The 43,277-nt window shown below is 68.7% G+C and carries 34 protein-coding genes (1 of these 34 only partly in view); 15 read left to right on the top strand and 19 right to left on the bottom strand.

Annotated features, from left to right (window positions below):
- Positions 1–145: 145 nt before the first annotated feature.
- A complete protein-coding gene (locus ACFVH2_RS02735) occupies positions 146–1,609 on the bottom strand; it encodes a catalase (protein WP_378421296.1) in 1,464 nt (487 codons plus the stop codon).
- Between the two features lie 420 nt (positions 1,610–2,029).
- Between ACFVH2_RS02735 and ACFVH2_RS02730 the strand changes: the two genes are divergently transcribed.
- From ACFVH2_RS02730 to ACFVH2_RS02720, 3 genes are all read left to right on the top strand, one after another.
- Entirely contained in the window at positions 2,030–2,434 is a 405-nt protein-coding gene (locus ACFVH2_RS02730; protein WP_378421294.1) for a hypothetical protein, read from the top strand.
- 74 nt (positions 2,435–2,508) lie between these two features.
- Positions 2,509–3,420 carry a hypothetical protein gene (locus ACFVH2_RS02725; protein ID WP_378421292.1) on the top strand — a complete coding sequence of 304 codons (912 nt, stop codon included), beginning with the start codon at positions 2,509–2,511 and terminating at the stop codon, positions 3,418–3,420.
- 30 nt (positions 3,421–3,450) lie between these two features.
- Positions 3,451–3,828: a DUF309 domain-containing protein gene (locus tag ACFVH2_RS02720; protein ID WP_378421290.1), complete on the top strand. Its 378-nt coding sequence runs from the start codon at positions 3,451–3,453 to the stop codon at positions 3,826–3,828.
- An 83-nt stretch (positions 3,829–3,911) separates the two neighbouring features.
- On the opposite strand, the gene ACFVH2_RS02715 is transcribed toward ACFVH2_RS02720, so the two are convergent.
- Complete coding sequence (locus tag ACFVH2_RS02715) at positions 3,912–4,949, bottom strand: aspartate-semialdehyde dehydrogenase (RefSeq protein WP_378421288.1); 1,038 nt, start codon at positions 4,947–4,949, stop codon at positions 3,912–3,914.
- Positions 4,950–4,951: 2 nt separating this feature from the next.
- Complete coding sequence (locus ACFVH2_RS02710) at positions 4,952–6,220, bottom strand: aspartate kinase (protein ID WP_378421287.1); 1,269 nt, start codon at positions 6,218–6,220, stop codon at positions 4,952–4,954.
- Positions 6,221–6,406: 186 nt separating this feature from the next.
- Between ACFVH2_RS02710 and ACFVH2_RS02705 the strand changes: the two genes are divergently transcribed.
- Positions 6,407–7,600, top strand: a complete 1,194-nt coding sequence (locus ACFVH2_RS02705; protein ID WP_378421412.1) for a low temperature requirement protein A — start codon at positions 6,407–6,409, stop codon at positions 7,598–7,600.
- Between the two features lie 31 nt (positions 7,601–7,631).
- Complete coding sequence (locus ACFVH2_RS02700) at positions 7,632–9,161, top strand: bifunctional 3'-5' exonuclease/DNA polymerase (RefSeq protein ID WP_378421286.1); 1,530 nt, start codon at positions 7,632–7,634, stop codon at positions 9,159–9,161.
- Here the strand turns inward: ACFVH2_RS02700 and ACFVH2_RS02695 are convergent.
- The 6 genes from ACFVH2_RS02695 to ACFVH2_RS02670 form a co-directional block, all read right to left on the bottom strand.
- Entirely contained in the window at positions 9,140–10,129 is a 990-nt protein-coding gene (locus ACFVH2_RS02695; RefSeq protein ID WP_378421284.1) for a helix-turn-helix domain-containing protein, read from the bottom strand. The genes ACFVH2_RS02700 and ACFVH2_RS02695 overlap by 22 nt on opposite strands.
- A gap of 86 nt (positions 10,130–10,215) precedes the next feature.
- Positions 10,216–10,884, bottom strand: a complete 669-nt coding sequence (locus tag ACFVH2_RS02690) for a protein kinase family protein (RefSeq protein ID WP_378421282.1) — start codon at positions 10,882–10,884, stop codon at positions 10,216–10,218.
- Positions 10,885–11,134: 250 nt separating this feature from the next.
- Positions 11,135–11,794: a GAP family protein gene (locus ACFVH2_RS02685; protein ID WP_378421280.1), complete on the bottom strand. Its 660-nt coding sequence runs from the start codon at positions 11,792–11,794 to the stop codon at positions 11,135–11,137.
- A gap of 141 nt (positions 11,795–11,935) precedes the next feature.
- Positions 11,936–13,273: a DUF1254 domain-containing protein gene (locus tag ACFVH2_RS02680; RefSeq protein WP_378421279.1), complete on the bottom strand. Its 1,338-nt coding sequence runs from the start codon at positions 13,271–13,273 to the stop codon at positions 11,936–11,938.
- Between the two features lie 142 nt (positions 13,274–13,415).
- Positions 13,416–15,062 (bottom strand): SulP family inorganic anion transporter, encoded by a 1,647-nt coding sequence (locus ACFVH2_RS02675; protein ID WP_378421277.1) that lies wholly within the window; start codon positions 15,060–15,062, stop codon positions 13,416–13,418.
- A gap of 40 nt (positions 15,063–15,102) precedes the next feature.
- A complete protein-coding gene (locus ACFVH2_RS02670; protein WP_378421276.1) occupies positions 15,103–16,806 on the bottom strand; it encodes a SulP family inorganic anion transporter in 1,704 nt (567 codons plus the stop codon).
- A gap of 143 nt (positions 16,807–16,949) precedes the next feature.
- Here ACFVH2_RS02670 and ACFVH2_RS02665 point away from each other — a divergent pair, with 143 nt between their 5' ends.
- The gene (locus tag ACFVH2_RS02665) at positions 16,950–19,295 is read left to right on the top strand and encodes an arylsulfatase (protein WP_378421274.1); all 2,346 of its coding nucleotides are present in this window, start codon (positions 16,950–16,952) and stop codon (positions 19,293–19,295) included.
- 84 nt (positions 19,296–19,379) lie between these two features.
- On the opposite strand, the gene ACFVH2_RS02660 is transcribed toward ACFVH2_RS02665, so the two are convergent.
- The 3 genes from ACFVH2_RS02660 to ACFVH2_RS02650 form a co-directional block, all read right to left on the bottom strand.
- Positions 19,380–19,799 carry a GtrA family protein gene (locus ACFVH2_RS02660; RefSeq protein WP_378421409.1) on the bottom strand — a complete coding sequence of 140 codons (420 nt, stop codon included), beginning with the start codon at positions 19,797–19,799 and terminating at the stop codon, positions 19,380–19,382.
- 275 nt (positions 19,800–20,074) lie between these two features.
- Positions 20,075–20,692: an FMN reductase gene (locus tag ACFVH2_RS02655; protein ID WP_378421272.1), complete on the bottom strand. Its 618-nt coding sequence runs from the start codon at positions 20,690–20,692 to the stop codon at positions 20,075–20,077.
- A complete protein-coding gene (locus ACFVH2_RS02650; RefSeq protein WP_378421270.1) occupies positions 20,689–21,780 on the bottom strand; it encodes an LLM class flavin-dependent oxidoreductase in 1,092 nt (363 codons plus the stop codon). Before ACFVH2_RS02650 ends, ACFVH2_RS02655 begins: the two co-directional genes overlap by 4 nt.
- Positions 21,781–22,051: 271 nt before the next feature.
- On the opposite strand from ACFVH2_RS02650, the gene ACFVH2_RS02645 reads away from it, so the two are divergent.
- Both ACFVH2_RS02645 and ACFVH2_RS02640 read left to right on the top strand, forming a co-directional pair.
- Positions 22,052–24,679 carry a LuxR C-terminal-related transcriptional regulator gene (locus tag ACFVH2_RS02645; protein ID WP_378421268.1) on the top strand — a complete coding sequence of 876 codons (2,628 nt, stop codon included), beginning with the start codon at positions 22,052–22,054 and terminating at the stop codon, positions 24,677–24,679.
- 118 nt (positions 24,680–24,797) lie between these two features.
- Entirely contained in the window at positions 24,798–25,022 is a 225-nt protein-coding gene (locus tag ACFVH2_RS02640; RefSeq protein ID WP_378421266.1) for a hypothetical protein, read from the top strand.
- A 321-nt stretch (positions 25,023–25,343) separates the two neighbouring features.
- On the opposite strand, the gene ACFVH2_RS02635 is transcribed toward ACFVH2_RS02640, so the two are convergent.
- Together ACFVH2_RS02635 and ACFVH2_RS02630 are read right to left on the bottom strand one after the other, a co-directional pair.
- Positions 25,344–26,039 carry a pentapeptide repeat-containing protein gene (locus ACFVH2_RS02635; protein WP_378421264.1) on the bottom strand — a complete coding sequence of 232 codons (696 nt, stop codon included), beginning with the start codon at positions 26,037–26,039 and terminating at the stop codon, positions 25,344–25,346.
- 202 nt (positions 26,040–26,241) lie between these two features.
- A complete protein-coding gene (locus ACFVH2_RS02630) occupies positions 26,242–27,930 on the bottom strand; it encodes a SulP family inorganic anion transporter (protein ID WP_378421262.1) in 1,689 nt (562 codons plus the stop codon).
- A gap of 217 nt (positions 27,931–28,147) precedes the next feature.
- Between ACFVH2_RS02630 and leuA the strand changes: the two genes are divergently transcribed.
- Complete coding sequence (gene leuA, locus ACFVH2_RS02625; protein WP_378421260.1) at positions 28,148–29,956, top strand: 2-isopropylmalate synthase; 1,809 nt, start codon at positions 28,148–28,150, stop codon at positions 29,954–29,956.
- A 124-nt stretch (positions 29,957–30,080) separates the two neighbouring features.
- On the top strand, positions 30,081–32,207 hold the full coding sequence (locus tag ACFVH2_RS02620; protein WP_378421258.1) for an FAD-dependent oxidoreductase: 2,127 nt from the start codon (positions 30,081–30,083) through the stop codon (positions 32,205–32,207).
- A gap of 56 nt (positions 32,208–32,263) precedes the next feature.
- Here the strand turns inward: ACFVH2_RS02620 and ACFVH2_RS02615 are convergent, their stop codons facing one another.
- Both ACFVH2_RS02615 and ACFVH2_RS02610 read right to left on the bottom strand, forming a co-directional pair.
- On the bottom strand, positions 32,264–33,022 hold the full coding sequence (locus tag ACFVH2_RS02615) for an SDR family NAD(P)-dependent oxidoreductase (RefSeq protein WP_378421255.1): 759 nt from the start codon (positions 33,020–33,022) through the stop codon (positions 32,264–32,266).
- A gap of 134 nt (positions 33,023–33,156) precedes the next feature.
- Entirely contained in the window at positions 33,157–34,116 is a 960-nt protein-coding gene (locus ACFVH2_RS02610; RefSeq protein ID WP_378475686.1) for a tellurite resistance/C4-dicarboxylate transporter family protein, read from the bottom strand.
- 129 nt (positions 34,117–34,245) lie between these two features.
- Between ACFVH2_RS02610 and ACFVH2_RS02605 the strand changes: the two genes are divergently transcribed.
- From ACFVH2_RS02605 to narI, 4 genes are read left to right on the top strand one after another with little or no spacing between them, the layout of a single operon-like run.
- On the top strand, positions 34,246–37,947 hold the full coding sequence (locus ACFVH2_RS02605) for a nitrate reductase subunit alpha (protein WP_378421251.1): 3,702 nt from the start codon (positions 34,246–34,248) through the stop codon (positions 37,945–37,947).
- Complete coding sequence (gene narH, locus ACFVH2_RS02600) at positions 37,947–39,614, top strand: nitrate reductase subunit beta (RefSeq protein ID WP_378421249.1); 1,668 nt, start codon at positions 37,947–37,949, stop codon at positions 39,612–39,614. Before ACFVH2_RS02605 ends, narH begins: the two co-directional genes overlap by 1 nt.
- Complete coding sequence (gene narJ, locus ACFVH2_RS02595; protein ID WP_378421247.1) at positions 39,611–40,252, top strand: nitrate reductase molybdenum cofactor assembly chaperone; 642 nt, start codon at positions 39,611–39,613, stop codon at positions 40,250–40,252. The genes narH and narJ overlap by 4 nt, the downstream gene beginning before the upstream one ends.
- On the top strand, positions 40,249–40,983 hold the full coding sequence (gene narI, locus ACFVH2_RS02590) for a respiratory nitrate reductase subunit gamma (RefSeq protein WP_378421245.1): 735 nt from the start codon (positions 40,249–40,251) through the stop codon (positions 40,981–40,983). The genes narJ and narI overlap by 4 nt, the downstream gene beginning before the upstream one ends.
- Before the next feature lie 10 nt (positions 40,984–40,993).
- Here narI and ACFVH2_RS02585 read toward each other — a convergent pair whose 3' ends face one another.
- Positions 40,994–41,350: an SHOCT domain-containing protein gene (locus tag ACFVH2_RS02585; protein ID WP_378421243.1), complete on the bottom strand. Its 357-nt coding sequence runs from the start codon at positions 41,348–41,350 to the stop codon at positions 40,994–40,996.
- Positions 41,351–41,377: 27 nt separating this feature from the next.
- A complete protein-coding gene (locus ACFVH2_RS02580; protein ID WP_378421241.1) occupies positions 41,378–41,803 on the bottom strand; it encodes a DUF6325 family protein in 426 nt (141 codons plus the stop codon).
- 150 nt (positions 41,804–41,953) lie between these two features.
- Between ACFVH2_RS02580 and ACFVH2_RS02575 the strand changes: the two genes are divergently transcribed.
- A complete protein-coding gene (locus ACFVH2_RS02575) occupies positions 41,954–42,328 on the top strand; it encodes an SHOCT domain-containing protein (RefSeq protein WP_378421239.1) in 375 nt (124 codons plus the stop codon).
- A 93-nt stretch (positions 42,329–42,421) separates the two neighbouring features.
- On the opposite strand, the gene ACFVH2_RS02570 is transcribed toward ACFVH2_RS02575, so the two are convergent.
- A protein-coding gene (locus ACFVH2_RS02570) for a LysR family transcriptional regulator (RefSeq protein WP_378421237.1) crosses the window boundary here: on the bottom strand, positions 42,422–43,277 show its 3' portion. Its footprint extends 44 nt past the window's final position; 856 of the gene's 900 nt are visible here — the last part of the coding sequence; its start codon lies off the right edge, out of view; the stop codon is at positions 42,422–42,424.

Here is a 43,277-nt window from a genome sequence, read left to right as displayed (position 1 = left end):
GGGCGTCCCCCGGCCGCCGGGCCAGGGGGTAAAAACGGGCCGACAGCCTGGTCCCCTGTTGCTCCACTCAGTTCAACAGAACATAAAAACGCCGGGGGGGTCGCCCACGCATCACGCGGGCGACCCCCCCCCCTTCGCTGCTACCTCAGGCGTCGAGCGCGGCGAGGGCCTTCGCCACGCCCTCCCCGTATGCCGGGTCGCACTTGGTGCAGTTCTCGATGTGCCGCTTGACGATCTGCTCGTCGACGCCGTGGATGTTGCGGGCGGTGTTCTCGAACAGCGCCTGCTTCTGGTCGGCGCTCATATTGTTGAACAGCACCCGCGGCTGCGAGTAGTAGTCGTCGTCGTCCGCGCGGTAGTCGAAGTGGTCGGCGACCGCGCCGACGGCCTGCGCCGGCTCGCGGTACTGCGGCTGCTCCTGCCACTTGCCGTAGGAGTTCGGCTCGTAGTGCAGCGAGCTGCCGTTGTTGCCGTCCACCCGCATAGCACCGTCGCGGTGGAAGTTGCTCACCGGACACTTCGGCGAGTTCACCGGGATCTGGAAGTTGTTGACGCCCAGACGGTATCGCTGGGCGTCACCGTAGGAGAACAACCGACCCTGCAGCATCCGGTCCGGCGAGAAGCTGATGCCGGGCACCACGTGCGCGGGGTTGAACGCGGCCTGCTCGACGTCGGCGAAGTAGTTGTCGGGGTTTCGGTTGAGCTCCCACTCGCCGACCTCGATCAGCGGGTAGTCGCCCTTCGGCCACACCTTGGTCAGGTCGAACGGGTGGTACGGGACCTTCGCGGCGTCGGCCTCGGGCATGATCTGCACACACAGCTTCCACTTCGGGAAGTCGCCCCGCTCGATCGCGTCGTACAGGTCGCGCTGGTGGCTCTCGCGATCGTTGCCGACGAGCTCGGCGGCCTCGGCGTCGGTCAGGTTCTCGATGCCCTGCTGGACGCGGTGGTGGAACTTGACCCAGAACCGCTCGCCCGCGGCATTGATGAAACTGAAGGTGTGCGAACCGAATCCGTGCATGTGTCGGTACGAGGCCGGGATGCCGCGGTCGCTCATCACGATCGTCACCTGGTGCAGCGCCTCCGGCAGCGACGACCAGAAGTCCCAGTTGTTGTTGGCGCTGCGCATGTTGGTGCGCGGGTCGCGCTTCACCGCGTGGTTGAGGTCCGGGAACTTGAGCGGATCCCGGAAGAAGAAGACCGGGGTGTTGTTGCCGACGAGGTCCCAGTTGCCCTCCTCGGTGTAGAACTTGACCGCGAATCCACGGATGTCACGCTCGGCGTCGGCGGCGCCGCGCTCACCCGCGACGGTCGAGAACCGGGCGAACAGTTCGGTCTTCTTGCCGACCTCGGAGAAGATCTTCGCGGTGGTGTACTCGGTGATGTCGTTCGTGACGGTGAAGGTGCCGAACGCGCCGGATCCCTTGGCGTGCATGCGCCTTTCGGGGATCACCTCGCGGTCGAAGTGCGCGAGCTTCTCGAGGAACCACACGTCCTGCAGCAGCTGCGGCCCGCGCGGGCCCGCAGTGGCGACGTTCTGGTTGTCGGGCACCGGCGCTCCGACCGCGGTGGTCAGCTTGGCATCGGTGTTCTTCGGATCAGAGCTCATGCGTGTGGATCCCTTCCCTACTCGCCGCGCCGGCAGGCGTCGGCACTCGTTTGGCGTTGGACCTCGGTCGGACCTGCGTCCGACAGCGGCGTGACCCGTCGGGCGTCGCGGCGCCCGACGTGGGGCTGGAACTCGGTCACGGCTACCACTGCAACACCTTTTCTGGAATTAGTCAAGAAAAGACGGGGGTCCTCCCGAACAGCTTCCACCCTCGCCGCATCGCGTGCCCGGCGAACACCCCATATTTCACCCGGTCAGGGTGACGCGGGACGCGATTGCCGTTCCTACCGTGAGGTTCATGTCCACAGACACCACGAAGGCGGTCGCCACCGTTGCCCTGATCGCGGTCGTCCTCACCGCCGCCCCGATCATCCTCGCGCTCATCTTCTGATGAGCGACCCGACTCGATCGAAGGAACCCATGGACGACAACACTCCCGGGGGCTGGGGCGTTTTCGCCGGCCTCGTACTCATCATGATCGGCACCTTCAACGCCATCGAGGGCATCGTCGCGCTCGCCGCACCCTCCAGGCTCTTCGTCGGCGAGGAGAAACTGGTCATCCTCGACTACGACCGCTGGGGCTGGGTGCTCATCGTCTGGGCCGTCCTGCTGATCGTGGGCGGAGGCGCCCTGCTGGCCGGAGCGACGTGGGCCCGGGTGTTCGCCGTGACCCTCGCGCTGTTGAACGCGATCGGTCAGCTCACCTGGATCGGCACCCAGCCGTGGTTGTCGGTCCTGCTGATCGCCCTCAACGTCGGCGTCATCTGGGGCCTCACCGCGGGCTGGCCCGCGAACCGCACGAGCCCGCAGCAGACCCCGGCCTGACATCGGCGGGCGATGACAGGTCACCTGGGCCGGATGGTGATTCGGGACGCGAAGTCGAGTTGACTGTCCCTGTGATGAAGCAGTCGAAGCTCTCGGTGGCCTTGGCCAAGGAGGCTCTCGAGGTCCAGAAGCAGACCGCCCGGGGCTGGCTGAAGCGGACGGCCCCGGGACGAACGGTGGCTCGGGTGATCAAGTCGATCATCGACATCGAGCTGGCCGACCGGTCGATGACCCTCGCGGCACAGGAGTTCACCTCCGTGCTGCCGGTGATCATCGCGGTGGGCACCATCGGGAACGTTCGACCGGCCACCGACACCCTCATCGACCAGTTCGGCATCGATCCGGCGTCCTTCGACCTCACCTCGACCCTCGGGTCCGTCCAGGCCGACCGGCCGACCTTCGCCACGTTCGGGATCATCGGCCTGCTCATGATCATCCTGAGCGGCACGTCCTTCGCCCGCGCGCTGGGCCGCGTCTACGGCAAGGTGTGGAACATTCCCACCCTGTCCATCCGCGGCGGCTGGCGCTGGATCGCCGTCCTGGTCGCGGTCGCGAGTTCGTTCCGGCTGATCGAACAGGCACACAAACTGACCCAGATGGACTGGCTGGGCCGGCCGCTGGCGTTCGGCACCGAGACCGCCATCTGGTTCGGACTGTGGGCTCTGGTGCCCTACCTGCTCACCGAGGGACGCCTTCGCGGCCGCGTCCTGTGGGCCACGGCCGGGCTCACCGCGATCGGCTTGGCCCTGCTTCGCATCGCCGGCCAGATCTACCTGCCCCTCGCGACCGCGTCGGCCCAGCAGAAATTCGGCGCCCTCGGTCTCGTGTTCACCACGATCACCTGGATGTTCTTCATGTCCGGCGTGGTCGTCGGATCGGCGGCGATCGTCAAGGCGCTCGCGTTGGACGAGGGGGTGCTCGGGCGACTGCTGCGCGGTCCGGTGGCCGAGCCCGAACCGGAATCGGTGCGCGAGAGCGCGACGTGAGGAGTTGCCGCGATCCGTAAGATTCGAGTCATGGCCGACGCATCCGGAGGGCCGCAGCTCGATCTCGGCGCCACCGTCACCGAATCGCAGCGCCTGCTCGATCGGGGCGCGACGGAGGAAGCGGGCGTCCTGCTCGCAGGCACGGCCCGCGACGCGCCCGACGGGGAAATCGAACTGTGGCAGGGGCTGGCGCTGCTGATCGAGGGTCTCGCCCTGGTGAACCGCGGCGAGTCGGAGGCCGCCGGGTTCGCCCTGCGGCGCGGACGCGACCTCGTCGGTCCGTATCAGGCGGCGCCGCCGCACGCGCTCGACGTCGACGGGCTGGTCGGCTGGGCCACCCATCTGATCGACGATCTCGCCGTCGAGAAGGCCCCGCGCCCACCGGTCCCCCGGCTCCGCCTGCCCTGACCCCCAGGACACGAAATCCCGAATGGCCCATTCGTTCAGTTGAACTGAACGAATGGGCCATTCGGGAAAGGGCGGGTGGCGGGTCAGCCGACGAGCAGCTCCGCGATCTGAATGGTGTTGAGCGCGGCACCCTTACGCAGGTTGTCGCCGCAGACGAACAGCGCCAGGCCGCGACCGCCGGGCACGCCGGGATCCTGCCGGATCCGACCGACCAGCGACGGGTCCGAACCGGCCGCGGCGAGCGGGGTCGGCACGTCCACCAGCTCGACGCCCGGGGCGTCGGCGAGCAGTTCCTTCGCCCGCTCGACGGACAGCGGGTTGCCGAACTCGGCGTTGATCGACAGCGAGTGCCCGGTGAACACCGGCACGCGCACGCAGGTCCCGCTGACGAGCAGGTCCGGGATCCCGAGGATCTTGCGGGACTCGTTGCGCAGCTTCTGGTCCTCGTCGGTCTCGCCGCTGCCGTCCTCGACCAGCGCACCGGCCAGCGGGATGACGTCGAACGCGATCGGCGCGACGTACTTGTTCGGCGCGGGGAACGACACGGCGCTGCCGTCGTGCACGAGCTTCTCGGCATCGTCGACGACCGCGCGCACCTGCGTCGCGAGCTCCTCGACGCCGGCCAGCCCGCTGCCGGACACGGCCTGGTAGCTGCTCACGATCAGCCGCTGCAGGCCGGCCTCGTCGTGCAGCACCTTGAGCACCGGCATCGCTGCCATCGTGGTGCAGTTCGGGTTGGCGATGATGCCCTTCGGCGGGTTCTTCGCCTCCTCCGGGTTGACCTCGCTGACCACGAGCGGGACCTCGGGGTCCTTGCGCCACGCGGAGGAGTTGTCGATCACGGTGGCGCCTGCGGCGGCGAACCGCGGCGCCTGCGCGCGCGACAGGGTGGCACCGGCCGAGAACAGCGCGATGTCGATGCCCTTGAGGTCCTCGTCCGACACCGCGGCGGCGTCCTCGACGACGATCTGCTCGCCGCGGAACGGCAACGTGGTTCCGGCCGAGCGGGCCGACGCGAAGAACCGCACCGTGTCGGCCGGGAACTTGCGCTCCTCGAGCAGGGCGCGCATGACGGCGCCGACCTGTCCGGTCGCGCCGACCACTGCAATTGTCAAAGCCATGACTAGCGTCCCGTTCCCGCGTGGACGACGGCCTCTTCGTCGCCGCCCAGATCGAATGCCTTGTGGATCGCGCGCACCGCGTCGTCGAGGTCCGCGTCGGCGACGAGCACCGAGATGCGGATCTCCGAGGTGGAGATCAGGTCGATGTTCACGCCCGCCTCGGCGAGCGCCTCGCAGAAGGTGGCGGTGACGCCGGGGTGGCTCTTCATGCCGGCGCCGACCAGGGAGACCTTGCCGATGCTGTCGTCGAAGAGCACCTCCGAGAAGCCGATCTCGGCCTGCAGCGCGGTCAGCTTCTCGACCGCGGCGGTGAGGTCCGTCTTCGGCAGCGTGAAGGTGATGTCGGTCTTGCCCGTCTCCACCTTCGAGATGTTCTGCAGCACCATGTCGATGTTGATCTCGGCCTCGGCGACCGCGCGGAAGACCTGCGCCGCGTAGCCCGGGGTGTCGGGCAGGCCGACGACGGTGACCTTGGCCTCGCTGCGGTCGTGCGCGACGCCGGTGAGGATGGCTTCTTCCACGGGAATGTCCTCCATCGATCCGGACACCATGGTGCCGGGCTTGGTGGTGTACGAGGAACGAACGTGCACGGGCACGTTGTATCGGCGGGCGTACTCGACGCAGCGGAGCATGAGCACCTTCGCGCCGCAGGCCGCCATCTCCAGCATCTCCTCGAAGGAGACGGTGTCCAGCTTCTGGGCGTCGGAGACGATCCGCGGGTCGGCGCTGAAGATGCCGTCGACGTCGGTGTAGATCTCGCAGACGTCGGCCTTCAGCGCGGCCGCCAGCGCGACGGCGGTGGTGTCGGAGCCGCCGCGGCCGAGGGTGGTGACGTCCTTGCTGTCCTGGCTGACGCCCTGGAAGCCGGCGACCAGCACGATCGACCCGCGGTCGAGGGCGTCGCGCACGCGGCCAGGGGTGACGTCGATGATCTTGGCGTTGCCGTGCGCGCCGGTGGTGATCACGCCTGCCTGCGAACCGGTGAAGGAGCGGGCCTCCTCGCCGAGGCTGTGGATGGCCATCGCGACCAGGGAGTTCGAGATGCGCTCACCCGAGGTGAGCAGCATGTCCATCTCCCGCGCCGGCGGACCCGACGGGCAGACCTGCTGCGCCAGGTCGAGCAGCTCGTCGGTGGTGTCACCCATCGCCGAGACCACGACGACCACGTCGTTGCCTGCGCGTTTGGTCTCCACGATCCGTTCAGCGACGCGTCGGATGCGCTCGGCGGATGCCACCGAGGATCCGCCGTACTTCTGCACGACGAGCGCCACGCCATAACCTCCGGATCGGGAAACGAGTGAGTAGTCCGGTTGACCAGCTTACCGACGCCATCCGGCACGGTCGCAGCCAGCCGGTACCACCCATATCCGATACCCCTCGCCGGGGCGTGCCGACACCCGGCGAACGCGCGCGACCGATGGCAGCATGAGCGGGTGATCACCCCCAAACGCCTGCGTATGCAGGAAGTTCAGGAACGAGCGTCGGTCTCGCCCCTCGAACTCTTCTTCGATCTGGTGTTCGTGTTCGCGCTCACCCGGGTCACCGACCTGATGGCGGTCGAGACGACCACGGCGAACGTCCTGCGCGCCGCCCTCGTGATGGCCGTGCTCTGGTGGTCGTGGGTCGGCTACTCGTGGCTGTGGAACCTGGTCAAGGCCGACGAGGGCATCGCCAGCGTCGTGTTGTTCTGCGCGATGGGAGCGGTGTTCGTCACCGCACTCACCATCCCCGAGGCCTTCGACGACCTGTCCGGCGGACTTCCCGGCCCGGTCGTCTTCGCGCTCGGCTACTTCGTCGTACGACTGCTGCACCTGATCATGTTCTGGATCATCAGCACCGAGGACCCGCAACTGCGCCGGCAGGTGATCCGATTCGTGCCGAGCATGGTCGCCGGGACCGCCTGCCTGCTGATCGCGTCGCAGCTGACCGGCGCCGCGCAGATCGCGATGTGGGTGCTCGCGCTGGTCGGCGACTACCTCGGCACCCTGGTCGGTGGCGCGGAGTGGCGGCTGAACTCCGTGAGTCACTTCGCCGAGCGGCACGGGCTGATCATCATCGTCGCGCTGGGCGAGTCCATCGTGTCCATCGGCATCGGCGTGGCCGCTCTGCCTATCTCGTGGGCGATCATCGTCTCGTCCCTGCTCGGGCTCGCCGTGTCCGGCCTCCTGTGGTGGTCGTACTTCGACGTCACCTCGACCGCCGTCGAGCACGCCTTCGAGTCCGCGACGGGCGCGCGGCTCATCAAGATCGCCCAGCACTGCTACACCTACGCCCATCTGCCGATGGTGTTCGGCATCGTGATGATGTCCCTCGGCCTGAAGAAGGTGATCTCCTACGCGGCGGACGGAAACCACCACCGGCTCACCGATCCGCTGTACGGCTGGCCGCTGGTCGCGCTGCTCGGCGGAGCCGCCCTGTACCTGCTCGCGCTCGTGTACTTCAAGGCGTACCCGACCGGTTCCCTGACGATGTCCCGCGTCGTCACCGCGGCCGTCCTCGTCGCACTCGTCCCCGTCCTGTGGCACGTTCCGGCCCTCGCGACGCTCGGCACGCTCACCGCGGTGCTGGTGGCGATGAGCGGCTACGAGCTGTGGCGGTTCGCCGATCCGCGGAAGGAGATCCGGCACGGCGAACGCGAGCAGGCGCCGTAGGACTGTCGGACCCGCCGGGCACACTGGCACCGTGAGGATCGTGGTGGCGCCGGGGCCGGAACGCGCCGTCGCGATCCCCACCGACGAGGCGGGGGTCCCCTCGGGTGACGCCCTGGTGTTCCCGGACGTCGCCGCCGCGGTCCGGGCGCTCGAGTCCGGGCACCCGCGATGGGTGTGGCCGGACACCTCGGCCGCCTACCCGGCCGTGCTGCGCGCCGGGCTCCGGGTGCAACGCTGCCACGACCTGGCACTGACCTCGGCGCTGCTGCGCGCACGTGCCGGCGAACCACCGGTCGAGGCACCGGCGCCCGTCGACGACCGCCCGGGGCTGTTCGACAGCATCCCCGCCAGCGATCCGTCGACCGTCCTCGCCCAGCACGCCGACCAGGTCGACCGGATCGGATCCGACGGCCGGCTCAGGCTGCTGGTGGCCGCGGAGTCCGCGGGCGCCCTGGCGGCCGCCGAGATGGGGCACGTCGGGATGCCGTTCTCCGCGGCCGCCCACCACCGACTGCTCGAGGCGAGCCTCGGGCCCCGCGTGAGCGGGGACGTCCTGCCGCAACGCCTTCGGGAGGTCGCCGACGAGGTCGCCGCGGCCTTCGGGCGGCGGGTCAACCCGGCCTCGCACGTGGAGCTGGTGGAGGCCTTTGCCCGCGACGGCGTCGAGCTGAGCTCGACCCGCGCCTACCTCATCCGCGACGTCGACCATCCCGCGGTCGAACCATTGCTGCGCTACCGCGACCTGGCCAAGCTGCACGCCGCGAACGGCTGGAACTGGCTCGACACGTGGGTGCGCGGTGACCGGTTCCGGCCCGTCTACGTCCCGGGTGGCGTGGTGTCCGGCCGCTGGGCCAGCCGCGGCGGCGGGGCGCTGCAGATTCCGAAGCCGTTGCGTACCAGCGTGATCTCCGACCCCGGCCACACCCTGGTGATCGCCGACGCCGGTCAGCTCGAGCCGCGCATCCTCGCGGCGATGTCCGGCGACCGACTGATGGTCGCGGCGGCCGGCGCCGACGACCTCTACGCGCCGGTGGCGGCGGAGGTCTTCGACGGAGACCGGGCCAAGGCGAAGGTGGCGATCCTCGGTGTCCTCTACGGCGCCACCGCGGGTGAGGCACGCGCGCTGCTCACGTTGCTGCGCAGACGGTTTCCGACCGCAGTGCAGTTCGTCGAGGACGCGGCGCGGGCCGGGGAACGCGGCGAGGTGGTCAGCTCGTGGCTCGGCCGCGCCTGCCCGCCGCCCGACGAGCGCTGGTGGTCGACGGGCGACGCGCACGCGCGCGGCCGATTCACCCGCAACTTCGTCGTGCAGGCGACGGCGGCAGAGTGGGCGCTGTGCCTGCTGGCGGAGCTGCGGCGTCGACTCGCCGACGAGGACGGGGCGGAACTGGTGTTCTTCCAACACGACGAGGTCGTCGTGCACTGCCGGGATGCCGACGCGACCACTCGGCACCTACTGGAGGCCACCGCCGCGGCGACCCGACTGTTGTTCGGCGACACCGAGGTTCGGTTTCCGATGGATATCGCGGTCCGGGACTGCTACGCCGACCCCGAGTCCTGACCCGTACCCACCGGCTGCCGTCGGATCGACCGTGGCGACGATCCGGTGAGGTCCCGGACCGCTCGACTGAACTGGCTGAGTCCGACGAACCCACTGCGAATGGCGACCTGGCTGATGGTCAGGTCCGCATGCACCGGATCGGTGAGCAGCTCGATGCCCCACCGAACCCGACGGCGACGGATGAGGTCGTACACCGAGTGCTCCTCCGACTCGAACAGCTTCTGCAGGTACCTGGGACTGACGTTGATGCTCGCCGCGACGTCGGCGACGGTGAGCGCGGGATCGGTGAAGTGGCTGTCGACGAATTCTCGCGCCCGCGCGCGGTTCCGGGCGCCGCTCTCGTCGTGTACCTGCGACCGATCGGTTGCCTGCCGGATCACCGCGAGGCACAGGTCGACGATGGCATGTTCGAGCAACGTCGTTTCCACGGCACCGGGCCGGCACAGGTCCGTCGCGGCGAACTGGGCGAGCACCGCCGCGAGCGCCTCGCACAGCGGGGAGGCCGCGACGGTGGCACCGACGAGTGCGCGACTGTCCACGGACCGCGACGCCAGTAGGGCGTGCGGCAGGTAGACGAAGACGTAGTCACCGCGGCGCGAGAGCCCCACCTCGAACGGCGCAGCGAAGTCGGCGAACGTGACCTCGCCCGCGACGGCCCGGGCGCCGACGCGGTTCTGTTCCACCCGTACCTCACCGGAGCGCACGCACACCATGGACAGGTACGCGCTGTGCTCGTCGCCAAGCATGCTCGGCGGCCTGATCACCGTCACCGCGGACGAGCGCAGGCGATTGACCCGAATGGAGCCGAAGTCGGACGAACTCATCTCCGCCCGAAAACGTTCCGGGTGCCCGGCGACCATCTCGGCGGCGACGGACAGCATGTCCAGTCCCTCCGGCCCGCTCACCCGCACCCCACCGTGGAACCGTTGCGTGAGCGACGACGCCTGCGGCAAGGACCTCCCCGTCATGTCCACCCCAGTCACCCGACCCAGGAATCCCCAACCCGGGGAAGACTACCGTCGCAACCCGCCTCGCGGGCGGGTCTGCGCCACGCTCACCAGGCGGGCACCGCCACCGGCGCGGGAGCGAGCCCCAGTCCGCCGGTGACGAGGCCACGGAGCGCCGCGCCGAGGCCACGGATGTCCGCCGCCCGATCCGCACCGGGCAGTGTGCCCGGGAAGGCCAGGTACACCTCTCCGCGTTCACCGATCCGCAGTCGACCGGGGTGCTCGAGATCGAGAATCGCGTCCATCTCGTGCGCGCGGCGCATCGTGTTCACCAGCGGCCGGATCGATTGGGAAGCCGTGGCGCGCGAGGGACGAGTTGCGGCGACCTCACCGAGCGACCGGCTGGGCAACCATTCCGAGACCACCGCGCCACCCGCGTCGGTGTCGACCATGTCCAGGATGCGGGTCATCGCCGGGGACCTGACACCGCACATCCACACGGTGCAGGCGAACACCTCGTCCGTGTCCACCCGATCGAGCGCCGCACCGGAATCCGCGCCGACGATGGTCAACGCCACTTCACGTCCCGACACCAGGTCGACCGCGTGCCAGAACTCGACGGACTGCGCTGTCCCGCAGCAGGCGAGCAACCGATAGCGCTGGGAGGCGAAGGTGCTGCCCGGGACGTGTCCCGCGGGCGAGAGACCGGCTGGACGCCACACGAGTCCGGGCGAGGACGCCGCCACGGGAGGCAGCCGTTCGGTGTCAGCGCGCATACACCGGCGTCCGGCCGCGCGAAGCTGTGTACACCCATGGCATGTGAGCATCCTCACACAGGATTCTCACGGCGCAACCTCTGGGTTTGGGCCGATTTCCGCTGCGGCACAATGCGATGCCATCGACACGGCGGACTCGGCCAACCTAACACGCTGGTAAACGCCGAGTGTCGGGTACGAGCCGCACCGTCGGCCGAACGCATTTCGTCGCATCCCCGTGCGCAAATTGTGTAGTCCGCTCATCCGTCGGTCACGACGCCAGGGCCAGCGCGCCGCGAATCGTGAACAGCGCACCGAATCCGAGGAAGACGGCCACCCCGAGTTCCTTGTTGCGACGGACCATCCAGGACTTGACGGCGTCGAGTCCTCGGCGCGCCCGGGCGCCGAGCGCCAAGTACGCCCCGATCGGGAGCAGGAAGTCGACCATGGCCGCAAGGAGCAGCAGCGCGGTGCCGACCAATGCCTGAGCCCACGTCGGGCCGGAACTCGCGATGATGCTCAACCCGGACATCATGATGAACAGATTCGGGTTGAGGTTCGCGAGCAGCAGCCCGATCAGGAAGGCGCGGCGCGGAGTGGCCTTCTCGAGTTCGATCATCCAGTTCGGCTTCTCCGCCAGCAGCTTCCTGCGCTGAAGCAGTTGCGCAAGACCGACAGCGAGGAACAGCAGACCGACCACCAGACCGATCCAGTGCGAGAACGTCCGCGAGGTCGTCGACGGATCCCCCGCGCCGCCGATCAGCGCCGCGAGGCCGATCATCGAGTACACGAACAGGAACGCACCGGCGAAGCTCAGCGCGTTGCGCATGGGATTGTTCGACTGCAGCAGCAGGACGCAGCCCGCGATGGCCGCCGGCGTGATGATCAGTCCGATCATCTCCGGGATCAGAAGCAGGACGAGATCTCCCATCGCGCACCCTCTCTCACGCCAGCGGCAGACGGGCCGGTGGGCTGCACCCGACGCTAGGCGCGCGACGGATGGCGCGACTCACCCACAACGAATGAACACGTCGGGAGCTCTCGCCTGTCACGGATCCGGGCGGGATACGACTCAGCGAACCTTGACGATCGGCGGGATCTCGTAGGTGCCGTCCAGCACCTCCGGACGGGGGCTGTACATGCGCAGCAGTGGACGGAACCCTCCGGCCGGCGTCGGCAACCAGTTCGCCTTGGCTGCAGCATCTTCAGGCTCGTCGACGGAAAGCGTCACGGTCAACGAGCCGTCCTCCGCGTAGACCAGACCGGGGGTGCGGTCACCGATCGAGTAACGGTCGATCTCGTTGTCCACGAGGTAGAAATCCGGCAGGTCGTACATCGTGACGGACCAGAACGCATCGACCGGCGGCGTCTGCGCGAAGGTCAGTGTGTAGGTGTGATCCCCGCCGAGTTCGTCGCCGTCGGCGTCGAGATACACCGGCGCGTAGGCGGCCTCGTACCCGTGGTTGCCCCAGAGCCCTCCCAGGGCAGCCGCCGCTCGCAACCCGATCGCCTTGGCGCGGTCTCCGATTCGCCACTCCGGCGAGTTGATCGTGCCGATCTCGAAGTAGTCGTCGTTGTAGTCGAACGCGTGGTACGCCAGGTGCCACCCGTTCACGACGGTGTCGCCCGCACCCGACTTCAGGGCCGCAACCAGTCCCGCATGGCCGGCCTGCTCCCCGGCAGTGAGCGCGGCGGTCAGTTCCGGGTCGGCCGCCAGGTAGGGCGAGACGAACCAGTCCAGCAGGCCGAGTGATTCGAACGACTGCAACAGGGGCAGATCCTGCGCCGCGGGCGGGTAGGCCTGCAGGTACACCCGCAGCATCTCCCAGAACGCCAGCGCGGACGGAACATTCGGATCCGGTGCCGGCGGGCCCGGCGCGGGTTCGGCCGCCCCGACGGGTGTGATCGTCAATCGCTCCTGCAACGCCCGCACCCGCGGCAGGTCCGCCTCGCCGTCGCAGGCCCACCGTCCGACGATCGAGGCGATCGTGCTGGGACTCGCGATCCGGGTGACGCCGTCGGGCACCTCGCCGGTCCACGCGGGTGGGGTGAGCAGATAGAGACCGGGTCCGGTTCCGGTGGCCCGCTTGCCGACGTACGCGAAATTGTCGGTCCAGGCATCGACGAACTGCAGCACGTAGTAGGCGCCGCCGGTGTCCGGAACCTCCAACAGCACCGGACCGTTCGTCAGGTCCACCTGCGCCATCGAGTACACCGTGTCGTTGTTGATGGAGACGAAGGTGTCCTCCGGTCCGGCCAGGGAGCCGGCGTGACTGAACTGATTGAAGGGCGCGGCCGGGTTGGACCCGACGCCGGACGTGACGTAGCGCTGCACCTGGTTTAGGTTGAACACCAAGGGGAATCCGAACACGTACGCCTTCGCGGCGAGATCCTTCAGATCGGCACTCATGACGGCCTCCCGTTCGACACGGTCTCCGCATCGACACCGTGTGCTGGCGACTGCTCCCCATCGAGTGTGAACCCCGACGGGCTGTTTCGCACGTAATAGCGGCTCCGCCGCAGTGGCGCGGTTACGGAGTCTCCGGACTCCGTCACCGCACCAGTGCGCGAAGCGCATCCTCGACGGTGTCGAAAATCCGCCCCGATTCCTCGAACTGGCGTCCGGCGGCGGTCTCGAGTGCCGTCTCGAGTTCCCGCGGCGGCAGATCCGCGAAGTAGACCGTCACGCCGCGAGCGGACAACTCCTGGTCGAGGTCGCGGACGTGGTGCATGACGGTCGTGGTGACCTTCCAGGCCCGGGAGCAGTCCACCACCACGGCCTTCGCGCCGGCGGCCTCGGTCCGCTCCTGGATCGCGGTGAGGTTCGCGAGCACGTTCGCCGTGTACAGCGCCGAGTTGATCCGCAGCACCAGGGGGTCGACCGGGGTCGACGGCGCGTCTTCCTCGCCGCCGATCCAGCGGCCGTCCGCGCCGCGGCTCAGCTGCACCACGTGTGGCCTGTTCAGCTCCCGCAGCACCAGGTACAGCGTGAACAGGACGCCCACCGCCACCGCGGGCAGCAGACCCGCCGTGAGCCCGATCAGCGCGGTCGCCAGCGCCACCCAGAACTCGTCGCGGTTGAGCCGCCAGAACCGGGCGAACACCTTCAGGTCCACGAGACCCAGCGTCGCGACCACCACCATCGCCCCGAGGGTTGCCTGCGGCAGGTCGCTGAGGACCGGGGCCAGGAACAGTGCCACCAGCACGGCGAGCACCGCGGTGACCACCCCGGTCAACTGGGTTCGCGCCCCCGCGCGCAGCGCCACCGCGGTCTGCGAGAAGCCGCCGGCGGGCGGCAGCGTGTGGAAGAACGCGCCCGCCACCGAGGCGACGCCGTTCGCGAGCATCTCCTGGTTGCTGTCGATCTGCGGCTCGCCCTGCCGGCGCACCCCGCGGGCGACGGACACCGTCTCCAGGAAGGCCATCGCCGCAATGGCGAGCGCGCCCGGAATCAACGCACCCACATCGTGCAGCGAGGGGATCCCCGGCAGCGGGATCCCCTGCGGCACGGCGGCAATCAGCTCCACACCGCGGTCCTGCAGCCCGGTGAACGCGATCAACGCGATTCCGACCGCCACGACGACGAGCGGCCCGGGTACGCGGGGAACGAGCTTCGCCATCGCGTAGAGTGCGGCGATCGACCCGGCCGCCAGCAGCACCGTCGCGAGGTTCGCGTCCCCGATCTGCCGCACCGCCGACCAAAACGCCCGGAAGAACCCGGTCGCATCCGGGTCGGACGGCACCCCGAGCAGCTTGGGTAGCTGGCCGACCGCCACGGTCAGCCCGACACCGGCCTTGATCCCGGACAGCGTTGCCTCGCTGATGTTCTCGATGATCGCACCGAGCTTCAGTGCACGGGCCAGCAGCAGGATCACCCCGACCAGCAGCGTCAGTGTCATCAGCGACGACTGCGCGTCGTCGGAGCCGGCCGCGATCCCGGCACCGATCATCGTCGACGCGGTCAGCAGGGCGATCGTGGACGTCGTGCTGACGCTGATCGCTCGCGACCCACCGAGCATCGCGTACACCACCATCGGGACCATGCAGGTGTACAGGCCGATCTGCACGGGCATGTCTGCGATCGTCGCGTAGGCCATCGCCTGCGGGATCACCACCGCGCCCGCGCTGAGGCCGGCCACGACATCCGCACGGAGCCAGGCCTTCTGGTAGCCGACGAGGGTGGGTGCGACTAGCGCCATTCGAGGCCGTCCCCCTCGGGGCCGGACGGGTTCGGATCCGTCATCGTGATTCCTCCGTGTCCGCCAGTGCTTCACTCACCGTCGAATAGATTCCGACCGCCTTGCCGTCACCCGACGACTGCCGGAGGGTGTCACGGAACTGGCCGATGTCGCGGGCAACCCGCAGGTCGATACCCTTGCGTCCAAGTGTGTCTCGAAGTTGGAGCAGCATTTCCGCCGCGCTGACGTCGACGAACGGTGAGGTCTCGGCATCGAGGACGACCACTCGAGTGGCGTCGGAGCACAACGCCTCGATGCCGTCCTTGACGTGGTCGGCGTTGGCGAAGAACAGGCCCGCCTCGACGCGGACGACTACGACGTCGGGCAGCGTGGTCAGCTCAGGGTGCCGCTCGGCGTCGACCCAGAGCGAGCCCTGCTTGGCCAGGGCTGCCACGTGCGGTCGCGAAGCGCGGTAGAGCAGCAGCAGCATCGACACCCCGATCCCGATCACCAAACCGGGCAGGGTGTCGAACAACAGCACACCCATCATGGCGGCGAGTGCGGCGGCGAAGTCGGCTCGCGCGGCGGGCCCGTAGATGCTGCCGAGCCGTTCGGTCCACACCCCGTAGAGCCGCCTCAGCGCGGGTATGTCCACCAGCTCGACGACCGCGGCGATCACGACCGCAGCGAGGGTGGCCTCGGGCAGCTTCTCGAACAGCCCGGTCAGGAACAGCAGCGTGAGCACCGTCAGTGCCGCCACGACCAGGCCGCTCACCTGCGATTTGGCGCCGGCGCCGCCGTTCACCGCGGTCTTGGAGAGGCTGCCGTTGACGACCATCCCGGAGCCGAGCCCGGCGCCCAGGTTCGCGGCGCCGAGCCCGAGCAGTTCCCGATTGGCATCGATCTCGTAGCCCGCCTTGGCGGCATACGTCTTGGCCGCGCCGAGCCCCTCGGCGAAGCCGATCAGCAGCACACCGACGGCCGGCCCGAGCAGGTCCACGTAGTCGTCGAACCCGACACCGCCGGGCAGGCCGACCGAGGGCATTCCGGACTGGATGTGGCCCACGATCTCGACGCCCTTGTCCTCCAGTCCGAACACCGCGACCGCCGCGATGCCGAGCAGCACGGCGAGCAGCGATCCCGGGATCAGCGGCAGCCAGCGCTTGAATCCGAGCACCACGGCCAGGCTCGCCAGTCCCACGGCCAGGGTCCGCCAGTCGGTGTCACCGAGATTCCGGACGACCCCCCACGCCTGCTCGAAGAAGTTCCCCTCGGACTTCTTCACCCCGAACAGCTTGGGCACCTGGCCGATGATGATGGTCAGCGCGAGGCCGACGATGAAGCCCTTGAGCACCGGCTCGGAAATGAAGGACGCGATGAAGCCGAGGCGGATCAGGCCCGCGAGCAACCCCACGATGCCGGTGGCGATCGCCAACACCGCCGACAGCGCCACGTACTTGCCGCCGTCCGCGCCCGCGATGGGCGCGATGATGGCCGCCGACAACGCCGCCGTCGCCGACATCGGCCCGACCACCAGGTGCCGTGAACTGCCCGCGGCCGCGTACAGGATCAGTGACGGGATCGCCGCGTACAGACCGACGACGGGCGGTACGCCCGCGATGGTCGCGTAGGCCAGCGCCTCCGGCACCAGGACCGCCCAGACCGTCAGGCCCGCAATGACGTCGGGCCGGATCCATTTCGCCTGATAGTCCTGGAGCGATCCGAACAGGAACCAGGGTCTCCCCACCTTCTGCGGAGTGGTCACGTGTGCAGGCCCCCTTCGTCCACGGTCGGCCCATTGTTCGACGGCTCGCCGCGTACCCGCTTCACCTCGAGCGGGTGAAGCACCGCCACTCGGGTGCCGCGAGGATCGAGTGGGATGACAACTGAACCAAGCGAGGAGCGAACGTGACCAAGGAATTCAAGGGCAGCATCGAACTCGACGTCCGCGACTCGATCGCGGACTGGGACGCCTTCCTCCCCGAGAAGGCACCGCAGGGTGCGCCGAACGTGCTCGTCGTGCTCTACGACGACACCGGCCAGGCGTCCTGGTCGCCGTACGGCGGCCGGATCAACATGCCGACCATGGACCGGCTCGCCGAGAGCGGCCTGACCTACACCCAGTGGCACACGACCGCGCTGTGCTCGCCGACCCGCTCGACGTTCCTCACCGGACGCAACCACCACCTGAACGGCTTCGCGACGATCTCCGAGTCCTCGACCGGGTACCCCGGCTACAACTCGCACATCCCGCCGTCGAACGCCACGATGGCGAACGTGCTGCGGGACGCGGGATGGTCGACGTTCTGGGTCGGCAAGAACCACAACGTCCCGATCGACGAGTGGACCGCGGGAGCGTCGAAGAAGAACTGGCCGCTCGCTCAGGGATACGACCGCTTCTACGGCTTCGTCGGCGGCGAGACCAACAACTGGTACCCGTCCCTTGCCGAGGACAACCACTACATCGAGCAGCCGTACTCCCCCGAGGAGGGTTATCACCTCTCCAAGGACCTCGCGGACCAGGCGCTGAAGATGATCCGCGACGTCAAGCAGACCGAGCCGGAGAAGCCCTGGTACCTGTGGTTCTGCCCCGGCGCGAACCACGCCCCGCACCACGCTCCCGAGGAGTACATCGCCAAGTACAAGGGCATGTTCGACGACGGCTACGAGGCGTACCGCGAATGGGTGCTGGGTCGCATGATCGAGAAGGGCATCCTGCCGGCGGACACCGATCTGACCCCGCTGAACCCGATGCCCGACGGCACCTTCTCCCCGTCCGACGAGGTGCGGCCGTGGAGCGAGCTGAACGACGAAGAGAAGCACATGTTCTCACGTATGGCCGAGGTGTTCGCCGGCTTCTCCGAGTACACCGACGCGCAGGTCGGGCGGATCGTGGACTACCTGGAGGAGTCGGGCCAGCTCGACAACACGCTGATCATCTACTGCGCCGACAACGGGGCGTCCGGGGAGGGCAGCCCGAACGGTTCGGTGAACGAGGGCAAGATCTTCGGCGGCTACCCCGACGACGAGGCCGACAATCTCAGGCTGGTCGACAAGCTCGGCAGCCCCGACACGTACAACCACTACCCGACCGGCTGGGCCGCGGCCTTCTCGACGCCGTACAAGATGTTCAAGCGCTACACCTACCAGGGTGGCGTCTGCGACCCGCTGGTCATCCACTGGCCGGCCGGCATGAAGGCCCGCGGCGAGGTGCGTCACCAGTACCACCACTCGACCGACATCGTGCCGACGATCCTCGAGGCGTGTGGTGTCGCGTTCCCCGACACCTACGCCGGCGTGGAGCAGACCCCACTCTCGGGCGTCTCGATGAAGTACTCCTTCGACGCCGCTGCGGATGGGCCGACCGCCAAGGAAACCCAGTACTACGAGATGTTCGGCCAGCGCGGCCTGTGGCACCAGGGATGGAAGGCCGTCTCCGTGCACGGGCCGGTCTCCGGTCTGAGCAACTTCGAGCAGGACGTGTGGGAGCTGTACCACACCGACACCGACCGCGCCGAGGCCAGCAACCTCGCTTCCGCGCACCCTGAGAAGCTCGAGGAACTCAAGTCGCTGTGGATGGAGGAGGCGAAGGCGAACAAGGTCCTGCCGCTCAACGACCTCCAGATCATCGGCAACCCGAAGGACTACGAGACGTTCCTGACGATGGAGTTCCACCAGCCGGTGCCGCCGAGCGGGCAGTACGTCTACTACCCAGGCACCTCGGAGGTTCCGGAGCGGTCGGCCGCGAACGTGCACGGCGTGTCGTACAAAATCCTCGCTGAGGTCGACCTCACGCCGGACTCGCAGGGCGTGATCTTCGCGCACGGGTCCCGGTTCGGCGGCCATTCGCTGTTCATCAAGGACGGCGTCGTCACCTACGCGTACAACTTCCTCGGCATCCCGCCGGAGGACCGCATCTCGGCCCCGGTGCCCACGTCGGGCAAGCACATCATCGGTGTCGAATTCGTCAAGGAGGGGATGGGCCAGTACCGCGAGGGCATCGGTCCGCTGAAGCTGTACATCGACGACAAGCAGGTTGCCGAGCAGAAGATCCGGACGGTGCTCGGCCACTTCTCGCTGTGCGGCGAGGGCCTGTGCATCGGCTACGACAGCGCCGACCCCGTGTCGAGCGCCTATCCGGAGCCACGCTTCGAGTTCCGGGGCGGCGAGATCGCGAAGGTTGTCTTCGATATCGCCGACGACGCGTACATCGACGTCGAGGCTCACCTCGCCGCCGCAATGTCCCGCGACTGACCTACCTGTCCCCATGCGATGAATGGGGGTTCATGGCTCGTTTCGGTCCCGGGAACGAGCCATGAACCCCCGTTCAATCGGCAGCTAGGAGAACACCCAACCACGCAGGGCCAGGAAGCGCAGGACACCGACGAATGCACTGACCGCGACGACGAGGATCGCCTGGACTGCGCCCCCGACCGACGGCAGCCACACGTCGAGCAGAGCGAGCGAGGCCGTGCTGATCACCAGCCCGATGAGCGCGAGCCCGCCGCCCTCCCACTGCGCCGGGAACCAGTGCACCCGTGCGGACGCATGGAAGGTCAACCTGCGATGGAGTTCATTGGCCAGCGCCGTGCTGATCACCACGCCCGCGACATTTGCCGCGAGAACGCCCTTCGAGTGGAGCAGGAAGAACACCAGCGCGTACGCGACGTTGCTCGAACCGCCGACGAGGACGAACCGGACGAACTGCGCGAGGACGCCGTCGCCCCGCAGACGCGCGCGCCCAGTCCGCCCCTTCATCCAGGGATAGTTCCCGGCTGCGGTCCCGTCGAGGTCGTCGACCGCCGGGTCACGCACGACCTCGGCGCGACCGTCACCGTACGTGATCACGTCGCCCATGAAAGCCCCCTCTCGACGCGAGCACAGGCATCCGTCCCCCTCAGTGGGAGGTTGCACCACCAGACGCCGGCGGGCCGCCCGCCGTCAGTGCGGGCATCACGACGGCGTCGACGACCCGCTCGATGAAGACCAGGTCGACCGGTTCCGCCGCGACCGTGAGCCGATGAAAGGAGGATCTACCCCTGCGCCATGAGCTGCTCGAACGGCACCGGGCTCTCGTACGGGTCGATGGAGGCTCGGCGCGGCCTGCCCGTCATCGCGGTCGCGAGTTCGGCGGCGGCGCGGTCGATCCGGTCGGTCAGGCCCCGACCGGCCTCGGTGCCGCCGGCCCAGTCCTCGGAGGCCGCGAACACGGCCGACGGCACCACACTCGAGCGCAGGTAGGCGAACATGGGCCGCACCGCGTGCTCGAGCGCGAGCGAGTGCCGCGCCGTGCCGCCCGTCGCAGCGATCAGCACCGGCATGCCGTCGAGCGATCCGGGCTCGAGCACGTCGAAGAACGACTTGAACAGCCCGCTGTAGGAGGCGTTGAAGACCGGTGTGACCACGATCAGTCCGTCGGCTCCGACCACCGTCTCGATCGCCCGCCGCAACGCCTCACTCGGGAACCCGGCGAGCAGGTTGTTCATCAGGTCGTGGGCGAGATCGCGTAGCTCGACGACCTCCACCTCCGGCCGCCCCTCCGCCACGCCGACCGACCGCGCGGCGGCGGCCGCGAGCCGGTCGGCCAGCATGCGTGTCGACGACGGCACACTCAGTCCCGCCGACGCAACCGCGATCCTGCGGGGGTTCATCGCGCCACCTGCTCCCCCGCCCGTGCGGCGACGAGACCGGCGTGTGTCGGCGCATCCGGAACGTGTGCGGGCCGCAACGCGTCGAGCTCGCGGCGCAGCACCGGCACGACTTCCTCGCCGAGCAGGTCCAACTGCTCGAGGACGGTCGCGAGGGGCAGGCCGGCGTGATCGACCAGGAACAGCTGACGCTGGTAGTCGCCGAAGGTCTCCCGGAAGGTGAGCGTCTTGTCGATGACCTCCTGGGGGCTTCCGACGGTCAGCGGGGTCTGCTCGGTGAACTCCTCCAGGGAGGGCCCGTGCCCGTAGACCGGAGCGTTGTCGAAGTACGGGCGGAACTTCCGGACGGCGTCCTGCGAGTTCTTGCTGATGAAGACCTGCCCGCCGAGGCCCACGATCGCCTGGTCCGCGGAGCCGTGGCCGTAGTGTTCGTATCGGCGTCGGTACAGCTCGATCAGCCGCTGGAAATGCTCCTTCGGCCAGAAGATGTGGTTCGCGAAGAAGCCGTCACCGTAGTAGGCGGCCTGCTCGGCGATCTCCGGGCTGCGGATGGATCCGTGCCACACGAACGGCGGAACGTCGTCCAGCGGGCGCGGGGTGGACGTGAACGACTGCAACGGGGTTCGGAACTTCCCCGACCAGTCGACGACCTCCTCGCGCCAGAGCCGGTGCAGCAGCCCGTAGTTCTCGATGGCCAGCGGAATGCCCTGCCGGATGTCCTGGCCGAACCAGGGATAGACGGGCCCGGTGTTGCCGCGGCCCAACATCAGGTCCACCCGGCCGTCCGCCAGGTGCTGCAGCATCGCGAAGTCCTCGGCGATCTTCACCGGGTCGTTCGTCGTGATGAGCGTGGTCGAGGTGGAGAGCAGGATTCGTTCGGTGGCGGCCGCGATGTACCCGAGCATGGTCGTCGGCGAGGACGGCACGAACGGCGGGTTGTGGTGCTCGCCCGTGGCGAAGACGTCCAGGCCCACCTCCTCGGCCTTCCTGGCGATCGCAACCATGGCCTTGATCCGCTCACCCTCCGTCGGGGTGCGGCCCGTGGTCGGATCGGTCGTGACGTCGCCGACGGTGAAGATCCCGAACTGCATACCTGCCTCCTCCGTGTAATTGAATGTTTAACTTAATCCGAGGAACCGTAGCCCACTGCCGGATATTCCCCCTCGCCCCCGGTGGGTGTCCGGCGCATATCCCGCCGAGCACTCCCGACACCCGCCCCGGAGCGTTGCCCTGTCGTTACCTGTACGCCGAGAAAATGCCGTGCCCCATCGTTACCATCCGAACCACTACACCCGTCGGTCCGCCGCCGGGAGTTCGCCGGTGCACCGGCTCCGGCGCAGGTCACCTGTGGGGAGATGTCCTATGTCCGTAGTGAATTGGGATACGCACCTGGTACGCGCGAAGGTGCCGACATACTTCCATCCGCTGATTCGACGTCAACGACTCCTCGACGAGCTCGACAATGCGATGAACTCCCCCGCGACCAACGCCACCACCGTCGCGTTGCTCTGCGCCCCAGCGGGTTCGGGCAAGACCATGCTGCTCGCGGACTGGGTGGGGGCCACCGGCGTGGGGCAGGCTGCACCGACGATCGCCTGGCTCACCATCGAGGACTGCGACAACTCGAAGGTCGCCCTACGTGCTGCCATCGTTGCAGCTCTGGAGAATTCGACGAGCCACCTGGTTCGCGACGCACTGCGACATACACCCCCGCCCCGATCCGATCACTTTCCCGGCGCGCTCTCGAAGGCACTCGGCGTACTGGACGAGCCGATCTGGCTGGTGTTCGACGACTCACACCTGCTTCACGACCCGGAAGCCCTCGACGACCTCGGCAAGTTCTTGCGGTGGGCACCCGTGAACCTGCGGATCGTCCTCGCGGGTCGGTTCGAACCGCCGATCGCACTTCACCGGCTACGGCTCGAGGGGCGTGTCCGAGACTTCTCCACCGGTGAACTGGCCTTCACCGAGCACGAGGCGGCAGTCCTGTTCGCGGAACACGACCTCGTCCTCGATGCACCCGACCTCACCCGAATCCATGCCAGCACCCAGGGTTGGGCAGCCGGACTGAGATTGGCCGCGATCACCCTTGCGCAACATCCCGATCCGGCTGCCATGATCGCCGACTTCAGCGGCAACAGCAGAGTGGTTGCCGACTACCTCGTCAACGAGGTCCTCGACGTACTCGAAGACGACCAGCGAGACTTCGTCGTCGAAACCTCGATCCCGGACGCATTCACTGCGCAGCTCGCTGAGCAAATGACCGGAAAGGCGAATGCGCACAATCAGATCGACGCTCTCGAACGCGCCAGCTTTCTCATCGAGCGCGTGCCCGGTTCGACGGGCTGGTACCGATACCACCCGCTGCTGCGTGAGTACCTGCGCGCGGAGGTCGGGCGTCGGGGCAGGCGCGCCGTCGCCGATCTGGAACTGACCGCGGCGGCCTGGTTCGAGGCCGAGGACGACTCGGTCACCGCGCTCGAACACACCCTCCACTCCGGTGACGGCCCCGCACTGGTAACCCTGCTCGATCACCACGGCCTGGGAATGGTGTTCGGCGGCGGCGGCGACTCGGTCACCGACGCGCTCGCCCTCGCACCGCCGGATGTACGGAACGATCCGTCGATGCGACTGCTCCGTGCCGCCACCGAACTCGCCCGCGGGAACGATGCGGCCGCGAGTTCCAGTCTCGGCGTGGTGAACCAGTTCCACGACTTGCCCGTTGAGCACGTAGTGCTCGAGGACAGCCTGCGAGTGCAGGCATCCATCCGGTCCGGTGGCATCGAGGATGCCCTGGAGGCGCTGCAGGCCGACCCGGTCGGCAGGACAGGCAATCCCGAGATCGACTCGTTCGCCCTGCTGCAGGCGGGCACGGCCGAGCTGTATCTCGGCCGGCTCGAACCGGCCCGCCGCCATCTCGAGGCCGCCCTCGCGACCGCGGGGACGACGAACGTGCCCGTTGTCACCTTGCAGACCCTCGCCGCACTCACCGCGGTTTCCTGCTACCAGGGCCGAATCTCGGACATGGCAGACATGGCGGAACGCGCCGAGGCCTTCGGACGTGCCCACGATCTCACCGGCGACCTCTACTTTTCCGTCGCCCAACTGTTCGGCGCACTCGGCCACTACCTCCGCGTGGACACCGCGGCGAACCTGCTCGCCGCCGAAGCGGTCCCCCTCCTGGTGAACTGCCCCGACCCCGCCATCGCGCGGGCCGCCACCTGCTACGGCGCGGTCTTCGACTTCGAGACCGCCGACGACCGGCACGGACTGGTCAAGACGATCCGGGACCACGCGGGGCCGGAGGAGGCGCGTCCGATCCCACCGGGCGCCACCGCCCTCATCGCGCCGTCGATACAGCGAGCCTTCCTCGAGGTCGGTGAGACGACCTGGGCGGGGCAGGTGGTTAAGTACACGGCGGCCGAACTCGGCGCCTGCGGCGAGGTCAACGTCCTCGCCGCAGCGATGTTGTTGCACTCACGCAAGGCAGACGTCGCCCGTCGCGAACTGGCGCCGGTGCTCGGTGGCGACACCCGCTGCACCTCGGCCGTCACGCAGATCCGAGCCTGGCTGATGGAGGCCGCCATCGCGCACGCCCGGCACGAGACGGTGGCGGCTCGGTCCGCGCTCGCCGAGGCGATGTCGATCGCGGAACCCGAGGAGATTCTGCGACCGTTCCGCGACGGCGGCGAGCCGGTTCGAGAGCTGCTGAATCACCACCTCGGCCGCCTCGGCTCACTCGACGCGTTCGCGGCGCGTGCGCGGTCGGTGATGCCTCATGGTTCGGTCCAGGCAGTGGGGCTGCTCACGGCCAGGGAATCGGAACTGCTGCTCGAGCTGCCGTCCTGGCACACCGCCGAACAGATCGCGGCGGACCTGTTCGTCTCCGTCAATACCGTCAAGACCCATCTGCGCGGGATCTACCGCAAGCTCGACGTGCGCAACCGGCGTGATGCCATCACCGAGGCGCGGGCACGCGGACTCCTCTGACGGCCGCAGTCATTTCACCACCGACGGGTGAGGCGCCGGACGGGACGCGCGCCGAGACTGGAAGTCGAGCACCTGCCGTCGTGATCGTCGGCATGTCGACAGCAAGGAGGCTGCGTCGGTGACCCACCCCCAGCCCGCCCGTGTCCGGTACGAATTTCTCGTACGAGGCAACCTTTCCGAACGCGTGCTGGCCGCGTTTCCCGAGTTGAGCGTGGCCGAGGCACCGCACGCCTATGCCGCGCTGTACGGGCCGATCGACGATGACACCCAGTTGCGCGGCATGCTCGCACGGTTCGACGCGCTCGGCATCACCGTCGTCGAGATGCGCCGGCTCCCGGATTGATCCGGCCACACCCGGCGCGGTACGCCGACCACTTCCAGGTGCGCAGGAATTTCCGCCCCCGCCGGCACTCCCCGCTCGTACAGCGCAGCCGACCGCTCCGGATACGCAGAGTCCTGATTGCCGAGCAGGGGCGTCGAGCACGGCGAGTGAGAGCTACAACGGGCCGTCCACCGGGCGGGTCGGGGGGCAACCCGAGGTACCCGCCCTGGTAGCGCCTGGCACCGACAACGGCCGCCGCCCTCGCACACCAGGTCGGCCCGCAGAGTCGGTGCCACGGATCGACGGTAGGCGAGGCCGCGCGGCGGCCGGCCTCGGCTTCGTCTAGTTCATCCCGCTGACGTTGGTCGACCCGGTCACGGCGGACCCGATCAGCGGAGGCAGGGCGGCGGGCGCATCGGCGTTGTTGCCCATACCGCTGATGTTGGTCGAGCCCGTCACGGCCGAACCGAAGAGCGGCGCCATCGGATCCCGGTCCGAACTGCCGCCCCCACCGGTGGCCGGCTTCGGGGCCGGCGTCGTCGTCGGCGGCGGCGTCGTGGTCGGCCCGGTGATTGCGCCGCTGAGATCGGCCGAATCGGCGTCGGTCAGGTTCGCGCCGGTCAGGTTGGTGCCACCGAAGTCCGCGCCCTTGAGCTTGGTGCGGGTCAGGTTCGCCCCCGTGAGGTTGGCGTTGAGGACGTTCGCCGACTCGAGGTTCGCGTCGGTCAGGTTCGCCTTCGGTGCATAGACCAGGTACAGGTTGGCGCCCGACAGGTTCGCACCCGACAGGTTCGCGCCCGACAGGTTCGCGGCCGTCAGGGTCGCGCCGGACAGGTTCGCACCCGTCAGATCGATCCCGGCGAGGCTCGCGCCGAACAGGTTGGCGCCCTTGCAGTCGGTGAAGTGGGTTGAGGTCGGGTTCGACACGATCGTGCAGGTTCCGATGACGGTGTTCGCGCTCGCGCTGGGAGCCGCCATCGCAGCCCCGGCCAGGGCCAGACCCGCTCCCGCGACAACCGCGCCGATGCGGGTCGCCACTCGACGTCGCCTCGAGCCGACCTGAACTGCACCATTCACCAACGCCGACATATGCAACTCACTTCCGCGATCCCCACCAGCCAGGGGGCCGAATCCAGCCTGACCGGCACACAGTAGCCAACGGACGGCACCAACGTAAGGCTTTTGTAAAACAAGCGTCCAGGAGTTGGACGATCATTCAGATCTGTCAGGTGCCGCCCATTCAGATCCTGCGTACGAGCCGGCGCTGAGCCGCCTCGAACGCGCCGAGGGTGGACTCGCCGATCCGGTCGGTCGCCTCGAAGGTCTCGAGCACCACGCCCTGACTGTCCAGGCGTTCCTGATCCCAGAATTCGAGCGCCTCGGGGGTGAGCCCGCTGAGATAGAGCAACCCGCCCCGGCGATCCAGCTTGTCCGCATAGTCGGCGATCACCCTGAAGAAGGTGGCACCCAGGGTGGTCCGGCCCCGCAAGCGCAGGACCACCTCCGGCGACTCGGCATCACCCGGGTCGGGGAGTCGGACCTGCAGGGTCTTCGCGCCCGCGTAGAAGAGGCTGCCGTACACGTCGAGGACGACGACCTCCCTGCTGCGCAACACCTTCGGAGCGGCCTCCTCGCCCAGCCCTCCGCCCTCCGCGGGCACCAACCGGACCACCTTCAGGTCCACGGCCTCCTGGTTGAGTTGCAGCAGCAGCGACAGCGCGACTCCCACACCCACCGCCGCGGTGACCGGAAGCAGCAGCGTCGCAAGGAATGTGGTGACCAGAGCGATGACGGAACTCGGTCCGCTGCGCAGGATCGAGGCGATCTGGGCTGGTCGGACGGACCCGGCCGCAGCGAAGATCAACACCGCCGCGAGGGTCGGCATCGGAACCGCGCCGACCAACCCCGAGAACAGCACCAGGATGACGAGCATCCACACCCCCGACAGCACCGCACCCCAGCGACTCCTCGCCCCGGCCGTCTCGTTGAGCGCCGTCTGTCCCACCGACCCGCCGACGGGCATGCCCCCGAACAGGGCCGATCCGATGTTGCCGACGCCCTGCGCCGAGAAGTCCTGATTCGTCCGCGAGCGCGTGCCGTCCCGGTTCGGCGCCGCCTCGGCAACCCCGGCACCCTGTACCAACACGATGGCCGCGACGGCCATTCCGCCCCCGATCAGCGAGGGCGAGAGCAGTCCGACGTCCGGGATCTGCGGCAGCGGGATACCGGTCGGAATCGTCCCGACGTCGGCCACCCTCGCGACACTGTCGAGCCCGAAGCCGATCACGACCAGGCTCGGCACCACCAGCGCGAGGAGCGCACCGAACAGCGCCAGCCGGGTCCTGGCGAGCACGACCAGCAGCAGTAGCGCGAGGGCCCCCGTCGCCAGCGACGCCGGATCGATCCGCATCGGATTGGAGATCACGTCGAAGGCCTTCGCGATCGCCACCGATCCCGTCGCCGTCGCACCGGTGAGGTCCGCGATCTGCCCGAACACGATGTTGGCCGCGATGCCGGTGAGGAAGCCGGTCATCACCGAATGCGAGACGAATCGGGTGTAGCGGCCGAGCCGGAGCAGCGCGGCCGCGATCATGACCAGGCCGGCGATCGCGGTGAGCAGGATCAGGGAATCAGACCGGTCCGACTCGGGGACGTCGGCCAATACCGAACCTGCCGCGAGCGCCGACGCGCTGGTCGTGGTGATCACCATGAGCTTGGTGCTGGTCTGCATGCCGCCGAACAGCGGTCCGGCGAAACTCGCGTACAGGCCGTGCACGGGGCTGACGCCTGCCAGCACGCCGGCCGCCATCCCGTCGGGAACGCTGCCGATCGCGCCCGGGATCGCGGCGACCACGTCCGACTTCAGAAACCGCCTGTCCGGAATGCGCTCCCGCACCCATCCACCGACCGCCGACCTGATTGACACCATCGCCACAGCCTGCTCGGCGGGCCGGACACGGACATCATTCACGGCGGGTGAAGGTCCGGCTGTTCTCGACGGCGGGTAGACTGCCGTACATGCAGCGGGCGCTCCTTCTTCATCGCCGCGACGGGGTCTGATCCAGACTGGCTTCCCGTCGCGGGGTTCAGTCGCGCCGGTCGATCCACCATTGGACTACCCGTCCCCTCAGTTCGGAGATTCGTCAATGTCACCCGCCGACGCTTTTACATCCGGATCGCGCACCATCACGCCGCCGTCCAAGCCCGCGCCCGCCGATCAGCCGGTGTGGAACACGCAGAAGAACTCGTCGATGCCGACCTTCCGGTACCGCCCCTTCGCCGAGGAGGTCGAGGCGGTCACCCTGCCGGACCGCACCTGGCCCGACAAGGTCATCGACCGCGCACCGCAGTGGTGCGCCGTCGACCTGCGGGACGGCAACCAGGCCCTGATCGACCCGATGAGTCCCGCTCGCAAGCGCCGCATGTTCGACCTGCTGGTCCGGATGGGCTACAAGGAGATCGAGGTCGGGTTCCCCTCGGCCAGCCAGACCGACTTCGACTTCGTCCGCGAGATCATCGAGGACGGCGCCATCCCCGCCGACGTCACCATTCAGGTGCTGACCCAGTCGCGGCCGGAGCTGATCACCCGCACCTTCGAGGCGTGCGAGGGCGCCGAGAACGTCATCGTGCACTTCTACAACTCCACCTCGATCCTGCAGCGTCGCGTGGTCTTCCGCGCCGACAAGGAGGCGATCAAGAAGATCGCCACCGACGCCGCCGCGCTGGTCCTGGAGGAAGCGAAGAAGTACCCGGACACCAACTGGCGCTGGGAGTACTCGCCGGAGTCCTACACCGGCACCGAGCTCTCCTACGCCAAGGAGGTCTGTGACGCCGTCACCGAGATCCTGGGTGCCACACCGGACAAGCCCGTCATCCTGAACCTGCCCGCGACCGTCGAGATGGCGACGCCGAACGTGTACGCCGACTCCATCGAGTGGATGCACCGCAACCTCGCTCGCCGCGACTCGGTGATCCTGTCGCTGCACCCGCACAACGACCGCGGCACCGGCGTCGCCGCCGCCGAGCTGGGCTACCAGGCCGGCGCCGACCGCATCGAGGGCTGCCTGTTCGGCAACGGCGAGCGCACCGGCAACGTGTGCCTGGTGACACTGGGTCTGAACATGTTCACCCGCGGCGTCGACCCCCAGATCGACTTCTCGAACATCGACGAGATCCGTCGCACGGTCGAGTACTGCAACCAGCTGCCCGTCGCCGAGCGGCACCCGTACGGCGGCGACCTGGTGTACACCGCGTTCTCCGGTAGCCACCAGGACGCGATCAACAAGGGTCTCGACGACATGAAGTTCTCGGCGGACGCCCAGGACGCGGACGTCGACGACATCGTCTGGGCGGTCCCGTACCTGCCGATCGACCCCAAGGACGTCGGCCGCACCTACGAGGCCGTCATCCGGGTGAACTCGCAGTCCGGCAAGGGCGGCGTCGCGTACATCATGAAGGCCGACCACGGCCTGGTGCTGCCCCGTCGCCTGCAGATCGAGTTCTCGCAGGCGGTGCAGAAGATCACCGACGGCGAGGGCGGCGAGGTCTCGCCCAAGGAGATGTGGGACGTCTTCAACGAGGAGTACCTCGCGCCGATCACCCCGCTCGAGCGGATGCGCCAGAAGGTGACGGCTTCCGAGGTGGACGGCGGCACCGACGCGATCACCGCCGTGGTCAAGGTCGACGGCAAGGAACAGGAGATCTCCGGCAGCGGCAACGGCCCGCTCGCCGCGTTCGTCGATGCCATCTCCACCATCGGCTTCGACGTCCGGGTGCTCGACTACAGCGAGCACGCGATGTCCGCGGGCGACGACGCCCAGGCCGCCGCCTACGTGGAGGCCGCGGTCACCACTCCGGACGGCGTCAGCAAGGTCGTCTGGGGAGTCGGCGTCGCGACCTCGATCACCACCGCGTCCCTGCGAGCAGTCGTCTCGGCCGTCAACCGCGCATACTGATCGTCCACGCCCGAATGGGGCCGCACCCGCCCGGGTGCGGCCCCATTTCTGCTCCCGGCGGGCCCGGTCCCGCTGATCGGGAAAGCGCCACCGCGACGGTGCGCCAGAGAATTAACTAGCGGTCGTGACGACCCGCAACCAGACGTTCCCGCACCTGCTCGCTCCCGGCACGATCGGGCCGATGACGCTGGGCAACCGGGTCGTGCTCCCGGCGATGGACATGAACCTCTGTGAGGACGGCGAGATCCACCAGGGCGACATCGACCACTTCGCCGCCCGCGCCGCCGGCGGCACCGGGATGATCATCACCGGCTGCTGCGCCGTGGCGTACCCGGCAGGCTGCACCAGCCGCAAGGAGCCGGGTCTGTCGGAGGACCGGTTCGTCCCCGGATTGAAGGCGCTCGCCGACGCGATCCACGAGGCGGGCAGCAAGCTGTGCGTGCAGATGACGCACCACGGCAAGGTCGCCCGGATCGACACGCTCGACGGCCGCCCGCAGCTGGTGCCGTCCGTTCCGAAGCCCCCGGGTGACATGAGCGCGATGATCGACTGCACCCCCGAGGAACTCGGGAAGATGGCCGCCATCCAGGAGGGCAAGAGGGCCACCTACCGCGAGGCCACCCGGGAGGACCTCGACTGGCTGGTGCGCATGTTCGCCGAGGCGGCAGGCCGTGTGAAGGCCGCCGGTGGCGACGCCGTCGAGATCCACTGCGCCCACAACTACGTGCTCGGCGGCTTCCTCAGCCGCTACTCGAACCAGCGCACCGACGAGTACGGCGGATCGCTGGAAAACCGGGCCCGGCTGTCCTGCGAGGTGATCCGCGCGGTCAAGGCCGAGGTCGGCGACAGCCTCGCCGTCATCGTGCGTCTGGCCGGCCAGGAGTACGGCGAGTCCGACGGCCTGACGCCCGACGAGGCCGCCCGTGCCGCCGCCATGTTCGAGGAGGCCGGCGCGGACGCCATCCACGTCACGGGCACCGCGCTGAACGCGTTCGCGAACTTCACCGACGGCCCGCTGCCCGACCGGGTCGGCTTCTACACCGACAACGCCGCGGTCATCAAGAGTGCGGTCTCGATTCCGGTCATCACCGTCGGCCGCATGCTGCCCGAGGTCGGCGAGCAGATGATCGCCGAAGGCCGGACCGACTTCGTCGCGATGGGCCGTCAGCTGCTGGCCGATCCCGGCCTGGTGAACAAGCTGAAGGCCGGCCGCAGCGAGCAGGTTCGTCCCTGTATCAACTGCTACGTGTGCGTCCAGGAGAACTTCTGGGACGACACTCCGTTGTGCGCGGTCAACCCGGCGCTGGGCAACGAGACGCTGCTCCCGTTCCCGCGCACCACGATTCGCAAGCACGTCGTCGTGGTCGGCGCGGGACCGGGCGGCATGGAGGCCGCCCGTGTCGCCACCGAGCGCGGCCATCGCGTCACCCTCCTGGACAAGACCGATCGTCTCGGCGGGACCCTGTGGTTCTCGACGCTGACCACGCCGGACAACGAGCGTCTGCTGAACTGGCTCACCCAGGAAATCCAACGTCTCGGCGTCGAGGTCCGGCTGAAGACCGATGCCACCGTGGCGACGATGAAGGCCCTCGAGCCGGACGTCGTCGTGGTGGCCACGGGCGCCGTGCGAGCCCGTCCGAGTGTCCCCGGCGGCGATCTGCCGCATGTGCACACCGGCGACAGCTTGCGTGGCCTGATGACCGGCACCGGCGACGTCTCGGACCAGTCGCTGTTCCTGCGGGTCGCGGGCAAGCTGGGTGGCCTCGTCGGCATCACCAAGAGCCCCACCAAGATCCGCGACCTGAGCCGCAAGTTCCTCAGGTTCCTGCCGATGAGCAGGAATGTCGTCGTGATCGGTGGTTCGCTCGTCGGCCTGGAACTCGCGGAGTTCCTCGCCGAGCGCGGCAGCCGAGTGACGCTGATCGAGGAGGGCCGCCAGCTCGGTGTACCGATGGCGATGCCGCGCCGCTGGACCGCCGTCAAGCATGCCAACGAGCTGGGTGTGAACATCCACCGCAACGCGACCGTCGAGCGCATCACCAAGAGCAACGTCGAGTTCACCGTCGGGGCCGAGACGCTGTCCGCGCCGGCGACCATGGTCGTGGTGGCGTCTGGGGTCTCGGCGGCGGCGCCGCTGGCCGACGAACTGGCCCGGGCCGGTGTCGAGGTCCGCGTCGTCGGCGACGCCACCGAGGTCGACTACATCGAGGGCGCGATGCACTCGGCGTGGAAGGTTGCCACCGAGATCTGAACCTCCGCGCGACCGACCCAATACCGCAGCTCCGGGTCGGTCGCGCCGAAATCTGCTCAGCGCGCGGTGAATCCGCCGTCGATCGCGAGTGCCGCGCCGGTGATGAACGACGCCTCGTCGCTCAGCAGGAAGGCGACGAACGGCGCGATCTCGCCCGGTTGCGCAATGCGGTTCACCGGGTGCAGCGACTCGATGTAAGCGAGCGCTTCGTCGGTGGTGGCCATGGATCCCCGCGCCAGCGGGGTGTCGACGCCGCCGGCGGTGATGGCGTTGACGCGCACGCCGCGGTCGGCGACTTCGAGCGCCACCGACCGCGTCAGCCCCACGACGGCGTGCTTGGCGGCCACGTACGGGGCGGCCTCGGGCAGGGCCACGACTCCCAGGTTGGACGCGTTGTTGACGATCGCGCCGCCGGTATCGAGGACGGCCGGAATCTGATGCTTGAGGCAGTTGAAGACGCTCGTGACGTTCTGTGCGAGTTCGGCGTTCCAGTCGTCCGCGTCGACGGTCGCGATCGGCCCGGCGGCGTTGACCCCACCGGCGTTGTTGAAAGCGCCGTCCAGCCGGCCGAATTCGGAGATCGCCGTGGCCACCAGGGTGGCGGCATCGGCCTCGACCGACACGTCCGCCGGCACGAAGAGGGCGGTGCCACCCGCAGCGCGCAGGCCCTCGGCGGCCTCTTCTCCGACGTCCTTGCGGCGCGCACCGATGACGACGGCGGCGCCCTCGGCGGCGAGCCGCCGGCTGACCGCGAGACCGATTCCGGACGAGCCACCGGTGACGATGAAGACCTTGGAATCCAGGCGTGAAGACATGCGTGAGTCCTTTCGAAGAGAGTGGAAGGGCCGGCCGGGCCTGGCGATCGCCTTCCTCCACACTGCTCGGCGCGACGGCGGGGCGCTGGCGGAATTCGGACGAAGCGTTCTCGGCCTCCGCCGCGGACGGACGCTCAGGTCGACGACGGCCGGGCCGCGACCACGAGATGCCGCGCCGAGCCGACGAGCAGGACGAGGCACACGATCACCGCGGGCCAGACCAGGACCTGCCCGACCGGCCGCAACCAGTCGGCATCGGACGAGCTCGCGACGGTGAGCGAGGCCGCCGACGTCATTCCCATGGGGAAGGCGGTGGACCAGCGACGCACGTCGTACTGCCATCGGGGCCAACGAATCTCGCTGGCCAGCAGGACCGCGTAGCCGGTCATCGCGAGGCACACGATCACGACGCCCGCGACCTGGATCGCGACGTGCACGCCCTCCGGCCAGCCCGCGGCGAGCGCGGCGGGCGCGAGCTTGCCCGCGGCGAGCGCGCTGATCGCGAGAGCGCCCGCGAAGACCCACTGGTCGCCGGCGCCGACGCGAAACTGGTCGTACGAGAAGCGGATCAGCACCATCAGGTAGAAGAACAGGCCCAGCAGGAATGCGACGAACGCCGGGCCTGCCAGCCAGTGCGCCGCCGCCGACACCACCAGCGACCCGCTGAGCACCGCGAGCCCCTGCGTGGACACGCAGAGCAGGAAGTGAACGCCGACGGTCGGCGACGTCCAGTGCCGCACCACCGCGGGGATCAGCACCACCCACGCGACGAGGGCGATTCCGAGAGCCACCCATCCTACGTGGTTCCAGCCGAGCAGCACGCACCGCGCCCCCAGCACGCACGTCGCGGCGACGCCGGTGAGCGCGGGCGGGGTGTCGGCCTCGTTCGCCCAGCGGGCCCGATCGTCGAACAGCCGCGAGACGAAGACCACCACCAGCAGCGCCCAGATCAGCACGCCGACGACCAGCCAGGCGCGGGAGAACCATTCGAACCCGACGAGGTACAGAGCCACCGACACGATGCCCGTCGACATCGCCGCGGCGCCGGCACCCGGCGGAATGGCGGTCAGCGCGCGGGCGGGGGTCGCCCTCACATCCGGACGGTCGGACACGCCTTCATGATGCGCGGGTCGGCGGGCGCCCGCGACCCGAACGGACGGTTCCCTGCGAGTTCCACTGCGAGGTCGGCCCGATTCCGCCATCCTGAACGCTGGGAGGAAATCATGTCGCGTCCAACCGATGACCCGTCCCCCGCACCGGTCGAGGGCCCGTTCGGCGCGGCCCTGCTCGAGACCGGGCGATTCTTCACCCGCTCCACCGTGTCGAAGGACCTGCGTGCGGTCTATCGAACCGGCGGGCGGGAGGGCGACGTGTTCTACCGCGACCGCTGGAGTCACGACAAGGTGGTTCGCTCCACGCACGGCGTGAACTGCACCGGCTCCTGCTCGTGGAAGGTGTACGTCAAGGACGGCGTGATCACGTGGGAGACGCAGGCGACGGACTATCCGTCGGTGGGCCCGGACCGGCCCGAGTACGAGCCCCGCGGATGCCCTCGAGGAGCGGCTTTCTCGTGGTACACCTACTCCCCGACCAGGGTTCGCTACCCGTACGTGCGCGGCCTGCTGCTCGAGATGTTCCAGGAGGCCCGCGAACGGCTCGGCGACCCGGTCCTCGCGTGGGCCGAGGTGGTCGGCGATCCCGACCGTCGGGCGAGGTATCAACGCGCGCGCGGCAAGGGCGGCCTGGTGCGGGCGTCGTGGCAGGACGCGGTGGACATGATCGCCGCCGCGCACGTGCACACCGTCGCGAAGTACGGGCCCGACCGGGTCGCCGGCTTCTCCCCCATCCCCGCGTTCTCGATGGTCTCGTTCGCGGCAGGATCGCGGTTCATCGAGTTGCTCGGCGGGGTGATGACCTCGTTCTACGACTGGTACGCCGACCTGCCGGTGGCATCGCCCCAGGTGTTCGGCGACCAGACCGACGTCCCCGAGTCCGGCGACTGGTGGGACGCGGCGTACCTGATCATGTGGGGCTCGAACGTCCCGGTCACGCGCACGCCGGATGCGCACTGGATGGCCGAGGCTCGTTACCGCGGCCAGAAGGTGGTGGTGGTCTCCCCCGACTACGCCGACGCCACCAAGTTCGCGGACGCGTGGCTGCCCGCGCAGCCGGGCACCGACGGCGCCCTCGCGATGGCGATGGGCCACGTGATCCTGCAGGAGAACTACGTCGACCGCCGGGTTCCGATGTTCGCCGACTTCGCGGCCCGCTACACCGATCTGCCGTTCCTGGTGACACTCACCGAACGCGACGGTGCGTACGTGCCGGGCCGGTTCCTGCGCGCGTCCGACCTCGGCGACGAGGGCGACGGCGCCGAGTGGAAGACGGTGCTGCTCGACGCCGCCGACGGATCCCCGCTGGTCCCGCCCGGCAGCATGGGCTTCCGATACACCGAAGCCGGTGCGGGACAGTGGAATCTCGACCTCGGCGACACCGTGCCCGCCCTGAGCGTCCGGGACGCTCCCGGCGACACCCGCGACGTCGAGATCCTGTTGCCGCGCTTCGACGTCGGCGAGCAGGGCGAGGTGATGCACCGCGGCGTCCCGGTCCGCGAGGTCGGCGGGCACCTCGTGACGACGGCGCTGGACCTGATGCTCGCGCAGTACGGGGTGCGTCGCGCGGGACTGCCGGGCAGGTGGCCGAGCGGCGCCGACGACCCCGACGAGCCCTACACCCCGGCGTGGCAGGAGTCCCTCACCTCGGTACCCGCGGGCGTGGTGATCCGCATCGCCCGCGAATTCGCGCGCTCCGCAGAGAGATCCGGCGGACGGTCGATGATCATCATGGGCGCAGGCATCTGCCAGTGGTTCCACGGCGACGCCACCTACCGTGCGGTGCTGGCGCTGCTGATGCTCACCGGCAGCATGGGCCGCAACGGCGGCGGATGGGCGCACTACGTCGGCCAGGAGAAGGTCCGTCCGTTCACCGGATGGGCCACGGTGGCGATGGCGACGGACTGGTCACGGCCACCGCGGCAGGCCATCGGCACGGGCTTCTGGTACATGCACACCGACCAGTGGCGCTACGACGGCTACCGGGCCGACGCGCTCACCTCCCCGCTCGCCGAGGGGCACCTCGCCGGGCTGCACACGGCCGACACGATGGCGCTGTCGGCACGATTGGGGTGGATGCCCTCGTACCCGCAGTTCGACCGCAACCCGCTGGATCTCGCCGACGACGCGGCGGCGTCCGGGGACGAACCCGGCGACTATGTCGTCGACCAACTGCGCAGCGGCAAACTGAAGTTCGCGGTCGAGGATCCGGATGCGGAGGAGAACTGGCCGCGGGTGCTGACGCTGTGGCGAGCGAATCTGCTGGGATCCTCGTCGAAGGGCAACGAGTACTTCCTCGAGCACCTGCTGGGCGCCGGGTCGAGCCTGCGCGCCGCCGAGACCGCTCCGGAGAACCGGCCGACGTCGGTGCGCTGGCGGGACGAGGCGCCCCGCGGAAAGCTGGATCTGCTGGTGTCGCTGGACTTCCGGATGACGAGTTCGACGCTGCTGTCGGACGTCGTGCTGCCCGCCGCCACGTGGTACGAGAAGTACGACCTGTCGAGCACGGACATGCACCCGTTCGTGCACGCATTCACCCCGGCCGTCGACCCGCCGTGGGAGGCGCGAAGCGATTTCGACGCCTTCACCGAGATCGGCCGACGGTTCAGCGAACTCGCCGAGATCCATCTCGGCACGCGGCGCGACCTGGTGGCCACGCCGCTGGGCCACGACACCCCCGGCGAGACGGCGCAGCCGTTCGGCGAGGTCCACGACTGGCGGGCCGGCGAGACGGAACCCGTGCCGGGCCGGACGATGCCGAGCCTGAAGGTGGTCGAACGCGACTACACCGCGATTGCCGAGAAGATGGCCACCCTCGGCCCGCTCGTGGAGAAGCTGGGCCTGAACACCAAGGGAGTCACGTTCCACCCCGACGCCGAGGTCGCCGACCTGGCGCGGCTGTGCGGAGTGATGTCGAACGGCGTCGGCGCGGGACGGCCCGCGCTGGACACCGACGCCAAGATGGCCGAGGCGATCCTGGCGTTGTCGGGCACCACGAACGGCCGGCTCGCCCTCACCGGTTTCGAGGAACTGGAGCGACGGGTCGGAAAACCCCTGCGCCACCTGGCCGCCGGCAGCGAGGAGCGCCGGATCCGATTCGCGGACACGCAGGCCCAACCCGTGCCGACCCTGGCCAGTCCCGAGTGGTCGGGCAGCGAGACCGGTGGGCGGCGCTACGCGCCGTTCAGCATCAACGTCGAGGAACTCAAGCCGTGGCACACCCTCACGGGCCGAATGCATTTCGTCCTCGACCACGCGTGGATGCGCGAGTTCGGCGAGGTGCTGCCCACCTACCGGCCACCGCTGGACATCACCCGACTGTTCGGGGAGACCCGGCTCGGTGACCGCGACGGCAAGGCGCTGTCGGTGCGGTACCTGACGCCGCACTCCAAGTGGTCGATCCACTCGGAGTACCAGGACAACCTGTTGATGCTCTCGCTCTCGCGCGGCGGGCCGAACGTGTGGATGAACGTCGACGACGCCGCCGCGATCGGTGTCGCCGACAACGACTGGGTGGAGGCGGTCAACCGCAACGGCGTGCTGGTGGCGCGGGCCGTCGTCACCCACCGCATGCCGCCGGGCACGGTCTACGTGCACCACGTGCAGGAGCGGCTGATCAACGTGCCCAGATCGGAGACCGACGGCAGGCGTGGCGGCATCCACAACTCGCTCACCCGGGTGCTGGTGAAACCCACGCACCTGATCGGCGGCTACGCCCAACTCTCGTTCGGATGGAACTACCTCGGCCCCACCGGCAACCAGCGCGACGAGGTGACGGTGATCCGCCGTCGCAATCAGGAGGTGCAGTTCTGATGCAGGTGGCGGCGCAGATGGCAATGGTGATGAACCTGGACAAGTGCATCGGCTGTCACACGTGCTCGGTGACGTGCAAGCAGACGTGGACCAATCGGAGCGGCACCGAGTACGTGTGGTTCAACAACGTGGAAACCCGACCGGGACAGGGCTATCCACGCAAGTACGAGGACCAGGACCTGTGGAAGGGCGGCTGGACGCTGAGTCGTCGAGGACGGCTGACGCTGCGCGCCGGCGGCCGGGCGAAGAAGCTGCTGTCGATCTTCGCGAACCCGCTGCTGCCCAACATCCGTGACTACTACGAGCCGTGGACCTACGACTACGACATCCTCACCTCGGCCCCACTCGGGAACGACTTCCCCGTCGCTCAGCCGATCTCGCTGCTGTCGGGCAAGCCGATGCCGATCGAGTGGAGCGCTAACTGGGACGACGACCTCGGCGGTACACCCGCCACCGAGGCGAACGACCCGATCCTCGAACAGATGCGTCAGCAGGCGACCGAGAAGGTGCGACTCGAGTACGAGAAGACGTTCATGTTCTTCCTGCCGAGGATCTGCGAGCACTGCCTCAACCCGTCGTGCGTCGCGTCCTGCCCCTCCGGTGCGATGTACAAGCGGGCCGAGGACGGCATCGTGCTGGTCGACCAGGACCAGTGCCGCGGCTGGCGGATGTGCGTCACCGGATGCCCTTACAAGAAAGTGTATTTCAACCACCGCACCGGCAAGGCCGAGAAGTGCACGTTCTGCTATCCACGGGTGGAGGTCGGGCTGCCGACGGTGTGTTCGGAGACCTGCGTCGGCAGACTCCGCTACATCGGCCTCGTCCTCTACGACCTCGACCGGGTGGGTGAGATCGCGTCGACGCCCGACGAGCGGGACCTCTACGACGCGCAGCGCGGCCTGCTGCTCGACCCCGCGGACCCAGCGGTGATCGAGGCGGCCCGCGCGGCGGGCATACCCGAGGACTGGATGGACGCGGCCCGACGTTCCCCGGTGTACGCACTGATCGAGAAGTACCGCGTCGCACTTCCCCTCCATCCGGAGTTCCGGACGCTGCCGATGGTCTGGTACGTGCCTCCACTGTCACCGGTGGTGGACGTGCTCACCGAAACCGGCCACGACGGTGAGGATCTGGACAATCTGTTCGGTGCGATCGACTCCCTGCGCATCCCGGTCGAGTACCTGGCCGGGCTGTTCACCGCCGGGGACCCGATGCCCGTGACCGACGTGCTGCAGCGCCTCGCGGCGATGCGCTCGTACATGCGTGACCTCAACCTCGCCGACGAGCCGGACGAGTCGATCGCGACCGCGGTCGGCATGACCGGGGAGCAGATCTACGAGATGTACCGGTTGCTCGCGATCGCGAAGTACGAGGACCGCTACGTCATCCCCACGGCACACGCCGAACAGGCGCACGAACTCGAGGAACTCGGCTGCAGCCTCGACTTCGAGGGCGGGCCAGGCATGTTGGACAGCGGGCCCTTCGGCGAGGCGTCGGGCCGGCCGGTGCCGGTCGCGGTGGAGATGTTCCACGCCCTCGAGCGCAGGCAGTCCGCCGACGGCGTCGCCGATCCACGGGACCGCGGCGCGCGGGTCAACCTGCTCAACTGGGACGGTAGGGGCGTCGTGGACGGCATGTTCCCCGAGCGCGGCGGTGACGGACGATGAAGCGGCCCGAACCGCGCCGATCCCGCCGGATCCCTGCGCAGGCCCCGCACCGCGTCGTCGACCAGGCGGCGTCGCTGCTGCTGGACTATCCGACCGCGGCACTGACCGCGCGACTGCCGATGCTGGCCGCCGCGCTGGCGGAGCAACCGCGGGATCCCGCGGTGCAGCACCTCACCGGGTTCGTCGACCGCGTCCGCGACGAGGCGCTCCCGGACCTGGCCCGGCACTACGTCGAGACGTTCGACCTGCGCCGCAAGAGTTGCCTGTACCTGACGTACTACGCGGACGGCGACACCCGGCGGCGCGGGGTCACGCTGGTTCGGCTCAAGCAGTACTACCGCCGCGCCGGTTTCGAGTTCGGCGCCGCCGACCTGCCGGACTTCCTGCCCGTGGTCCTCGAGTTCGGCGCCGCCACCGGCGACCGCTCGCTGCTCACCAGACACGTGTTGGGTCTGCACCTGATCCGACTCGGGCTGGTGGAGGTCGACAGCCCGTACCGGATGGTTCTCGACGGCATTCTGTCCACGCTGCCGGGGCCGACCCCGAAGGACCGGGACGCCGTGCTGGCGCTGGCCCGGAGTGGACCGCCCCAGGAGGACGTGGGGCTCGAACCGTTTCCGACCGGAGGTGGGCGATGAACGACGCCGGTCTCACCGACATCCTGCTGTGGGCGGTGCTGCCGTACGTGATGGTCGCGGTGTTCGTGGGTGGCGTCGTGTGGCGGTACCGGTACGACCAATTCGGTTGGACCACACGCTCGTCCGAGTTGTACGAGTCGCGACTGCTCCGGATCGGCAGCCCGCTGTTCCACTTCGGACTCGTGTTCGTCGTGGCGGGACACGTACTGGGGCTGGTGATTCCCGACGAGTGGACCGCCGCAGTCGGGGTGAGCGAGACCCGGTACCACTACGTGGCGTACGTCCTGGGCGGCGTGGCCGGGTTCTGCACCCTCGTCGGGCTCGCAATCCTGTTGTGGCGCAGACGCACCACGGGACCGGTGTTCATGGCGACCACCCGCAACGACAAGACGATGTACATCGCACTGGTCGCGACCATCTGCGCGGGCCTGTGGACCACCGTCGCCGCGAACTCGCTGCACGACGGCTACAACTACCGGGAGACGATCGGACCCTGGTTCCGCAGCCTGTTCGTCCTCCAGCCGGAGATCCACCTCATCGCCTCCGCACCGCTCACCTACCAGGTGCACGCGCTGTTCGGCATAGTGCTGTTCATGCTGTGGCCGTTCACCCGGCTCGTCCACGCGTTCAGCGCGCCGGTCAAGTACCTGTTCCGGCCGTACATCGTCTACCGCAGCCGCGATCCCGAGGGCTCGCCGCGCACCGAGGTTCCCGGGCGCGGGTGGCGCTGAGCGGTCGGTCCTATCCGAGCAGCTTGGCCTTGGCCGCGGCGAACTCGTCGTCCGAGAGCACGCCCGACTGGTGCAGTTGGCCCAGTTGCTCGAGCTTGGCGATGAGGTCGTCGCCGGCGGGGGCAGCGGCGGGCGCCTGTTGCGCCTGCTGCTGCGCATAAGCCTGCTGCTGCTGCGCATAGGCCTGCTGCTGGGCGTACTCCTGTTCCTGCTGCTGCTCGGCGTAGGCCTGCTGCTCGGCGACCTTCCGCTGGGACCGGCGGTTCACGGCGTTGGAGGTCGCCGACGCTGTACCCGCGATCACCGCGGTACGCGCGACGGTGCCGAGCAATCCCGGACGGCCGACGCGACCGGCTCTGAAAACCATGTGATTCTCCTGTCCTGGTACGGATGACTACAGTGCGGCCGACACGGCTGCGACCACCGCGTCGCGAGGAATCTGGACGTGCAGCGCGACCTCGCCGCCGGAGCCGCGGACCTTCGCGGCCAACTCCCGGGCCCAGGTCTCCTCGTAGACGATGATCGCCGCCGAGGTGCCGGGCTCGAGGGTGTCGCGAACGACGTCCAGGTCCTCGTCGCTGATCAGCGCCTTGGCCTCGATCGACAGCACCGCCAGTCCGATCTCGTCGAGGTCCTCGTCGACGTCGACCTGAGTGACGGTGCCGTCGGCGTCCTTCGCGATGTAGACGAGATCGAGCAGCGTCACGTATCCGCGCTCCACCACGTCCTGGAGCGCCGCGATCGTCCCCGGATCCACCCGCGCGCCGGGGAAGGTCAGCACGACCAATTCCACCGGACCGATGTTCAATGAGTCGCTCATGCGGTCCAGCGTCGCACCGACGGTGCTCGGTACCCATCACCCCTGGAGGGTGAGAAATGCCGATTCACCTTCCGAGGATGAGATAGCGCCGCGCCGAGTCTGCAATCGTCAGGTGAACGAAGCTTCCACTATCGAGAAACGGGGCTCCACATGTCTTTCTGGGACATCATCTGGTACATCATCGTCTGCTTCGCGTTCATCGCTTACCTGATGCTGCTGTTCGCGATCATCGGCGACATGTTCCGCGACGACAAGACCTCCGGTTGGGTCAAGGCGATCTGGATCGTCTTCCTCATATTCGTACCGTTCATCACCGCGCTGATCTACCTCATCGTCAACGGCGACAAGATGACCAAGCGCTCCGTTCGAGCCGCGCAGCACGCGAAGGACCAGCAGGACGCCTACATCCGCGAGGTCGCCGGGAAGTCCCCCGCCGAACACATCGCCGACGCGAAGGCCCTGCTCGACAGCGGCACGATCACCGACGCCGAGTTCCAGACCCTCAAGGCCAAGGCGCTCGGCTAGGCACCGTCGCCGCTCCGCACTCGGACAGACGCCCCGGGACTTCGCCAGCACGCGAAGTCCCGGGGCGTCTGTCCGTCGTGGATGTGGTTCGGCCTAGTCGACCGCCGCGACCGCCGCGGCCTCCGCCCGGAAGGCCGCCGTCACGGCGACCACCGCGGGGCGCTCGACAGCCGCCGGCCGGGTCGCGATCTCGTAGATCCGCGCAGCTCGCACCCCGGCCAGCCGCACGCTCACCAGTCCGCCGTGCGCGGGCACGTACCGAGGCATCAGCGCGACGCCGTGACCGCCGAGCACGAGCTCCTCGATCACCCGGAAGTCGTTGATCCGCTGCACGACCCGCGGTTGCACGCCGGTCGCGGCGGCCACCGACTGCAACACGTCGTCGACGGGGTACCCACCGCGCACGCTGATCCAGCTCTCCTCGGACAGCTCCTCGATCCCCACCGCGGGCCTGCCCGCGAGCCGGTGTCCCGGCGGCAGGACGAGGTCGATCGGTTCCCGCATGATCGGCTCGAGCCGCACCCGGGGCGAGATGACCGACGGCGCGCGCTCGTCCCGGTGGGTCAGGATCACGTCGAAGTCCGCCAGCAGCTGCGGCACCGACGACGCCGGCTCGTCCACGTCGTGCGCATCGACCTCGACGCCGGACGTCGCGATCCGGGACAGCACCCCCGGTAGCAGCAGTGCCGCGCCGGACGGGAACATCGCCACCCGTACCCGGCCGCGCGGCGAGCCCCGGTAGGACGCCATCTCCGCTCCGGCCCGCTCCACGGCGGCCAGCACCTCCTCGGCGCGCAGCACCAGGGCCTGTCCTGCGTCGGTCAGGCGGACACGGCGCCCGTCCGGTTCCAGCAGCGCCACCCCCGCCTCGCGCGCGAGGACCTTGAGCTGCTGGGAGACCGCGGACGGCGTCAGGGACAACGCCGCCGCGGTGGCCGAGACGGTGCCG

Origin of the sequence: Rhodococcus sp. NPDC127527 (assembly GCF_042672245.1) — a bacterium.
GTDB lineage: Bacteria > Actinomycetota > Actinomycetes > Mycobacteriales > Mycobacteriaceae > Rhodococcus_G.
This window is presented reverse-complemented; position numbering and strand designations above follow the sequence as displayed.

Excerpts from the sequence above, each read along its gene's own strand:
- ACFVH2_RS02735 (WP_378421296.1), bottom strand. The coding sequence starts at position 1,609 with ATGAGCTCTGATCCGAAGAACACCGATGCCAAGCTGACCACCGCGGTC.
- ACFVH2_RS02730 (WP_378421294.1), top strand. The coding sequence starts at position 2,030 with ATGGACGACAACACTCCCGGGGGCTGGGGCGTTTTCGCCGGCCTCGTA.
- ACFVH2_RS02725 (WP_378421292.1), top strand. The coding sequence starts at position 2,509 with ATGAAGCAGTCGAAGCTCTCGGTGGCCTTGGCCAAGGAGGCTCTCGAG.
- ACFVH2_RS02720 (WP_378421290.1), top strand. The coding sequence starts at position 3,451 with ATGGCCGACGCATCCGGAGGGCCGCAGCTCGATCTCGGCGCCACCGTC.
- ACFVH2_RS02715 (WP_378421288.1), bottom strand. The coding sequence starts at position 4,949 with ATGGCTTTGACAATTGCAGTGGTCGGCGCGACCGGACAGGTCGGCGCC.
- ACFVH2_RS02705 (WP_378421412.1), top strand. The coding sequence starts at position 6,407 with ATGCAGGAAGTTCAGGAACGAGCGTCGGTCTCGCCCCTCGAACTCTTC.
- ACFVH2_RS02695 (WP_378421284.1), bottom strand. The coding sequence starts at position 10,129 with ATGACGGGGAGGTCCTTGCCGCAGGCGTCGTCGCTCACGCAACGGTTC.
- ACFVH2_RS02690 (WP_378421282.1), bottom strand. The coding sequence starts at position 10,884 with ATGCGCGCTGACACCGAACGGCTGCCTCCCGTGGCGGCGTCCTCGCCC.
- ACFVH2_RS02685 (WP_378421280.1), bottom strand. The coding sequence starts at position 11,794 with ATGGGAGATCTCGTCCTGCTTCTGATCCCGGAGATGATCGGACTGATC.
- ACFVH2_RS02680 (WP_378421279.1), bottom strand. The coding sequence starts at position 13,273 with ATGAGTGCCGATCTGAAGGATCTCGCCGCGAAGGCGTACGTGTTCGGA.
- ACFVH2_RS02675 (WP_378421277.1), bottom strand. The coding sequence starts at position 15,062 with ATGGCGCTAGTCGCACCCACCCTCGTCGGCTACCAGAAGGCCTGGCTC.
- ACFVH2_RS02660 (WP_378421409.1), bottom strand. The coding sequence starts at position 19,799 with ATGAAGGGGCGGACTGGGCGCGCGCGTCTGCGGGGCGACGGCGTCCTC.
- ACFVH2_RS02655 (WP_378421272.1), bottom strand. The coding sequence starts at position 20,692 with ATGAACCCCCGCAGGATCGCGGTTGCGTCGGCGGGACTGAGTGTGCCG.
- ACFVH2_RS02650 (WP_378421270.1), bottom strand. The coding sequence starts at position 21,780 with ATGCAGTTCGGGATCTTCACCGTCGGCGACGTCACGACCGATCCGACC.
- ACFVH2_RS02645 (WP_378421268.1), top strand. The coding sequence starts at position 22,052 with ATGTCCGTAGTGAATTGGGATACGCACCTGGTACGCGCGAAGGTGCCG.
- ACFVH2_RS02630 (WP_378421262.1), bottom strand. The coding sequence starts at position 27,930 with ATGGTGTCAATCAGGTCGGCGGTCGGTGGATGGGTGCGGGAGCGCATT.
- leuA (WP_378421260.1), top strand. The coding sequence starts at position 28,148 with ATGTCACCCGCCGACGCTTTTACATCCGGATCGCGCACCATCACGCCG.
- ACFVH2_RS02615 (WP_378421255.1), bottom strand. The coding sequence starts at position 33,022 with ATGTCTTCACGCCTGGATTCCAAGGTCTTCATCGTCACCGGTGGCTCG.
- ACFVH2_RS02605 (WP_378421251.1), top strand. The coding sequence starts at position 34,246 with ATGTCGCGTCCAACCGATGACCCGTCCCCCGCACCGGTCGAGGGCCCG.
- narH (WP_378421249.1), top strand. The coding sequence starts at position 37,947 with ATGCAGGTGGCGGCGCAGATGGCAATGGTGATGAACCTGGACAAGTGC.
- narJ (WP_378421247.1), top strand. The coding sequence starts at position 39,611 with ATGAAGCGGCCCGAACCGCGCCGATCCCGCCGGATCCCTGCGCAGGCC.
- narI (WP_378421245.1), top strand. The coding sequence starts at position 40,249 with ATGAACGACGCCGGTCTCACCGACATCCTGCTGTGGGCGGTGCTGCCG.
- ACFVH2_RS02585 (WP_378421243.1), bottom strand. The coding sequence starts at position 41,350 with ATGGTTTTCAGAGCCGGTCGCGTCGGCCGTCCGGGATTGCTCGGCACC.
- ACFVH2_RS02580 (WP_378421241.1), bottom strand. The coding sequence starts at position 41,803 with ATGAGCGACTCATTGAACATCGGTCCGGTGGAATTGGTCGTGCTGACC.
- ACFVH2_RS02575 (WP_378421239.1), top strand. The coding sequence starts at position 41,954 with ATGTCTTTCTGGGACATCATCTGGTACATCATCGTCTGCTTCGCGTTC.